Below are 56,541 nucleotides of genomic sequence, written 5' to 3'. Positions count from 1 at the left end.
GCCGTCGCCAGCCGCTCGAGGGAGCCACGCGTGATCGAGATCCTCAGCCCCCGCGAGGTGGAGCGGGCGCGGTCCGCGGGCGCCCTGGTGGCGCACATCCTGCAGACCTGCCGGGAGCGGACGCGGGTGGGCACCAACCTCCTCGAGATCGACCGCTGGGCCCAGGAGCTCATGGCCGAGGGCGGCGGCGTCTCCTGCTACGTCGACTACGCGCCGTCCTTCGGCCGCGGGCCCTTCGGCCACTACATCTGCACGTCGGTCAACGACGGCGTCCTGCACGGCCTCCCCCGCGACCAGGCGCTCGAGGACGGCGACCTCCTCACCCTCGACATCGCCGTGCTCGTCGACGGCATCGCCGCCGACTCGGCCGTGAGCTTCGTCGTCGGCGAGGCGCGCGACGAGGCGGACCTCGCGCTGATCGACGTCACGCGCCGGGCGCTCGACGCCGGCATCGCCGCGGTCGGCCCGGGCGCGCGGCTGGGCGACGTCTCGCACGCCATCGGCGAGGTCCTCACCGGCGAGGGGTACCCGGTCAACACCGACTTCGGCGGCCACGGCATCGGCGCGACGATGCACCAGGACCCGCACGTGCCGAACCTCGGGCGGCCCGGCCGCGGGTACCGGCTGCGCCCCGGGCTGCTCCTGGCGCTCGAGCCGTGGGTCATGGCCGACACCGACGAGCTCGTGACGGACGACGACGGCTGGACCCTCCGCAGCGCCACCGGCTGCCGGACGGCGCACAGCGAGCACACCGTCGCCGTCACCGAGGACGGCGTCGAGGTGCTGACGCTGCCGCGGGGCTGACGCCCGGCGCCCCGACCGGCTCCGCCCCGGCCTCCTCCGCCCCCGGCGGGGCGGCGACCGTGGTCGTCGTCGGCGCCGGGCAGGCCGGCTTGTCGGCCGCGCACCACCTGCGGCGCCGCGGCTTCGCGAGCGCGCTCGACGGCGACGGGGACCGGTCCTTCGTCGTCCTCGACGCCGACGCCGCCCCGGGCGGCGCGTGGCAGCACCGGTGGCCCTCGCTGCGCATGAGCACGGTGAACGGGATCTTCGACCTGCCCGGCGCCCCGCTCCCGCCCGTCGACCCCGAGGAGCCCGCGCGCACGGCCGTGCCCCGCTACTTCGCGGCCTACGAGCGCGACCAGGGGCTGCCGGTCCTGCGCCCGGTGCGGGTGAGGCGCGTCGAGCGCGCCGACGGCGACCCCGAGGGCAACCTGCTCGTCCGCACCGACGCCGGGACCTGGCGGGCCGGCTTCCTCCTCAGCGCCACGGGCACGTGGACGAACCCGCTGCTCCCCCGCTACCCGGGCGCCGAGGTCTTCCGCGGGCGCCAGCTCCACACGAGCCAGTACGCCTCGGCCGAGGACCTCCGCGGGCGCCGGGTCGCCGTCGTGGGCGGTGGCATCTCGGCGGTCCAGCTGCTCGAGGAGGTGTCGCGGGTCGCGTGGACCGCCTGGTACACGCGGCGCGAGCCCGTCTTCCGGGAGGGCCCCTTCACGTCGGAGACGGGGCGCGACGTCGTCGCCCGCGTCGCGGCCGACGCCGAGGCGGGCAGGGCGCCGCGCAGCGTCGTCTCCTACACCGGCCTCTCCTGGACGCCGTACGCCGTGGCCGCCCGCGAGCGCGGCGCCCTGCGGCGCCGCCCGATGTTCACGGCGCTCGAGCCGCACGGCGTCCGGGAGGCGGACGGCACGTCCACGTCCGTCGACGTCGTCCTGTGGGCCACCGGGTTCCGCCCCGCGCTCGGCCACCTCGAGCCGCTGGGCCTGCGCAGCGCCGACGGCGGCGTCGAGGTGCGCGGGACGCGGGTGGTGCGCGAGCCGCGCGTCCACCTCGTCGGGTACGGGCCAGCGCAGTCGACCGTCGGCGCCAACCGGGCGGGGCGGGACGCGGTCGCGGAGGTCACGGCCGCCCTGGCGCGACCCCGGCCCTGAGGCCTGCCGGCGGGGACGGCGCTCCCTCCCCCCCTCCGGGCGCCGGCGGCCTGAGGAGGGCGTCGCGGGCGGGTCTCCCCGGAGGGGGTGGACACCAGGGTCCGCAGTGGCTTGGATCACTGCTGGCGACGGGGGCGACCTGCCGTGAGGACGGTCGGCAGCGCCGACCGCGGGCGGAGGCTGCCGTGGCTGCGACACCGGGTGGGACGGACGCCGTCGTCGAGCCCTCCCCGGACCCCGGTGTCGACCACGGCGCCCTGACGGCGGTGCTGAGCACGTTCGCGAGCTCCGTCACCCACGCGTTCACGACGCGGACGGTGCTGACCCAGCTGGTCCGCGCCGTCACCGACGTCCTCGCCGTCGACGGGTCCGCCGTCATGGTGGCCGACGACGACGTCCTCCTGCGCTTCGCCGAGGCCCACGGCCCCCTGCGCCCGATCGTCGAGGAGGCGGAGCGCCTGCAGGAGGTGCTGCAGGACGGGCCCTGCCGGGAGAGCCACGACACGGGTCGCGTCGTCGACGTGGCCGACCTCCGGCTCGAGGGACGGTGGCCCGCCTACCAGGCGGCGGCCGAGCGCCTGGGGCTGCGCGCGGTGACGTCCGTCCCGCTGCGCGCCCGTGGTCGCGGGTGGGGCGTCCTCGACCTGTACCGGAGCGACACCCGCCGGCTGGCCCCGCACGAGCTCGCCGCCGCGCGGACGCTCGCCGACGTCGCGACCTCCTACCTCGTCGTCGCCGCCGACCGCGACACGGCCGAGCGCGCGCAGGCCCAGCTCGCGCACCGCGCCATGCACGACCCGCTCACGGACCTGCCCGTGCGCTGGGTCCTCGTCGAGCAGCTGCAGCGGTCCCTGGCCCGCCTGGCGCGCCGCGGCGGCCGGGTGGCCGTGCTCTTCGTCGACCTCGACGGGCTGAAGTACGTGAACGACACCCACGGGCACGCGGCCGGCGACGACCTCCTCACCGCCTGCGCCCAGCGGATGCGGGAGGTGCTGCGCCCGAGCGACCTCGTCGCGCGCGTGGGCGGCGACGAGTTCCTCGTGCTGCTGGACGACCTCGTCGAGCCCGCCGAGGCCACCGACGTCGCCCAGCGGCTCCTGGCGCGCGTGAGCCTCCCGCACGTGTCGGCGGGCGTGGTCCTCATGCCCTCGGCCAGCATCGGCGTCGCGCTGACCGACGACGCGGACCTGGCCCCCGAGACCCTCGTGGCCCACGCGGACTCGGCGATGTACCGCGCCAAGGCGGGCGGCCGGGGGCGCGTGGACTCCTTCGACGCGGCCGCCTACGAGAGCCACCGGGCCGAGGCCACCAACCCGGACCAGCTCCTGCCCGCGCTGCGGGCGGCGCTCGAGGACGGCGGGCTCGAGCTGTGCTTCCAGCCGCTGCACGACCTCGGCGACGGCCTGGACGGGCACCCGCCGGCGGGCGGCGACGCGCCCCCGGGGCCGCCGCCGCGCGCGTCGCCGTCCGACACGGCCCGCCCGCGCCGCGCGGTCGGGAGGCTGCACGCCGTCGAGGCCCTGCTGCGGTGGCGCCGCCCCGGGCACGGGCTCGTGCGCGCGGAGGAGTTCATCCTCGCCGCCGAGCGCAGCGGCCTCGTCGTCGAGCTGGGGGCCTGGGTGCTGCGGGAGGTGTGCGCGCAGCTGCGCGCCTGGGACGAGGCGCTCGGCGCCCTCTCCCCGCCCAGGGTCTTCGTCAACGTCTCGGCCGTGGAGCTCGCCGACCCCGGTCTCGCCGACCGGGTGCGGCGGACGCTGCACGAGACCGGCACGGCGCCCGGGCGCCTCGTGCTCGAGGTGACCGAGACGAGCCTCAGCGGCGACGTCGAGACGACGGCCGCCACCGTCCGCTCCCTCGTCGCCCTCGGCTGCGAGCTCGCCATCGACGACTTCGGCACCGGCTACTCCTCGCTGCGCCGGCTCGTCGACCTGCCGGCCACCTGCCTCAAGGTCGACCGGTCCTTCACCCGGGACCTGCGCACGAGCCCCGCCGCCGCGGCCGTCGTCACCGCCGCGGTGCAGCTGGGCCGGACGCTGCAGCGCACGGTCGTCGTCGAGGGCGTCGAGGACGAGGGCACGCTGCAGGCGCTGCTCGCGCTGGGCGCGACGCACCTGCAGGGCTACCACCTCACGCGACCGCTGCCGACCGACGAGGTCACGGACCGGCTCGCCGCCTGGTGAGCCGGTCGCCCGCCGCCACGGGCCCCGGGGAGGCCCCTGGACGGCGGCCGGCTACCGGGGGGACCGTCGACCCGCGGCCGGGAGGGCCCGGCCGCCCGACGTCGCAGGAGGCGGTCGTGGCCGGGCACCGCGTCTTCCGCACCCCCTTGGCGAGCATCCACCCCCACCACGTGGCCAAGGCCGAGCGCGAGGGGCGCAGCCGGGCCGACGTCGACCTCGTCGTGTGCTGGCTCACGGGCTACGACGCCGCGGGCCGGGCGGGGCTCGACAGCCCCACCACCACCGACGGCGCTGCGCCGGATCACGTTCCGGCAACTCCCTGACCGGAGGGCCTCCGCTCCCCTAGCGTCCGCCCTGCGGGCAGAGGTCGCCTCCGACGAGCTGCCGACGGGGGCCCTCGGCGCTGCTGCGCCCGGGCGCAGGGGGTACTCATGGCGCTCTCGACGACGTCCTCTCGCGGGACGGGCTCTGCTCGCCGGACAGGACCTGCTCGCGGGACGGGCTCACGGGCGCTCGTCGCCGCCCTCCTGGGCGGGGCCCTGCTCCTCGCGGGGTGCGGCGGAGGCTCCAGCACCGACCCCGAGGCGGAGGGGGAGGTCGGCCCGCTCGGCGAGTACTTCGCGCAGATGTACCCCGAGCAGTCCGAGGAGGACATGGCCGCGCAGATGCGCGAGGTCGAGGAGCTCACCGCCGCCTGCATGCAGGAGCAGGGCTTCGACTACACACCCATGGACACCTCGCAGGCCTTCGGCGACATGACCGTCGAGGAGGACGTCGACTACGAGTCCGAGGAGTACATCGCCACCCACGGCTACGGCATGACGACGTGGGAGACCGAGGCGACCCCTGCCGAGGAGGAGGTGTGGGTCGACCCGAACGAGGACTACGTCGCCGGCATGTCCGAGAGCGAGCAGAACGCCTTCTACGAGGCGCTCTACGGGCCCATGGACGTCGTGGAGGAGACCGACCCCGAGGCCGAGATGGTCGAGTACGACTGGACCACCGCGGGCTGCAGCGGCGAGGCGCAGCACGAGGTGGAGGGCGAGACGGTCGACCCCTTCAGCGACCCGGCCTTCTCCTCGCTGCAGGAGGAGATGGACCGGATGTACACCTCCGTGCAGGACGACCCGGCCGTTTCCTCCCTCGACGGCGACTGGTCGGCCTGCATGGCGGAGGCCGGCTACGACTTCGCGACGCCCGACGACGCGTGGCAGGACATCAGCGACCGCAGCGACGAGCTCTACGCCGCGACGAGCAACACCTCCCCCGAGCCCGACCCGGCGGCGATGGACGAGCTGCAGCAGCTCGAGATCGACACCGCCCTGGCCGACCACCGCTGCCAGGAGGAGGTCGACTACGACGGGACCTACCAGGAGGTCTCGTCGCGGGTCGAGCAGGAGTTCGTCGACGCCCACCGCGCCGAGCTCGACGCCATGGTCGAGGCCGCGGGCCAGGAGCCGTGAGCGAGCGGTCCCGCGCGGGCCGGGGCGGCCGCACCGTCGCGGTCGTCGGCGTCACCGCCGCGCTGGCCCTGGGGGCGGGCCTGCTCGCCGGGCGCGCGGTCACCTCGCCGGCCGAGGCGGCCGCGGAGGCGGAACCGCCGGCGGCAGGACCCATCACGGTGCCCGTCGAGCGGCGGGTGATCTCCGACGACGTCGTCCTGCGGGGCGACGTCCGCTACGACGACCCGGCGCCCGTCGCCGTGGAGACGGGTGACCGGGGCGAGGGCGGTCCCGCCGTCGTCACCGGTGCCGTGCCCGAGGTGGGCGCGACGCTCGAGGCGGGCGCCGTCCTCCTCGAGGTGACGGGCCGCCCCGTGCTCGTGCTGCCCGGCGAGCTGCCGGTCTACCGCAGCCTGCGGGCGGGCTCCTCGGGGCCCGACGTCGTCCAGCTCGAGGAGGCCCTCACCGCCCTCGGCATCGACGTGGGCGAGCCGGGCAACACCTACGACAGCGGCACCGCCGCCGGGGTCCGGGCGCTCTTCGACCGCGCCGGCTACGCCCCGCCGTCTGCCGGCGAGGAGGTGGACGCCCTCGTGGAGGACGCCGAGGCGGCGCTCGAGCAGGCGGAGGCCGACCTCGCGGCGGCCCGCGCCGCGCTGCAGGAGGCCCGGTCGGGCCCCGCCGAGTCGACGCGGGTGGAGGCCGACAACGGCGTCCGCGAGGCCGAGCGCCAGCTGGCCGCCGCCCGCGAGGGCGGCGACGCCATGGCCGTCGCCACGGCGGCGGACGCCCTCGAGCTGGCCCGCGCGCAGCGGCGCGAGGCCCTCGCCGTCCCCGAGCCCGTCGCGGAGCAGCAGGCGGTCGCGGCGGCCGAGGACGCCCGCGACGGCGCGCAGGAGGCCCTGGTGCAGGCGCGGGACGAGGCGCTGACGGGGCTGCCGGCGGGCGAGGTCGTGTACCTGCCGTCGCTGCCCCGCCGCGTGGACGAGGTGTCCGTGCGCCGCGGCGGCCTCGTGGACGGGGCGGTCGTGCAGGTCTCCGGCGCGACGCTCGAGGTCTCGGCCTCGGCGTCGACGAGCGACGCCGCGCTGCTGGCGCCGGGGATGCCGGCGGTGCTCGCGGGCCCCGACGGCGAGGAGGTCCCCGTCGAGGTGTCGGCCGTCACCGACGACGAGGCCGGCGGCGCGCCGGCGGGCGCCGAGGGCGAGGGCGGTGACAGCTCCGGCGGGGAGGGCTCCGGCGGCGGGGGCTCCGGCGAGCCGCGGACGGCGCGCTCCACCGTCACCTTCGCCGTCGGCGCGCTCACCGACGAGCAGCTGACCGCGCTGCAGGGCCAGAACGTGCGGGTCACGGTGCCGGTCAGCTCGACCGGCGGGGAGGTCCTCGCCGTGCCCCTGGCCGCGCTGACGGCCGGGCCCGGCGGCGAGTCCCGGGTCGAGGTCGCCGGCGACGACGGCGGCACCGAGCTCGTCGTCGTCGAGACGGGGCTCGCCGCGGACGGCTACGCCGAGGTCTCCGGCCCGGGCCTGGACGAGGGCGACCTCGTCGTCGTGGGGCGATGAGCGCCCCCGTCGTCGAGCTCGTCGGCCTGACCCGGACTTTCCCCGGCCCGCCCCCCGTGCACGCGCTCGACGGCGTGGACCTCGTGGTGCGCGCCGGGGAGTACGTGTCGGTCGTCGGGCCGTCGGGGTCGGGCAAGTCGACGCTGCTCCACGTCCTCGGCCTGCTCGACCGCCCCACAGGGGGCGACTACCTCCTCGACGGCGTGCCGACGTCGACGACGTCCGAGCGGCACCGGGCCCGCCTGCGCGGGGGCCGCATCGGCTTCGTCTTCCAGCAGTTCCACCTGCTGCCGCACCGCAGCGTCCTCGACAACGTCCTCCTCGCGACCCTCTACAGCGGGGTGCCGCGCGCGGAGCGCGTCGACCGGGCCCGCGCCGCGCTGGAGCGGGTGGGCCTCGACCACCGCGTCGACGCCGCCCCGACGACCCTGTCCGGCGGCGAGCGCCAGCGCGTGGCCGTCGCCCGCGCCGTCGTCACCGGCCCGAGCCTGCTCCTGGCCGACGAGCCCACCGGCAACCTCGACTCGGTGAGCTCGGCCGCGGTGATGGACCTCTTCGACGAGCTGCACGCCTCGGGGCTGACGCTCGTCGTCATCACGCACGACCCCGTCGTCTCCGCCCGGGCGCAGCGGCGGGTCCGCATCAGCGACGGCCTGCTGGCGGAGCTGTGAGGCGGCGCGCCGCGCCGGTGGCGCTCGAGGACGTGCTCGAGCTGGCCGAGGCGGAGACCCCGCCACCGCCCCCTCCCCCGCGCCGGCGGCGGTGGTGGGGCCGTCCGTGGCGGCGGGGCGACGGCTTCGACCTGCGGGACCTGCTCGCCGAGGGCGTCGCCAGCGTCGGCGCCCGCCCGGGCCGCCTGGCGCTGACGATGCTCGGCACGGTGCTCGGCATCGCCTCGCTCGTCGTCACCGTGGGCCTGGCGCAGACCGCCGCCGGGCAGGTGGGCCGCCAGTTCGACGCCGTCGCCGCCACGCAGGTCGTCGTCCGCCCCGGCAGCGTCCTCACCCAGTCCGGCGAGGAGCGCGCGACGGGGCGCCTGCCCTGGGACGCCGAGGAGCGCGTCGAGCGGCTGGCCGGCGTGGAGGACGCCGGGGCGCTCGCCGCCGTCGACCTCGGCGGGGCGCCCGTCACCGCCGTGCCCGTCAACGACCCGTCGGCGCCGGCCGCGGTCTCGCCGCCGGTCGTCGCCGCCTCCCCCGGGCTGCTCGACGCCGTCCGCGGCCGCGTCGTCACCGGTCGCTCCTTCGACGCCGGGCACGACGCCCGCGCCGACCGGGTGGTCGTGCTCGGGGCCCGGGCCGCCGAGCGCCTCGGGGTGGGCCGGGTCGACCGTCAGCCCACCGTCTTCCTCGGCGAGGTGCCGTACACGGTCATCGGCGTCGTCGACGGCGTGCAGCGGCGCACCGACCTGCTCGACGCCGTGCTCGTGCCCCTGGGCACCGCGCGCGCCGACCTCGGGCTCGCCGCGCCGGAGGAGCTGCAGGTGCGCATCGAGGTGGGAGCGGGCCCGCTCGTCGCCCGCCAGGCCCCGGTGGCGCTGGACCCGGGGAGCGACGACGCCTTCGACGTCGAGGCGCCGCCCGAGCGGTCGCGCGCCCGCGAGGCCGTCCAGGCCGACCTCAACGCGACCTTCCTCGCCCTCGGGGCGGTGGCGCTGCTCGTCGGCGGCCTCGGCATCGCCAACGTCACGCTCCTGTCGGTGCTGGAGCGGCGCGGCGAGATCGGCCTGCGCCGAGCCGTCGGCGCCACGCGTCGCCAGGTCGCGGGCCAGTTCCTCGTCGAGTCGGTCGTCCTCGGCCTCCTCGGCGGGGTGGTCGGCGCCTCGCTCGGCGTGCTCGTCGTCGTCGGCGTCTCGGTGGTGCAGGCGTGGACCCCCGTCCTCGACCTGCCGACCGCCTTCGGCTCCGCGCTGCTCGGCGGGCTCATCGGGCTCGTCGCCGGCGCGTACCCGGCGGTCAAGGCCGCCACGGTCGAGCCGATCACCGCGCTGCGCGGCGGGGTCTGACGCACGACCCGGCCCCGGCCAGCCCGACTCGCCCAGCCCGACTCGCCCAGCCCCGCCCGGGCCCGGCGGCACCGGGTCAGCCGGCGCCGCCCCTCACCGCCCGGCGGATGTCCTCGACCGGCGCCTTGGGCCGCCGCTGGGCGTCGAGCAGGCCGTTGGTCTCCTGCTCGGTGTCCGTCAGCTGCGTGTAGCAGGAGCCCGCGAGGAAGGAGCTGGCGCGGACGGCGTCGTAGAGCGCGGCGATGCGCGCCGTCCAGTCGCCGGCGTCCTCGGCGGCGGTGTACCCCCAGGAGCCCTCCCGCTCGCCGCCCGGCTGGAAGGAGACGCCGCCGAACTCCGTGAGCATCACCGGCTGGCCGGCGTCGACCGCACCCCCGACGAGCATCGGGCGCCCCGCCGGCCCGAGCCCCGCCAGCAGGCGCTCGCGCGCGGCGTCGTCAGCGTACCGGGGGGCGAGGACGGCGCCGTCGCCCTCGTAGTCGTGGACGGTCGCGATGTCGGTGCTCGGCTGCTCCCACCCGTCGTTGCCGACGACGGGCCGGCTCGGGTCGAGCGCCCGGGTGAGGTCGACGAGGCCGCGGACGTACGCCTGCTGGGCGGGGTCGACCCGCACCTGCTGGACGCCCCAGGACTCGTTGAAGGGGACCCAGGTGACGACGCACGGGTGCGAGGCGTCGCGGTCGACGACCTCGGCCCACTCCGCGACGAGGAGCCGGACGGCGCGGGCGGAGAACTCGTAGGCCCCGGGCGCCTCCCCCCAGACGAGCAGCCCGAGCCGGTCGGCCCAGAAGAGGAACCGCGGGTCCTCGACCTTCTGGTGGACCCGGCAGGCGGTGAAACCCAGCTCGCGGACGAGCTCGACCTCGCGCCGCAGCGCCTGCGGGGACGGCGCCGCGAGGTGCGACTCGGGCCAGTAGCCCTGGTTGAGCACGCTCCGCACGTCGTACGGGTGCCCGTTGAGGAGGAACGCACCGTGCGCGACCTCGGCGGTGCGCAGGCCGACGTAGCTGGAGACGGCGTCGGCCGTCGTCGCGGCACCGTCGTCACCGACGGCCTCGAGGGTGACGACGGCGTCGAGCAGGCGCGGCGTCTCCGGGGACCAGGTCAGCTCGTGCTCCGCCTGCCCGTTGCGCTGCCCGGCGACGGGCACGCGCAGGTCCACCTCGCGGGCGCCCGCCCGCACGGCCTGCGTCGTCTCGACGAGGACCTCGTCCTCGTGCCGCAGCACCACGCGCACCCGGGAGCCCGCCGGGGCGCGACCGCGCAGCCGCACCGTGAGGTCGAGCGCCGAGCGCCCCAGCGCACCGGGCGCCGGCAGCCACCGCAGGTGCTCGACGCTCGTGGCCGGGACGGCCTCGAGCCAGACCGTCTGCCAGATGCCGGTCGTGCGGTGGTACCAGATGCCGTGGGGCTCCTCGTGCCAGTCCTGCTTGCCGCGCGGCTGCGCCGCGTCGTGCGGGTCGTCCTCCGCGCGGACGACGACGAGGAGCTCCCCGTCGCCCGCGGCGCGCACCGCACTCGTCACGTCGACGGTGAAGGGCGTGTGCCCGCCGACGTGCTCGCCGACGAGGGCGCCGTCCACCCACACGCGCGCGCTGTGGTCGACGGCGCCGAGGTGCAGCAGCACCCTCCCCGAGGGGTCACCGGCGCCCGCGCGGGCGAGGTCGTCCGCCGTGAGCCGGCGGGCGTACCAGACCACCGGGTGGAAGCCCCGGGCCTCGACGCCGGACGCCGACGACTCGGGCGGGAAGGGGACCCGGATCTCACCGGCGTCCGGCAGCCCGGCGGCCCAGCCCTCGGCGAGGCCGACGTCGTCGTCGTCGTGGCGGAAGGCCCACGGGCCGTCGAGGCTCGCCCACGCGGCGCGCAGCATCTGCGGGCGGGGGTGGGTGCCGTCCTGCGCGCTGGCCCTCGGCAGGGCCGAGGACGAGCGGTTCGACGGGGTCGCGGCGTCGCTGCCGGGGGTGCTCATGCGCCGGCACGCTAGGACGCCCACTCCCCCGCGCGGCGCGAAGGGTCCCGCGGTCGGGCGGGGCCGCCCCGGGACGTGCGGAACCGCCGCGGCCGATGTTGGGTGGCCGCATGCGCATCTTCTTCACCGGCGGCAGCGGCAAGGCCGGTCACCACGTGGCCCCGTACCTCGCGTCGCAGGGCCACCAGGTCACCAACGCCGACCTGACGAAGCTCAGCCACCCCGACGTCACCGACCTGCGGGTCGACCTCACCGACGCCGGCCAGGTGTACTCCGCGATGGCCGGCATGCCGACGATGGCCGACCTCGAGGCGCCCGAGCTGGTCCAGGGCGGCAGCGGGTCGGCCTACGACGCCGTCGTCCACTTCGCGGCCGTCCCCGCCATCGGCATCGCGCCCGACTCCGCGACCTTCGAGACGAACATCCTGGCGCACTACCACGTGCTCGAGGCCGCGACCCGGCTCGGGATCCGCAAGGTCGTCTTCGCCTCGTCGGAGACGACGTACGGCGTCTGCTTCGCCCAGGGCGAGCGCAAGCCGCTCTACGTGCCGGTCGACGAGGAGCACCCGGTCGTGCCGGAGGACTCCTACGCGATGTCGAAGGTCGCGGGCGAGGTCGTCTCCCGCTCGTTCCACGCCCGCACCGGGGCTGACGTCTACGGGTTCCGCATCAACAACGTCATCGAGCCGCACGAGTACGAGGAGAAGTTCCCCGCGTTCCTCGAGGATCCGTCGCTGCGGCGGCGGAACATCTTCGCCTACATCGACACGCGCGACCTCGGGCAGGCGACGCTGAAGGCGCTGGAGACCGACGGTCTGGGCTTCGAGATGTTCAACGTCGCCAACGCCGACATGTCGGTGGCCGCGACGACGCAGGAGGTCGTCGAGCGCTTCTACGACGGCGTCGAGGTCCGCAAGGAGATGGGCCGCGACGAGACCTTCTACTCGATCGACAAGGCTCGCCGGCTGCTCGGCTACGAGCCGCAGCACTCGTGGCGCGACGTGCTCGCGGACCCGCGCGCACAGGGCTGACCCGCCCCCTCGGGTCGACCGGCGGCACGAGGACGCGCTCCGCCGCGTCGTCGTGCCGCCGGTCGTGCGTCACCGCTCGAGGAGCGCCCGGACGTCGGCGACGACCTCGTCGGGCGCCGTCTCCGCCAGGAAGTGCCCGGCGCCCGTGAGGCGGAGCTCGAGGTCGTCGGCCCAGGGGCGCCAGACCGCCGCGGCGTCGTAGCCGAGCGCCGCGCCCCAGTCCTGCTGCACCACGCTGACCGGCATGGCGAGGCGCCGCCCGGCGTCCCGGTCGGCCTGCTCGTGCTCGACGTCGACGCCGGCGGTGGCGCGGAAGTCCGCGACGATGGACGGCACCGCCGCCGCGCTGGCGCGCAGGTACGCGGCGCGGACGTCGTCCGGCATCGCCCCGGGGTCGGTGGTCCAGGCGTCGAGGAAGTGGCCGAAGAAGACGTCGGGGCTCGCGCCGATGAGGGCCTCGGGCAGCCCGGGCGGCTGGGCCATGAGGTACAGGTGGAAGGCCGCGGCCGCCGAGCGGCCCTGCAGCACGGCCCACGTGTCGAGCGTGGGGACGGCGTCGAGCAACCCGAGGTGGGTGACGGCGTCCGGGTGGTCCAGGCCGGCCCGCAGCGCCACGAGCAGCCCCCGGTCGTGGCCGACGAGCGCGAAGCGCTCGTGCCCCAGCGCGCGGGCGAGGGCGACGACGTCGGCCGCCATCGTGCGCTTGCTGTAGGTGTCGGGGCTCGTCGCCGCGGGCTTGCTGCTGGCCCCGTAGCCGCGCAGGTCCGGGCAGACGACGGTGTGGTCGGCGGCGAGGCGGGCCGCCACGTGCCGCCACATGAGGTGGGTCTGCGGGAAGCCGTGCAGCAGCACCACGGGCCTGCCCGAGCCGCCGACCGCGGCGTGGAGGGTGACGCCATCCGCGACGGGGACGTCGACGGCGTCGAAGCCGGGGATGCTGGGGACCGTGGGAGCCGGGGCCGTGCTGCGCGCGAGCGGGTCGGTCGTCGTGTCCGTCATGCCTCGAGCCTCCGGCGGGCGGATGAGCGACGGATGAGCGCGCCGCTGCGCCTCGGCGTCCTCGGTCCCACCACCACCTGGGAGGCGAGCGGCCGCGAGCTGACGCTGCCCGGGCCGCGCCACCGCGAGCTGCTCGTGCGCCTGGCCGTCGCGCGCGGCGCCGTCGTCCCCGTCGCCGTTCTGGTCGAGGACCTCTGGGAGGCAGCGGGTCCCGACGACGAGCGCGGGCGCACGGCGGCCGTGCGCACCTTCGTCGCGGCCCTGCGCCGCGCTCTCGAGCCGCACCGACCGCCCCGTGCCCCGGCCCGCGTCCTGCGCACGCAGGGAGCGGGGTACGCCCTGCACCTGCCCGGTCGCGCGCTGGACGCCACCGCCTTCGAGGAGGACGTCGCCGCGGCGCGCGGCCTGCCGGCGGCCGTGGCGCAGGAGCGGCTGGCCGCGGCGCTGGCGACGTGGCGCGGCCCGGCGCTCGCCGACGTCGCCGGGCGGCCCTGGGCGGCGGGCGAGGCGACGCGGCTCGAGGAGGTCCGCCGGGGCGCCGTCGAGCGGCTGGCCGCGGCCCGCGTGGACGCCGGCGCCCCCGGGGCGGCGGTGCCCGACCTCGAGGCCCACGTCCGCGCGCACCCGCACCGCGAGGAGGGCTGGCGCCTGCTCGCGCTGGCGCTCTACCGCGACGGCCGGCAGGGCGACGCGCTCGCCGCCCTGCGGCGGGCCCGGGCCGTGCTCGCGGACGACCTCGGCCTGGACCCCTCCCCCGCCCTCGCGCGCCTCGAGCGCGACGTCCTGCACCACGAGGCCGGCGGCCCGACGCCGGCGGACGGCGCCGCCGCGGCGTGGGACCGGACGGCGGCGGCGTACGGGCTCGCCGTCGGCCCGGCGTCCCGGGCGCGCCTGCGCGCGACGGGTGAGCTGCTGCGCGTGCTGGCGACGACGGGCGGGCCGGGGCTGGTCGCGGCGCGCCGGGAGCGCTCCGCCCTGGTGGACGCCGCCGAGGCCACCGGGGACGCCTTGCTCCTCGCGCGGCTCGTGGGCGAGCACGACGTCCCGGCCCTGTGGACGCGCCCCGACGACCCGGGCCAGGCCCAGCGCCTCGTCGTCCTCGCCGAACGGGCGCTGGCCGACCTCGGCCCGGGCGCGCCGCCGGCGCTGCGGGGCCGGCTGCTGGCGACGGTCGCGGTCGAGACGCGCGGCGCCGGCGGCGCCGTCGCGGCCCGCGGCGCGTCGGCGGGCCGCGAGGCCGAGGCCCTGGCGCGGGACCTCGGCGACCCGGGCCTGCTCGTGCACGCCCTCACCGGCGCCCACCTGCACGCCTTCGACCGGGCCGGTCTCGCGCGCCGCCGCGCGGAGGTCGGGGCCGAGCTGGTCCGTGTCTCCGCGCGGCACGACCTCGTCGCCCACGAGGTGCTCGGCCACCTCGTCCTCCTGCAGGCGCGGTGCGCGCTGGGGGACGTGGCGGGCGCCGACGCCGCCGCGGCGGCCGCCGACGACCTCGGCGAGCGCTCCGAGGCGCCCCTCGTCGGCGTCTTCACCCGCTGGTACCGCGCGGTCCGCGCGTCCCTCGTCGGCGAGCCGGCCGACGTCGTCGAGGCGCTCGCGCGCGAGGCATCCTCCACGACACCGGGGGACGCCATGCCGGGCGTCGTCGCCGGCCTCCTGCCGATGGCCGTCCTCGCCGCGCGGGTGCGCGGCGGCGACCCCGGCCTCGACCCGGACGGCTGGGCCGACCTCGACCCCGGCCCCTACGGCCCGTGGCTGCGGCCGTGGGCGCTGCTCGCGGCCGAGCGGCGGCGGGAGGCGGCGCGAGCGCTCGCCCGCACGCCCGACCCGCTGCCGGGCCACCTGCTCGAGGCGCAGTGGGCGCTGGCCGGGGAGGCGGCGCTCGTCCTCGGCGACGCCCGCACGGCCGCCCGGGCCCGTGAGGCCCTGGCTCCGGCCGCCGGCGAGGTGGCCGGGGCGGGCAGCGGGATGCTCGCCGTCGGCCCGGTCGACGACCTCCTGCGGCGGCTCGACGCCGCGCGGTGACGCCGGGCGCGGACCTCGAGGGCCGACACGCCGGCCCTCCACGACGAGCGCGGACTTCGCGGGCCGACGCGCGGCGTGGCGCCCCGCGAGGTCCGCACCGGCCCCGGCCCGCGTCAGCCCTGCTGCTCGGCGGTGCACCACCACGTCGTGCGTCCGCCGACCTGGCCCGTCGCCATGTCGGCGCCGCACCGCGGGCAGTGCTGCCCCTTCTTCCGGGCGCCGATGACCTCGCCGGTGTGGACGCCACCGTGGCGGATGGCCGCGCGGGTGGCGGCGCGCAGCGCCCGGTGGAGGGCCGTGAACTCGTCGTCCGACAGGTCGCCGGCCGGCCGGTGCGGGTCCTGCCGCGCCTGCCACAGCGTCTCGTCGGCGAGGAGGTTGCCCACGCCGGCGAGCGCGGACTGGTCGAGCAGGCGCGCCTTGAGCGGCGCCGTCCCCCGCCCGACGCGCTCGCGGAACTCCCCGACGCCGATCTCGCCGGCGTCGGGCCCGAGGTCGTCGAGCGACGGGTCCAGTCGCACCCGGCCGAGCCGCCGCTTGTCGAAGAGCCGCATCGAGCCGCCGTCCTCGAAGACGAGCGTGAAGCGGTACCACTCGGGCTTGGCCACGGCCTCGTCGGTGCCGTCGACGCCGCGCACGGGGTCGCCGCCGTGGACGGTGCCGCCGTCGCCGGTCCGGACGATGATCCGCCCGCTCATGCCGAGGTGGAGGCCCAGACGCGGGCCGTCCTCGCCGCGGCCGTCGTCACCGGACGTGTCGCACCACATCGTCTTGCCCCGCCGGTGCGCCGCCGTCAGGCGCCGCCCGACGAGGGCGTCGCGGACCTCGCCCGGCACGTGGGGCCGGCAGACCCAGTCGTCGGCGTCGTCGACGTCCGCGACCACGCGGTCGAGGGCCGCCTCCGCGATGGTGGAGCGGGCCAGCTCGACCTCGGGCAGCTCGGGCACCGGCTCAGGCTAGGTCGACGGCCGGGCGCCGGCGCGGCGGTCCACCGCCCCCGCCGCAGCCGCCTGTCGGTGACGACGGCCCAGACCATCCCCGCGGCGGCCACGACCGCGGCGGCGGGGCACCCCAGGAGGCGGCCGCCCGCACCCGCTCGCCGACCGGCAGCACTAGCACCAGCAGCAGCACGAGGCCGACGACCACGGCGACCAGGCGCCGGACGGCGACGGCGTGCCCCCGTGGCAGGTCGGGGTCCCAGCTGCCAGGGCCGTGGTCCTCGTCGTAAGCGGGCACCGCTCGAGGGGAGAAGCCCACGGACGCCACTCCGTCGAGGAGGCCCGCCGGCTGCTCGAAGACGAGCCGCAGCAGTCGTGGCGCGCCGTGCTGGCGGACCCGCGCGCCGCCTGGCGCGGGCGACCACCGGTCGCTGAGGAGCACCGCCCCGTCGGCGGTGCCCCGCGGAGGGCGCCCTCGGCCGATCCGGTGGATGGGCGGGGGTGCACCGCGACCTCGCCCGCCCAGCCCGAGGGTGGAGATGACCTGTGGCACTGGACGCGGAACGACCTCGCACCTCGACGCTGCGTGCGTCGTCGTGGTGCGAGGTCGCCCGTGCCCTCGTCGGGGCACCAGGTCAGGCGCGGGGCTCTCCCGCCCTGGAGCGCCCGGGACGGGCCAGCTCGACGCCCCCGTCGCTCACGTCCTGGCTGTCGCTCCCCCCGCCGGCGGAGACGGCGCGAGGGACCGCCGCGCGCAAGAGCCGGCTGAGCAGGTAGACGGCGGCCAGGGAGACGCCGATGACGGCGAGGACCTCGATCCAACCGTAGATGTCGTGGCCGACGGGGATCTGCGACACGACGCCCACCGCCGCCCCCATCAGGAGGCACGTCCGGGCGCTTCTCCCGGGCGTCCTCGTGTGATCCGCCATGACTACTCCCTCACAACGCGTTGGCACATCCGAGGAGCGGGTTCGAGCGGGCGGGTGCCCGCTCGAACCCGGTGACGCGATCACCGCCCGGCCTCGCGGGCGGTGGACCGGGACGCCGCCCGGGCGACCAGGTAGACCACGACCAGAGCGGCCAGGACGCAGGCTCCGACGGCTACCCATGCGAGCACGGAGCCGCCGGCCACGACCGACACGACGCCCCAGAGGACCAGGGCCACGACCGCCGCGGGAGCCAGCCGCTGGATCAGCGTCCGGCTCTCGGGCTCGCCTGGTCTCTTCATCTCTCGGACCCTAGTCACGGAAGTGGTGGCGGTCGAGGATCAGCGGTAGCAGCCGTTGGAGCTGCGCTGCCACGTGTACACGTGGATCCGCAGGTTGGGTCGTGAGGTCGAGCACCGCCCGTAGGCCGCCAGGTACGTGGTGGCGATCGCGACGATGACCCCCGCTACGACGCAGGCGACCTGACCGACGGCCGGGATGAGGCAGATCGCGCCGGCCAACGCCGCACCGCCCCCGGCGATGAGGGCGGCCTGGTCCACGCGGTTGAAGGAGACGTACGGCTTCGTCACGCCCCCGCCTCCACCGAGGTACTGGGGCGTCTTCATGCCGGGCCCCGAGGCGGCCGCCGTACGTGTCGTCGTCGTGTCGGGGAGGTACAGGCGCGAACCGTGGCCGAACTCCAGCGTGACGTAGCGCTGACCGTCCGAGACGACGGTCTCGTACGCCTCACCGGACTGCTTGATCTCCGCGACAGCGGCGGCCACACGCGCCGCGTCGACCTCCGCGACCGCCGCAGGTCCTACGGGTGCCGCGGCGGCCGGCGCCCCGTCCGCGGCCTCAGCCTGCGTGGGCACGACCGCGCCGTAGGCCGTGAGCGCCGCGGCGACGGCGAGGGCCGTCACGCTGGCCCGTGCGTGCGATGGACGCCTGTTCTGCAGCTGCGTCGACTTCATGATGACCCCCTGAGAATGTCCGCCCCCTTTGGCGGTTATGGAAAAGTAATGACCACCGGCATGTCCGACAAGACGCGACCGGATGTGCGGTCGAACATCGGTGCAGATCTCTCGTCGCTCGCTGGCGGACGACCTCCTCTGACGGGATCTCGCGCGCGTGGCACGTCGACGGACGAGGACGTCCGGAGCAGGCGACCGCCCTCCCGGACGGTCACCCGGGGGCCGCCCGACCTCCCCGGCTCAGTGGCCGGTCACGCGGCCGCCGAGCCGAGCTCGGCGCCGGCCCTCGTGCCGCACGACGGCGAGGGTCCGCGCAGCATCGCGCCCACGACGGACCGGACCAGGAGGGGCGCCCTGCGGATCACACACCGCGGCGTCGTTCGACCGGCCGTCTCGCGAGGTCGAACACCTCCTGCGACGAGCGCTCGTCCTCCAACGAGACGGCGAGGGCCGTCCACCTCTCGGCGCACCGGCGCGCGAGGACGGCCACGTCCTCACGGCGGTGCACGGGCACGCACCGTGGATCGCCGACCAGCGCGACTGAGAGGCTGATGACCCGCAGCAGGGTCCGACCGCCCTCACTGCCACGGAAGGAGGGATCAGCGGAGACCCGCCTGACCAGCTCGGACGACGGGACTCCTGGCCCTCCGCGCCGTTCTCGACTGGGAGCTCCTCGATCCGGTGCCCGCGACGGGCAGGGGACCACCTCGGAGACCGGGGGACCGGTGACCTCGGCGACGAGCGCGACGGCGCGGGTGCCGCGTGTCCACTGCTGACCCAGCGCATCACGGACGAGCTTGACGGTCGAGGCGGACACGCCGCCGGCAGCGGCCGCCTGCCTGAGGGAGCACCCCGGGTGGTCGGCGAGGTACCGCTCCACCGCACGACGTCGCGCGATCCCGTCGACGGGACGGCTGCGCCCGTCCCGGCCGGTGCGCATGGGGGTCTCCTCATGGTCACCCGTCCGGCGAAGAGCAGCGACCGTCGACGTCGATAGGCAGGCGTGGTCCGCGACCACGCCGTCGGACCAGTCCGGATGGGACGTCAAGATCCTGCGGGCAGCCGCGCGACGGTCTTCGAGCGTCAGAGGCAACCCGTGGCGGGCATTGCGCCGCACCGCCTCGACGAAGGCGTCCTCCGCGTCGCCGTCGAAGTACTCGACGCGGACGTGCGTCGCGCCGCTGCGCCTCGCGGCTGCCAGTCGGTGCTGGCCGTCGACGACGCGGAGACTGCCCCGATGCACGAGGACGGGAGGCAGCGCCGCCAGCACCTGGACGAGCTCCGCCACGTGGGCGTCGTCGAGGGGTCCCCGTCTCGGGGAGAGGGCTTCGCCCAGGTCGACGACGGCCATGAGTGCCGTCTCTGCGACCACGCCGGTCAACGACGACCGGCCGCCGTCAGCACCGATGACACCTCGAAGTCGGTCCATGAGCTACCCCCCGTTCCGGCGGACGTGGCGTTGATCTCATGTCTCGGTGACCTCGGCCGTCCCGGCCGAGCCGTGTGATCTAGGTCACACGTCGGCGCCGGTCGCGGCAGGAACGACCGACCCGCTCGACGCGCTCCGGTCCGGAAGGCCTCCTCGACCCGCGCGCTCGTCCTGGTCCCGGTCCGGCACGTAGCCGAGGCGACGCGCGAGGTCTTCGGCCGACGGCGGCGCCCCAGTCGTCGCCCCGCCCCCGGGCGCCGCCCCCACGTCCTCAGCCAGCAGCTCGTCGTCCATCACGAGGGCGGACAGCCGCTGGCGCGCTCGCCACAACCTCGTGCGGACCGTGGAGGGTGAGGCGCCGAGCGCCGTCGCCACCTCCTCGACGGACAGACCCGCCCAGCACACCAGCTGGAGAACCTCCTGCTCGCGGGGCGTGAGCTGGTCGTGGACCCGGCGAGCCGAGTCCGCCTCGACGACCTGGGTGGCGGGATCCGGCCCCACCACAGGGATCCCGGACTGCAGCGCCTCGCGGATGCTCCGTCCCAGGTCGAGCACCCGACGGTCCTTGCGCTGGGCCTGGGCCAGCTGTCGCCTCGCGATGCCGAAGACCCACGCCCGCAGCCCGTCCGGCTCGTCGGGAGCACGGTCCCGTCCGCGCCACAACGCTGCGAACGTCTCCGCCACGACCTCCTCCGCCGTCGCTCGTGAGCAGCGTCGGGACGCGTACCGCAGGACCTGGGCCTGCATCGCCACGAAGGTCCGCTGGTAGACCTCTTCGTCCATCTAGTCCCCCGGTCGCTGACAGGCCCGACAAGCCTGTCCATCCCGGCATCCTGGCGCAGCAGCACCGGGCACGGACGCGAACCGGACGATCGAGGAACCGGGTGACTCGACGACGCGGCCCTCGTCAACGGCGCCGTCACCGACTTCACCGACCGCTACGGCACCGAGCACCACGTCGCTCCGTCGGACGGCCGGTGGCTCGACCTCGTCGTCTCCGTGACGAACGAGGGCCTGCTCCCGGTGCGCCTCGACGTCGTCCCGTCGCTCGCCGCCGACGAGCCCGTGCGAGTCCTCGAGGACGTGCGCGTCGCCGTTCCCGTCGACGACGCGCGCGCCGTCCGCGACGGCGTGGTCCTCGAGCCCGGGCGGTCGCTGCCCATCCGCATGACAGGCCGTCTGCCGACGTCCTGCGGGAGCCCGGTGCCGCCCGTCGAGGCCGGCGGCTGGACCGGCACCGACCGCCTCGTCCACCCGCACGACGACCTGCTCGGCCTCCCCCCGCCGGGCCGACCCCGCCACCTCGTTCACCGTGGCGCTCGACGGACCACTCGGCTGCCCCGGGCCGTGACCGCGGCGACGTTCACCAGGGCACGACGCCCGCGTCCTCGAAGAAGCCGCCGGTCGGGCCGCCGTCCGGGAGCGTGGCGAGCCGGACCGGTGTCCGCGCGCCCTCCTGCGGCGTCCCCGTCCCGCGGAAGCCGTTGAGGTCCGTGGCCACGAAGCCCGGGCACGCGGCGTTCATGAGGATCCCCGTGCCCTCGAGCTCGTGGACGTACTGGAGCATCACGGCGTTGAGGAAGGTCTTCGACGGCGCGTACGCCACCGCGACCGGCCCCTGGGCCGCCGCGTCCGCGGGGGCCGCCTGCCGGGTCAGCGACCCGACGCCGCTGGAGACGTGGACGACGCGCGGCGACGCCGCCCGGCGCAGCAGCGGCAGCACCGCGTTCGTGACGCGGATGACGCCGTAGACGTTCGTCTCCACCACCGTCCGGACGACGTCGAGGTCGACGGCCGAGGGCTGCTGCGGCAGGGACCCGGTGATGCCGGCGTTGTTGACCAGGACGTCGAGCCGACCCTCCTGCCGCTCGAGGAGCTCCGCCGCCGCCCGGACGCTCGCGTCGTCCGTGACGTCGAGCGGCACGCCGAAGGCGTCCACCCCGCTCGCGCGCAGCCGCGCGACGGCGTCCTCGCGCCGCGCGTCGTGCCGCGCCCCGACGCCCACGCGGAGCCCGAGGGCGCCGAGGCCGGCCGCGATCTCGTAGCCGATGCCCTTGTTCGCCCCGGTGACCAGGGCCGTCGTCGTCTCGCTCATGCCCACGAGCGTGCGCGCGGGGCGGGACGGCCGTCCAAGACCGCACGGGCCGCAGCGATACCGCACGGGTATGGGCGCGCGTAGCGTGCCGGTCGTGGAGTCACGGGAGCTGCGGTACTTCGTCGCCGTCGCCGAGGAGCTGCACTTCTCGCGCGCCGCCGAGCGCCTGGGCATGGCGCAGCCGCCGCTGTCGCGGGCGGTCGCCCAGCTCGAGCGCCGGCTAGGGACGCCGCTGCTCGAGCGCAGCAGCCGCTCGGTGGCGCTCACGGAGGCCGGGGCGGTGCTGCTGCGCGAGGGCCGGGCGGCCCTCGACGCCCTGGAGGCGGCCGAGCACCGCACGCGGCGCGCGGCCCCTGCTCCGACCGGGACGCCGGGCATCGCGATCGCGACGAAGGCCGGCGCGTCCGACGAGCTCCTGGCGAAGCTGCTCGACGCCCACGCCGCAGAGCCCGGCGCCGTCCCCGTCGAGGTCGTGCTGTGCGGGCCGGGCCAGCAGGCGCGGCTGCTGCGGACCGGCCGGGTCGACGTCGCGCTGCTGCACCCGCCCATCGACGACGTCGAGGGCTTCGACGTCGAGGCGCTGCGCACCGAGGGGCAGGTGGCGCTGCTGCCCGCCGGCCACCCGCTGAGCACCCGCACGAGCCTGCGCCTCGCCGACCTCGAGGACCTGCCCGGCCTGCCCCCGCCGCGCTACCCGCGCGTGGACGGCACCTACCCCGAGGGCCCGGGGTCGGAGGTCCACGACCACGCCCAGCTCGTCCAGCTGGTCTCCCTCGGGCGGACGGCGGTCGTCGTGCCCGAGGTCGCCCGCTCGCACCTGCGCGGGGGCGTCACCGCCGTGCCCGTCGTCGACGCGCCCGAGGTGACGACCGTCATCGCCTGGCCGCCGCACAGCCGGTCCCTCGCCGTCGCCCGGCTCGTGGGGACGGCGACGCGGCTCTGAGACCTCCCCGTCCGCGGGCGGCGGCCTACCAGTCGAGGTGGTAGGCGACGAAGCCCTCGCCCTCGAGCGCCGTGCGCCCGACCTCGACCTCGAGGGACGCCGACGGCACGTCGGTCGCGAGGACGCGCGTGGTGTCGAGCTCGAGGTCCCCGCTGACGTCGCGCAGCGCGAGGTCGGCCTGCGACGGGTCGACGCCGAGGTCGGCGACCGCGCCGTCCACGACGGCGCGCAGCTGGCCCTCCGTGAGCCCTCGGCGCACGACGACGACGGAACCCGGCGGGGCGGTGCCGTCGGCGGCGGTGACGACCACGGTGTCGGCGGGCGTCCGCAGCAGGTCCTGCCCGCCGGCGGCGACGAGGACCTCCAGCCCGCCGCCCTCCCGCTCGAGCGGGATCGACGTGCGCCCGTCGGGGAGGGCGAGGTCGGTCCGGGACGGCGGGTCGTCGAGGTCGAGGACGAGCGTGCCGTCGGCCAGCAGCTCGGCGACGGCGGCCCTCTGGGCCTGGCGGCGCTCCGAGGCGCTGCCCCGCTCGTCGGGGGTGGACGGGCCTCCGGTGCACGCCCCGACGAGGACGAGGACGACGAGGAGGACCGCACCGCCGGTGACCCGGGCGGTCGCCGTCACCGCGCGGCCCACGAGCCCCGTCGGCCGCGGTGCGTGACGAGGCCCTCGAGCGGGTCGTCGCCCGGAGCCGGCAGGTCGTCGCCGGCACGCGTCGTGCTCGCACCCACCGGACCACCCCCTCACGACGACCGTAGCGACGAGAGCGCTCCCCGCCGGGCGTCACGGGCGCCCGGCACCCGACCGGGGGCTCAGCCGACCACCACCACGACCTTGCCCGCGACGCGCCCCTGGGCGCCCTCGGCGTGGAGCGCGGGCAGCTCGTCGAGGGGGATGCGCCGGTCGACCTGGACGCGCAGCTCGCCGGCGTCGACCATCCGCACGAGCTCGGCCAGGCGGTCGCGGTCGGGCAGGACGAAGACGGTCGCGGCCGTGACGCCGCGCGCATCGTCGCTCGGGGTGGCCATGAAGGCGGTCGTGCTGACGACCTTCCCGCCGTCGCGGACGAGCGCCACGAGCGCGGCGAAGCGCTCGGGCTCGACCGGGGCGAGGTTGAGCAGGACGTCGACGGGCTCGGCCACCGCGTCGAGCAGGTCGGTCGTCGTGCGGTCGACCACCTCGTCGGCCCCGGCGGCGAGCACGGCGTCCCGGCTGCGCGGGCTGACGGTCGCGACGACGTGCACCCCGGCGCGCTTCGCCAGCGCCACGGCGTAGGTGCCGACGACGCCGCCCGCGCCGTTGACGAGCACCCGCTGCCCGGCCGTCAGCTCGCCGTCGTCGAAGAGCGCCTGCCACGCCGTCAGCGCCACCGACGGCAGGGCCGCGGCGTCGGCGAGCGGGAGGGTCGTCGGGGCGGCGACGAGCGCGTCGACGGGGGCGAGGACGAACTCGGCGGCCCCGCCGTCGCGCTCCATGGGCAGGAACCCGACGACGGCGTCGCCCACCTGCCAGCCGCTGTCGCCGCCGCCGTCGGACGGGCCGACGGCGTCGACCGTGCCGGAGACGTCGTAGCCCGGCACGTGCGGCAGCTCGACGGGGATGGGGAGGAAGCCGCCGCGCATGCCGCCGTCCGCGGCGTTGTACGCCGAGGCCGCCACCCGCACGCGGACCTCGCCCGGGCCGGGCTCGGGCGTCTCGACCTCCTCGGCCCGCAGGACCTCGGGGCCGCCCGTCTCGTGGAAGCGCATCGCCTTCATCTCATCGCCTGCTCTCGCGTCGTGGTGGGGTGCCGACCGTGTCGGCGTGCGCCCACCGTGGCGCTCCGCGCGACGGCGTACCTGGGCCAGGTCGGCCCACCCTCACGACCCCGACGTGGCCCGCCCCAGCCCTCTCAAGGCACGTCGTCGACACATGGCCGACCGAGGCGCCCCTCCTCCGCACGTCGTCGTCACGTCGCCGCCCGGAGCCCCTCCCCGGGAGCACTTCGACGACGACGTGGCTCAGGAAGGCCGACCCGCACAGCACATCGACGACGAAGTGCCTGGAGGGGAGATGGGGGCCGCGAGCACGAAGCCCTCCCGCCCGAGCAGCGCGCGGGGGCACACTCCCGCCGTGACGGGACGCGCGTTCGGCACCGCGGTGCGCCAGCTGCGCGAGGCCGCCGACCCGTCCGCCGCCGGGGTGCCGCTCGGCGTCGGCGGCCGGCGGGTCCGCGGGCTGCGGCGCGAGGAGCTCGGCGAGCTGGCCGGGATGTCGGCCGACTACGTGCGCCGGCTCGAGCAGGGCCGCAGCCACCCCTCCGCCGCCGTCGTCGACGCGCTCGCCCGGGCGCTGGGGGCGGGCCGCGCGGACTACGAGCGCCTGTGCGTCCTCGCCGGGTACGCCGCCGCGGACGGCCAGGTCCCGGCCGACCTCGGCCCCGGGGCCACCCGCCTCCTGGAGCGCTTCTCGGACACCCCGATGTTCGTGGCCGACGCGGCGATGAACCTGCTCGCCGTCACGAGCCCCTTCCTGGCGCTCGAGCACTGGGAGCGCACGGGGGACCGCTTCGAGTGGAACGTCGCCTGGCGGCAGTTCTGCAGCCCCTTCGCCAACTTCCGGCAGTCGGCCGCCGACGCGACCGACCACGAGGCCATCCTCGCCGCGCGCCTCAAGGACGCGGCGCTGCGCTACCCGCGCGACGCCGGGCTCGCAGCGCTCGTCGACGACATCCGCTCCCGCAGCTCGCTCTTCGACGGGCTCTGGCGCGACTCGCGACCGGTGACGGCGTACGGCAGCAGCGCGACCTTCCTGCGCTCCGACGGCGAGCCCGTGACGCTCGTCGGCGACCTGCTCGCGATCCCGGGCGACGACCTCGGGGCGCTGGTGCTCACCGCCGCGCCCGGCTCGCGGGACGAGGCCCGGCTGGCCGAGGTGGTCTCCGCCGCGGAAGGACCGCCGGTCGTGCACCTCGACGGCCCTCCCGCGGGCTGAGCGCGGCCCTGACGACGGCCCGCACCCGCGGCGCTCAGCGCCGGGTGCGCCGCCGCGGCCCGGCGTGCTCGCGCACCGGCGCCACCTCGGCGACGCGGACGTGCTCGTAGACGACCGAGGTGCGCACGTCGACGATCTCGGGCCGCTCGGTGAGGCGGTCGATGACGAAGGCGTACAGGTGGTCGTTGTCGGGCACGGCGACGTGGACGAGGAAGTCCTCGGTGCCGCTGGTGACGAAGACGCCCACGACCTCCGGCAGGGCGGCCACCCAGGTGCGGAAGCCCTCGATGCGGACCCGCGACGGCGGCCGGACGCGGACGGCGATGAGCGCCTGGACGGGGCGCCCGATCCGCGCGAGGTCGACGTCCAGGCTCGCGCCGCGGATGACCCCGCGCTCGCGCAGCGACCGGGTCCGCTCGAGCGCCGTGGTCGGCGAGACGCCCACGGCCGCGGCCACGTCGCGGTTCGTCCGCCGTGCGTCTGACTGCAGGACCCGCAGGATCGCCGCATCGACGTCGTCCATGTCCACCATGGCGGCAGGTTAGGCGGACGACGTACGGATCGGCCGCGCGAGATGCCCGCACCGGCTTAGCGTTCGCGACATGAGCAGCACGATCGACGCCGCAGCGGCGTCCGAGGCGTCCGTCGTCCCGACCGTCGGCTTCACGCCCGACGAGGTCCGCACCGGGGAGCCGACCCGCTCCGCCCGGCTGAAGTGGGTGGTCGTCGTGGCGGAGGGGCTCGAGCCCGGGCGCGCCGTCAACGCGGCGGTGTGCGTCGCGAGCGCCACCGCCCGGGCCGTCGAGGGGCTGCTGGGCCCCGACGCCGTCGACGCGTCGGGCTCGACCCACCCCGGGCTGCCGTGGGCGGGGTGCAGCGTGCTCGTGGCCCCCCGCGAGCACCTCGCCGCCGTGCGCGCGAAGGCGGCGCGGTCCGAGGGCGTCCACGTGAGCGACATGCCCGCTGCGGCCCAGTCGACGCGCGTGTACGACGAGTACCTGGCGGCGGTGGGCGCCGCGGAGGCCGAGGAGCTCGACCACCTGGCCGTCAGCGTGGTCGGGCCGCGCGAACGTGTCGACGAGGTCGTCGGCCGGCTGCCGCTGATGCCGTGAGGCGCGCGGCCGGGCGTCGTCGCCCCGCAGCCGATCTATCGTCGTCACCATGGTCGACAGCCCCGCCCCCGCCGCACCCGCCGCCGCTGCGACCACCTCGCCGGGCACCTACCGGACGGCCGACGGCTCGGCCGTCCCCTTCCCCGAGGCCCTCGACGCGTGGACGAGCGCGGCCTTCGCCGTCCTCACCGCCCGCGCCCGCACCTACGGCGCGACCGTCACCTACGGCGACCTCGCCCGCGCCCTCTTCGCGCGCTCCGGCGTCGCGACGAGGTCGTTGCTGCAGAGCTGGATCGGGGACGTCCTCGCACGGGTCGCCGACGCCTGCGCCGCCCCGTCGAACGACCACCCGCCGCTGGACGCCCTGGTCATCCGGGGGACGGACGGCGCCGTCGGCGGCGGGTACGCCGACGCGGTCGAGCGGAACAGCGGCACCCGGCCCCGCGACGTCGAGCAGCACGCCGCCGAGGCGCGCCTCGCCTGCTACCGCGCGCTCTCCCGCGACCTCCCCGAGGACGGCGGCCACCCCGTCCTCACGGCCCGCACCACGGCGCAGCCCCGTCGGCGCACCGCGGTGGCGAAGCCCGCCAAGCCGGCCCCCGCACCCGAGCCGCTGCCCGCCGTCTGCCCCAGCTGCTTCACGCAGCTGCCGCGCAGCGGGCAGTGCGACACGTGCGACTGACCTGACCGGCAGCACCGTGCCAGGGCCTCTTACGACGCCGTCGACGAGAGCGGACTTCGCGGGCCTGGGAACGGCGCGCCGTCCCTCGAAGTCCGCGGGTCGTGGTGATGGCGACGGGCGTCGTCCCGCGGCTGGAGGGCGGCTACACCTGCCGCTGAGGCGCTCCCGCCCTCAGCCCCCGCCGCAGCGCGGTCGCGAAGGACGGCGTCGTCGGCACCTCGGGCACGAGCGCCGCCTGGTAGGCGTGGTACGCGTCGGGCTTGCCGGCCCAGGTCTGCGACGTCGGCACGTTGTCCGGGTCGAGCTCGTGGTGCCAGGAGCCCCGCTCGTGGTCCACGAGGCAGCGGTCGGCGTACGCCCACCACGCGGCCGCCTCGGCGGCGTAGCGGCTCCCGCCGGTGGTGCGCTCCAGCACGGACGCCGCGGCCACGGCCTCGGCCAGCACCCAGTGCAGGCGGTTCCGGACGACGGGCCGGCCCGACCAGTCCGTCGTGTAGACGAAGCCGTCCGCGCCGTCGACCGCCCAGCCGTCGGCGACGGCGCGGTCGTGCAGGGCCACGGCGGCGTCCACGAGCCCGGCCGGGGCGCGCTGGCCGAGCGTGGCGTCCACCGCCACGAGCAGCCGCGCCCACTCCAGCCCGTGCCCGACCGTCGCGCCGTAGGGGCGGAACTTGTCGGCCGGGCGGTCGCGGTTGTGCTCGAGGAGGGGCGACCAGTCGGCGTCGAAGTGCTCGGGGATGCGCCAGCCGTTCGCCCGCGCCCACCCGACGACGCGCGCCGCCATCCGCCCGGCGCGGAGAGCCCACCGCTCGTCACCGGTGACGTCGGTGGCGGCCAGGTACGCCTCCACGGTGTGCATCACCGCGTTGACCCCGCGGTAGGGGTCGGCGCGCGTCCACGCCTGGTCCCACCGCTCGACCACGAGACCGGTTGCCTCGTCCCAGAAGCGGCGCTCCTGGACCTCGAGCGCCTCGGCGAGCAGCCGTTCAGCCCCCTCCACCCCGGCCGCGAGGGCGGAGGACCCGGCGAGGACGACGAAGGAGTGCGCATAGGCCTGCTTGGAGTCGTCGACGGGGCCGTCCGCCCCGACGACGGCGGACCACCCGCCGTGCTCGGCGTCCCGCAGCGGGCCGAGCAGCGAGCGCACCCCGTGCGCGACGAGGTCGAGCATCTCCGCGCGGCCGGGCCCGCCGGGCGCGGGCGGCTCGTTCGCGAGGGCCCCGAGGGCGAAGACGTGCGTCATCCTGCAGGTGACGTACAGCTCGACCGGAGACGCGGGGTCGACGCCCCCGACGTCGTCGAGGTTCCCGAAGCCCAGGTCGTGCCGGGAGCCCGCCGCGAAGCGCAGCAGGTCCGCTCGCTGGTCGGCGAGGTGGTCGGCGCTGCCCGGGAGGATCACCGGTCCAACGTAGGCCCGAGCGGCGGCGTCGCCGGGAGGGCGGCGCGACGACGTGCTCGCGGCCGCCTCCACCCGGGACGTGCGGAGGACCTCGTCCCGTGACCGGTCGCCGACCGTGCTGCGCGAGCTCCGCGGTCGACCCGACCCCGACCCGTGACCCGTGTGCGGAGCCCCGTCTCGAGCGTCTACCCGCGCTGCGTCCACCGGCGCTCGACCGTCCGCCGGTGCGTCGCGTCGTCGACCCACGCGTCGCTGCGCCGGCTGCGGCTCACCCGGACCGACGGCGCCCGGTCGGCGTCCTCGAGCGCGAGCGAGCTCTCGGCCTCGTCCCAGTCGTCCCTCCGAGCGGCGGTGACGCAGCGGTAGTGCACCCGGGTCGGCTGCTCGAGGCGGCGCCACAGCTCCGCAGGCACCGTGACGGTGGTCTCCAGGGCCCTGCCCGTGGAGGTCATGCCCTGCTCCCACGTGGCGGCGAAGGTGCCCGGCGTGCGCGTCCGCCCCGTCGCGGCGGGCCAGAACAGCCTCGGGTCGGTGGCCAGCTCGAGGGCCACCCACGGGTGCCGGCCCGACCGCACGCGGAAGGCGGGCGCGGGCTCGCCGACGGACCACTCCTCGGGTCCGAGCACCGCGGGCCAGTCGCGCTCGGCGGCCTCCTCCCGCTCGACCCGTCGGCGGCCGCGTCGTCGGGCCTGCTGTCGCGCCCAGTCGTCGAAGCCCTCCTCCGAGAGCTCGGCGCCGGTGTACACCCACGTCGCGAGCGTGCCCCGCAGGTCGACGTGGGTGGTGGTGCTGCCCAGGCCGAGGCCGATGTCGAGGCCGAGGTGCTCCAGCGCGAGCTCGGCGACCTCGAGCGGCGTCAGGCCCTTGACGCGGATGTCCGCCGCCCGACCGACGAGGTGCTGGCTGCGGCGAGCACCGCCCACGGACGTGTTGAGCGCCGGTGGGCGGTAGGCCGAGCGCACCGTCAGCGGCGCGCCGGCCGCGGACCGCATGGCCTGCAGCCCCTCCACCAGCTCGACCGACACCCGCGCGTAGCGGTACGGGCCCGACTGGGCGGCCAGCTCCCGCAGGCTGAAGCTGGCGGCCAGCTTCTCGTCGAGGCGCCCCGACGTGTCCAGCAGGGCGACGATTCCGTTCGCGACGGGGTCGCCGTAGTCCGCGCCGTCCTGGGGGTCGTCGACCTGCGCGAAGCGCGCACCGCTCGGGAAGCGCAGCGTGGTGGTGGACGAGGGCTCCTCGGTGATCCTCGTGCTGGGCGCCGAGGCGGCCGCCGCGTCAGGTGTGCTGTAGGCCAGGTCGGCGCCGTGGGCGTCGTCCGCCGCGAGGGCCCGGTAGGCGAGGACCTCGGCGTGCCGCAGCCGCTCCCAGACCGCCCCGGGCAGCGTGTAGGGGCTCGAGGTCTCCGGCCCGTCCTCCCAGGAGGAGAAGAAGGTGGAGTCGGTGCGGCGGTGGCTGTGCGCGGCGTCGAGCAGCTCGGCCTCGGTGGCCACCTCGACGGCGAAGAGCGAGCGCCCCCCGGTGTCGACCTGGAACGTCGGCGGCGGGCCGAGGCGGGGAGCCACCGCCGGGCCCGTCACCCGCACCGGGCCGAGCGCGGTACCCGGACCCGCCGCCTGACGGCGCACGGCCTCGTCGACGGCGGCGGCGGCGTCGACCCGGCCGTGGCCGAAGCGGGTGCTGTGCCCGTCGGCGTCGTACTCGTCCGCACCCCCGACCTTCGCGGCGGTCGAGAGCAGGACGTCGCGCACCTCGGCGGCCGTGAGCGCGGGGTTCGCCGACAGCACGAGCGCGGCGACGCCGGCCACGAGGGGCGTGGCCGACGAGGTGCCGCCGAAGGTGGCGGTGTAGCCGTCGTCGCCGTGGGGCTCGGACCCGTCGTTGTAGCCGTCGCCACCGGGGCGGTCGGTGGTGAAGATCGCGCGGGTGCCGCCGTTGGACGGCGCGGCGATGTCGACCGCGGGGCCGAAGTCGGAGTACCACGCCGGCTCGTCGGCGTCGGTGCTCGCGGCCACCGCGAGCACGTGCGGGCTCGCGGCGTAGCCGTCGGTGGTCATGTCCTCGGACTCGTTGCCGGCGGCGAAGAGCACGACGACGCCCTTGCCGCGGCGGGCGTCCTGCGCGCACCAGCGCAGCACCTCCTCGGTGACGTCCGGCAGCGCGAAGGGCTGGGCGGGGCCCCACGAGCATGAGATGACCTGGGCGCCCTCGTCGACGGCCCACCGGAACATCTCCACCTCGTCGGCCGTGCCGAGCCACAGGGGCGTGCGGGCGGCCACGAGCCCGGCCTCGGGGGCCGCCCCCGAGGCCTTCACCCCGGCGGCGACCGCGACGCCGGCGCAGGCCGTGCCGTGGTTGTCGTCCGGCCCGGCGGGCTGGGCGCCGGCGGCGCCGCCGGCGAAGTCGCGCTGGGCCCGGACCTTGCCGGCGAACTCGGGGTGGTCGACCGCGACCCCGTCGTCGAGGACGGCCACCGTGACGCCCTCACCGCGGGTGCGGGCCCACGCGCCCCGGACCCGGGCGGTGTCCAGGTGCCACTGCTCGTCGTCGAAGGCCGCGCGGTCCTCGCGCGCGCTCCCGGCCTCGGGCTCCGCGACGAGGACGCGCGTCTCGATGCGCCGCACCAGGTCGGGGGAGGCCATGAGCGCGTGGCCGTCGTCGACGAGGCGGTTGGCCAGCGCCACCGGGCCCCGCTCCCCGGACCCCTCGGCCGAGCGCACGACGTAGGCGTTGCCGAGGAAGGGCTTGGCCTCGACGACCGTGGCGCCGTAGCCGTCGAGCAGGCGCTCGACCTCGGCCCGCGGCTGGTCCGGCGGAAAGACGGCGACGACCTGGGGGAGCACGACGGCGACGTGGCGCTCGTCGCCGTCGATGCGCACGAGCGGCGCCGAGAAGTCGACGGCCGAGTCGCGGTCCAGGGCCAGCGCGCCGCCCGACGCGCCCTCCGGCACCCGCAGCACCCGCACGCCGTGCTGGGCGAGGAAGGCGACGCCGCTGGCGCGCCGCACCACCTCGGCGGCGCGGGGCTCCAGGGCCGAGCCGGCGTCGCGCCCGCTCGGCACGAAGCGCACGGCGATCAGCTCCGGGTCCGGACTGATCGGGACGTCCCGTCCGCCGGACCGGTAGGACAGGGCGGCGTCGCTCGCGGTGGTCATCGGTTCCTCCTCGGTGGTGTCCTTGCTCTCAGGTCTGCGCGTCGTCCGTGATGACCACGAAGGCGCTGTCGCTCAGCAGGTGCCGCCGCCAGGCCGCGGAGGGCGCCCCGGCCACCCGGTACTCGACGGCGGGGGACGCGAGCGCCGCGGTGAGCGGCAGCGGGAAGGTCACCTCGGCCGCCGGCGCGTCGGGGCCCAGCACCACCCGCTGGACCTCGTCGAGGCCGGCGACCCGGGCGTCGACGGCCACCTCCTGGTCGCCCGGCTGCTCGTGCAGGAAGACGACGGTGACGTCGACCTCCTCGACGAAGCTGCGGATCTCCTCCACGGTCGCGGGTCCGGTCGAGACCGTCTCGTGGTCGGTCAGGACGACGGCGCCCGCCGGCGGCTGCCACTCGACGGTCGTCGACGCGCCGGCCTCGACCGTGCGCTCGACGGCCGTCGCGCCGACGACGCCGTCGGGGCCGTGCGCGACGAGCTGGTGGAGGACGACCGGCGCCTCCGTCGGGTTGCTGACCACGACGGCGGCGCCGTCGCGCTCGACGCGCAGCGGCCCGGTGGCCCACGGCCCGACGACGCGGCGCAGGTCGACGGCCAGGGAGGACGACACCGACGAGCCGTCGGGGAAGGTGAAGGTGGCCGCGCCGGCCAGCCCGCCGTGGGCCAGCACCCCCCGCAGCACCATCCACTGCGCCACGTCGACACCGGCCCCGAGCCGGAGCGTGCCCCCGGGCAGCGCCGTGGTCTCGAGCCGCGCCCCGAGCGCCGCCACGCCGGCCCACGAGAAGGTGGCGCTGACCCCCGACACCTCGGTCGGCCAGACGAGGGACGCCCGCTCGTCGCGGCGGCGGACCTCGCGGGTCAGGTCGGCGACGTCGAGCGGGCGCAGCGCGGGCTGCAGGCCCGCCTCGAAGAGCACCTCGACCTCGTCGGGGCCGGTGCCGACCGCGGCGTGGAGCACGACCAGGGGCCGGTGGGCCGCCTCCGTCCCGTCGTCGGCCCGCCGCCCCACCTGGTACGCGGTCGGCACGACCAGGTACTGCCCGCCGTCGGTCTGCGACTGGTGCACCCGGGCAAGCGGGGTGCGCAGCCCGGTCACCTCCCGGAACTGGACGTACGCCACCTCCCCCAGCTCGAGCGCCGGCCGGCCGGCCGATCACCGCGAGCGCGTCCCCCCGGCGCTCGACGTAGGCGTCCGGCCGCTCGGCGCAGTCGACCGCCACCGCTGCGCTCTCCGAGCGCGGGAAGCGGCCTGCGGTGAGCCGCGACCTCGTCGTCCCGGGCCGTTGGAACCGCCCGGCGAGCAGGCCCGGGCGGAGAGCGCCCGCGCGGCGCGCGTCGAGCGTCAGCCGCCCCACGCCGAGCGGCACCGAGCGCGTCACCGGGTCGAGGACCAGCGCGTGCGAGGCCAGTCCGGCCTTCGCGAGCTGCGCGCCGAAGACGAGCTTCGGGGGGTCGGTCGTGCTGACCCGCCGGTAGCCCGCGACGGCGTAGCCGACGACGAGCTCGGCGGGCTCGGCGGCCGGGTCCGACAGCGCCCGGTACGCCAGCCGGCTCCACTGGTTGAGGGCCTCGAAGCGGGCGACGCGCGCCCCCTCCCCGCCGGAGACGACGCCCCGCAGCCGGTGCGTCGCCGGGGCGTTGCCCCGGGCGGCGTCCCGGAAGGGCACCGCCAGCTCGACGGTCAGGTCGTGGACGTCGACGGTCCTGCCCGTGCTCGACGGCACCAGGGCGAACGGCACCTCGACGACCGCCCGCAGCGCGGCGGTGCCCTCCGACGTGAGGCCCTCGTCGTGCAGCTCGAGCAGCGGGCCGGTGGCCTCGTCGAGCCGCAACTCGAGCCTCGGCGCGTGCCAGCGCACGTCCGGGTCGGCGTGGTCGGACCACGACGCGGCCCGGGGGTCCTGCACGAGCGGTCCCGGTGCCGGCCGCACGGGCCGGACGGCGGCGGCCATCGCGTTGGAGAGCGCGCCGGAGAGGACGCCGGGCCGGTGCACCGGGCTGGCGGCGAGCACGGCGGTGGGGGTGAGCAGCGTCGAGACCGTGCTCGACGCCAGCGCGAGGGGCCGCGGCGCGGACCGTCGACGGCGGGCCGCGACCCGCCGGGGCGCCACCGGTTCGGGGCCCGTCGCGCCGGCGACCACCAGGTCGACGAGGTCGTCGAGGGAGCGGTGTCCGGACCGCTCGAGCCCCCGGGCGAGCACGTCGGCGAACGGCTGCTGGCACCGGAGCTGCCCCGGGACCCCGACCACGGTGGTGGTGCCGAAGGACAGGGCGTCGGCGGCGGCGGGCCGCGCGCCGAGCACGAGCCCGTCGGCGGTCTCGTCGCCGAGGAAGGTCCGCCACTGCCAGAGCAGCTCGGCAGCGGCGACCGCCAGCTGCGCCGGGGGGGCGGGCGGGTCGGCGGTCGCCGTCACCAGCCCGTCGGCCACCAGCCGGCGGGCCACCTGGACGAAGCCCAGCCGCGTCACCTCCTCCCCCGTCACCCCCAGGCCGTCGTGCAGGTCCCGCCACCGACCGGCCAGGTGCAGCCGGGTGCTCGTCGGCTGCTCGACGACCTCGAGGCACGTGCGCACCACGAGCGCCGGGTCACCGGCGAGCGCGGCCACGAGGAGCCGGGCGGGGTGCTCGCCGAGCGTGCCGGTGAGGTTCGCCGTCCCGGCAGCCGTGACCGGCACCTGCAGGTGCGCACCACCCGCCTCGACGAGCTCGACCAGGCCGGACCGGGGTCGCAGCGCCTCGACCGGGCTCCCGACCAGCCCGGCGACCTCCTCGCGCTGCGCCGGGCTCGCCACCACCGACAGGTCGAGGCGCAGGTTGGCGGCGCAGACCAGGTGCCCGACGGCGTGCTCGTCGGAGCGGGGGTGGCGGCGCAGCACGAGGGCGAGGACCGGGCCGAGCACCTCACCGACAGCGGGGCTGACCGCCACAGCGGGCCGGGCGTCCGCGCCGCTCCCGTGCACAAAGGCCAGGGTCCCGTCGCTCAGCTCCAGCGATCGGACCTGCTGGGCGACGTCGCCCCGCCCTCCGTCACCGCGCATGTCCGGTGAACTCGGGTGGCGCCGGAGGGGAGGCGGACAGGTCGTACCCGTCGACGGTCACGCGCCGCTCAGCGGACCTGCCCGACCCGTTGGGGGTCGACCCGTTCGAGGTCGGCCGCTCGCCGGACGCCTGGCGCTCGCGGGGCTGGCCTCGCTCACCTCGGGCGTCCTCGCTCCCGCTGGGCAGCGAGAGGACCTGCTCGCGGCGGAGCGCCCGGGGCTGACCGGTGCCCTCGGTGCCCGGCCTGGGCACGGAGACGGTCAGGGGGCCGTTGCCGAGGCCCGACAACCAGGTGTCCTCGTCGTGCCCCCATTCCATCCCGTCGGTGAAGAGCGTGCCCTTCACGACGACCCTCACCTGGTACTCGTACGCGGGCACGTAGTCGGGGTCGCCGGTGTAGATCTTCAGCCGGCGCGGCACGTCCTGGTCGGTGCCGTTGAAGGAGAACGTCACGACCTCGCGCGCGCGGCCGTCGACCGTCGTGCCCAGCGGGCGCACCGACACCTCGACGACCTGGCTGCTGCCGTCGAGCACGACGCCGAGCTGGATGGGCCCGACCTCGAGCACGCCGGCGTTGTCGGCCCGCACGTCGACCGAGATCTCGTCCGACAGCCGCGGCTCCGGGTCGAGGTCGACGGTGTTCCGCTCCACGACGACCCGGTTGTAGGGGTCGGCGAGCGCCGAGCTGCTCTCGCCGAGGATGACCTTGCGGCGGACGTAGGTCTGGTCGGGCTCCCAGCCGTCCGGCCGGTCGCTCATCTCCTCGTCCGTGAGCTGCACCCACTCGGGCTCCCAGACCTGGTCGGCACCACCGGCGGGCACGAACTGGTTGCCCTTCCAGCCGATCTCGCCGCGGGTGTTCGGGTAGCCGAACTCGACGGCGAGACCCTTGACCGGATCGCCGGCCCACTGCTGCTCGGGGTCGGGCAGCCAGTTGGCGACGGGCCGGGTGATGCGGCGCACCTTGCGGTTGAGGTCGCCCAGCGAGACGAGGTGGAAGTACTTGCCCGCCGCCTGCTCGTCGGCGGCGATCTCGCGACGCAGGCCCTCCAGCGTGCTGGAGATGACGTCCTGGCGGTTGTACTTCCAGATCTGGCTCTCCGTGTACCGGAGGTCGACCAGCTCCTTCTTCTTGACGACCTTCATCGCCACGCCGAGGTTCCACCAGCCCTTCTTCTTGCGGGCCTCGGCCGCCTCCACGGGCGTCGCCGGTGCGAAGATGGTCTCCTTGGCGAGGTCGATGAACTTCTGCGTGACGAGGTCCTTCGTCTTCTCCAGCCGCTCGGCGACGGCGTCGGCGCCCGGGACGGTCTGGTCGACGACCATCGTCACCTCGATGTCGCCGGAGCGCTGCATCTCCTCGAGCTGGACGGCGACGTCCGCCGCGAAGAAGGCGACGCCGCCGGTGGCCTCGGCCGAGAAGTGGTCGAGGCACTTCTGCCAGTGCCCGACGATGCTGATCTCGACGACCGGTGTCGCCATCGGGATCATCAGCGTCTGGCTGACGAAGAAGGGGCTGGCGTTGCCGTGCATCGCCGCCCAGACGAGCTCGGACGGGATGCCGCCCAGCAGCCCGCCGTAGGCGTTCTCCCCGCCGGTGATGGAGCCGGGCCCGATGCCGTCGAGCTGCACCGCCCACAGGTCGAGGTTCGACGTGCCGCGCAGGTCTCGGTCGGCGACGATCCCGCGCTTCGTGCGCAGGCTCCGCTCGAGGCCCGAGCCCGGGTCGTCGACCGGGGTGGCGTCCTGGAGGCCGGGGCTGTCCGGGGCCAGGCTGCTCATCGACGCGGTGTTGCTGCGCACCGGCACCATCGTGATGTCCGGCTGCCGGTTGCCGAGGACCCGCCAGAAGGGCCGGCTGTCGCCGCGGAGCCGCTCGGTCACCTGCTCCTGCAGCTGGGCCATGACGGCGGGTGGCATGCGGCTGGTGACGGTGAGGTTGAGCAGGCCGCCGACCGTCTCGGTCGTCTCCTCCACGCCGACGTGGGACTCGTCGAGCACCCCGCGGAAGTGCGTGTGCGAGAACTTGAAGTCGCCGGTGTCGGGGAACCGCGCGAGCCGGAGCTGCTGCGGCGACCAGTAGAACTGCGGGGGTTGCCCGTCCCGCTGCAGCTCCTCGTTGTTGAGGTCGGGGAAGAGCCTGACCGCGTAGCCCTCGCCGCCCCCTCCTCCGTCGTCCAGCACGTACTCCTCGAAGCCGCCGGCCTCCATCGGTCCGCCTGCCCGGGCCATGTCGTCCTCCTCGTGGTCGCTGTGGGGCACGCGCGCCCTCGTGCACGTGCTGCTCGTGGCACGCCCTCGGCGTGCTGCACCTGCTGCGGGCCCGTCTCCGGGAGACGACGCCGTCCGCCTCGGACGTGGCGGGCGGCACGTCGGTCTGCTCGCACCGGACCGGCTCTCGGGCAGGAGTGCACGCTAGGAGCGCGGCGGGCGCCCGGTCTTGACGCACGGCGCCATCACGACGGCGTCGGACCCACCGGCGCGGTGACCGCCGCGCGGACGGCTGAGGGCGTGCTGCCGGTCCATCGTCGGAACGCCCGGCAGAAGGCGCTCTGCTCGGAGAAGCCGGCCAGCTGGGCGATCTCGGCGAAGGGGCTGTCGGTGTGCACGAGCAGCACCTCCGCCACCTCGCGGCGGGCCTGGTCGACGAGCCCGGAGTAGGCCATGCCGCGCTCGGCCAGCCGGCGCTGCAGCGTCCTCTCGCTCATGCCCAGGCGTGACGCCGTCAGCGTCATGCGCGGCACCCCGCCACCGAGGTCGTCCACCACGGCCTCGCGCACGCGCCCCTCGAGGGTGGTCGCCTCGTGGGTGCGCCGCCACGCCTCTCCGGGACGGAGGGGGAGGTGGTCGCACAGACCCTCGTCGGCCAGCCGCGTCGGCGTCCGCAGAGCGGTCTCGTCGAGGACGACGACGTTCTCCGGGGCGCCGAAGCCGACCGGGCACCCGAACAGGCGGCGGTAGTCAGCGGTCGAGGCGGGACGCTGGTGGCGGAAGCAGACCGCCCGCGGCCGCACCGGCGAGGCCGCGACCTGGCCCAGCATGGCGACGAAGGCGGCCAGACCGCACTCGTTGGCCATGCGCAGGCCCGGCCGGTGGTGGTCGCGGCGCAGCACGAGCTCGCCGCCGCCGGTCGTCTCGCGCAGCTCGTAGGTGGCTGAGCCGGTGGCCGCGCGGTACCAGCGCGCCGAGCGCTCCAGCGCCTCCCGCACGCAAGTGGCCGTCTCGAGCACGAGCCCCAGCACGCCGTACCGGTCAGGGGTGACCACCGCTGCGAAGCGGACCGGCAGGTCCGCGCCGCCGTGGGTGGCCATCCGCTCGACGAGGCCCCACGCGTCGTCCGCCGGGATCACGACGGGGTCGTCGGCGCGGGGCTCGACCGGCAGCCCCACGCTCGCGAGCAGCTGGTCCTGCTCGAGGGGGCCGGCGTAGGCGGACACGAGCAGTCGCACGACGCTCGCGGACTGCAGAGCCATGCGCCTTCGCCGCCTCACCGGCCGATACCTGAGCGATCCGGACGAAGGTCATGGTGCCGGAGGTGTCAGCGACCCAGGAAGACCCTGCAGGCGCCGACGACGACGCCGGTCACGGCCACCGGTCCGGCACCCGCGGCGAGCGGCAGCCGCGACGCGACGCGCCTCCTGCCGGCTGGTGCGCACGTGCGGCACCCGCTGCCGTCGGCCCTCACAGTGCCGCTGCCCGCGCGCTCCCGTCGGTCGCCCCTGCGCCCCGGCCCCTTGTGGCGTCGAGGCGGCACTGCCGCGGCTCGCCGAGCGAGGTCCATCTCGGGCTCGTCCTCTCCGACCGCCTCACCCCCGCGGCGCGACCACCGGCACGTCGTAGGGCCGGTCCTGCACCCCGGTGCCGTAGGGACGCAGCTCGGCGAGGAGGTCGGTGTCCTCGACGAGCGGCGTCACGCGGGAGCGCCATCCGCGCAGGCGCTGCCGTGGGCCGGCGGCGCCGAAGAGGACGACGGCCAGGGCGCGCGCCGTCGGGTCGTGGCGGACGGGAGCGACGAGACCGGGGAAGCCCGCCGCGCGCACGGCGCGCGCCCACCGCTGCGGCAGCGCGTAGTCGTCGCCCGCCACGAGGTCGAGGGCCGCGCCGAGGGCCCGCGCGCCCGGGGCGTGGAGGTCGGCGAGCGCCGACGGTCCCCCGGTGCGCTCGGCGGTGACCATCCGGCGCCGCTCGACGTCGACCCGGTCGACGAGTCCCGTGCCGCGGAAGACCTCCAGCCACGCCCCCGCGCGGCGGTCGCTGAGGTAGCAGGATCCCGCGGGCGCGGGCAGGTCGAAGCGTCTCGGGCCGAGGGCGCCCGCCGTGGCGCTGGAGAAGAACAACGGCTCCCGCGGGCGCCCCTCGTCGTCGCGCGCCCGGACGACGCGGTGGACGGCGTCACCGGTGCTGACGTCGTGCCGAGGCAGTCCCCCGAGCGACGCCGGCGGTGCGGTCGCCGGCATCAGGCGGCCAGCGCCCGCGCCCAGTCGCGGGCCGCGGCGACCACCACGTCCTCGGCCCCCTCACGCAGCAGCTGCACCGGCGTCGTGCCCCCCAGGTCCGGCTGCGGGAACACGAGCCAGGACGCCAGGGTCCACCGGGACACCAGGGGCTCGGGGACCTCGCGCAGCACGGCGTCCAGCCCCGGCAGCGGTGAGCCGCCGGAGAACTGGAAGGTCGGGTAGACGACCCGCCCCGACCCCGTAGTGAGCGCCAACAGGCCCCGACGCTTGCTCACGGCCTGCTTGGAGACGAGCCGACCGGATCGCGACAGCAGGTGGCGCACGCCGTCGACGTCGTAGAAGCCACCGAGGTGGTCGGTCCACCGCTCGGCCGCGTCGAGCACGTGGTCGACCGCGGCCCGTGCGGCCGAGGCGGCGTCCACCCGGGCGAGCGCGGCGCCGTCGGGGTCGCGGAGCACGAGCTCGCGGAGCACCTGCTCGACGAAGGACCGCTGGGCGCCCGTGGTGGGCGCCGGGGTCGAGGACGGGAGGGCGTCCGGGACCGTGGCTGCGTCCGTCATGAGCACCCCTGTCCTCGTCCACCCCGTCAACCCGAAGTGCGCCTCTCCCTCAACGCCGTCGACCCTGCGGAGGGGGCGCGGGTCGACCGTGCGTCGCGCGTGGTGCCTGCTCGGCCTCGAAGGGCGCGAGCGACCGGGACCTCGTGGGTCGACGGGCGGGTGCCGGCCCACCATCCCCGCGCGCCTGCTCAGGCGCCGTCGCGCCCGCAGCCGCAGGACTCACCGAGGCGCAGCTCCGCCCCGAGCACCTCGTGGACGGCGGGAGCGTCGGGGTGCTCGATCCGCTCGAGCAGCGTGGCGACCGCCACGCGGGCGATCTCGGCGACGTCCTGGACGACGGAGGTGATGGACGGCGTCATGAAGCGGCCCGCCGACGACCCGTCGATGCTGACGAGCGCCACGTCCTCCGGGACCCGCAGACCGAGGTCGTGGCAGGCGCGCACGGCCCCGATGGCCTGCGCGTCGCTCGCGACGAAGAGGGCGTCCGGGCGCTGCTCGGGTGATCGCTGCAGGAGGCGCTGCGCCGCCGCGTGGCCGCCCTCGCGCGAGAAGGGCTCGTGCTCCGGAGGCACGACCTCCTCGAGCCCGGCCTCCGCCAGCGCCTCGGCCCACCCCGCCTGCCGCTCGACGACGGCGCTGATGCCCCGCGGCCCGAGGACGGCCGCCGGGCGGACCCGCCTGTGCGAGAGCAGGTGTCGTGCGGCCGTGAGGGCGGCGCCGCGGTTGTCGATGGCCACGGTGCTGTCGCGCGAGCCCGCCGGTGCACGGTCCAGGAGCACCGTCGGCATGCCCGCGCCCTCGAGGCCCGAGGTGTCGGGGTGCTGCAGGGAGGAGATGAGCAGCAGCCCGTCGACCTGGTGGTCGAGGAGGGCTCTCAGGTGCGTCCCCTCGTGCTCGGCGGCGTTGCTCGTCGTCCCGAAGAGCAGCACCTGGTCCCGGGCGAACGCCTCGTCCTCGACGGCCTGGGCCAGCTCGGCGAAGTGCGGGTTGACGTGGTCGGGCATGAGCATGCCGATCGACCGGCTCCGGTTGGCGCGCAGCGCCCTCGCGAGGCGGTTGGGCCGGTAGCCCAGCTGCTGCACGGCCTCCTCGACGCGCTCGCGGGCGCTCGCGGAGACGGGCCTCGGGCCGTTGTTGAGCACGTAGCTGACGACGGCCGGCGAGACGCCCGCCGTCCGCGCCACGTCCGCCCGGGTGATCGCCATCAGAGCAGTGTCGCCCCGGCCGGTGGGGCCGCCGCCTGCGCGCCGCGGTGCTGCACGGCGCGGGCGCCCGCCTCGACGCCGGCGGAGCACGCCTGCGGCAGCGCGTCACCTCGAGCCAAGGACGCGCACAGGGCGCCGACGAAGGCGTCACCCGCCCCGCTCGTGTCCACGACCGGCACCTCGGGCGACGGCACGTGGCCGCCCTCGGCGCCGCGGGCCCACACCGCGCCCTGGGCTCCCAGCGTCACGACGACCGACGCGCAGGCGTCCGCGAGCCGACCGGCCAGCTGCTCGGGGGCGCTCGCGTCGAGCCCGAGGTCGTGCGCCAGGGACGCGGCCTCGACCTCGTTGACGACGAGCGGGTCGCAGCAGGCGAGCAGCGCCGCGCCGACGGGGCGGTACGGCGCGAGGTTGTGCACCGTGCGGGCCCCCGCCGCGACGGCACCCGCAGCGGCGGCGCGCACGACCTCCTCCGGCACCTCCGCCTGGCTGAGCACCACGGCCACGGCCGGCAGGCCGGCCAGGGCGGCCTCCACCGACCGGGGGTCGAGGGCGCTGCTCGCGTCGGCCGCGACGACGATGCTGTTGGCGCCGTCCGCGGCGACGGTGACGACGGCCGTGCTCGTCGCCCGGGAGGCCAGACGCTGCACGAGGGCGACGTCGACGCCCGCCGTCCGCAGCGCCGCCAGGACCGCGTCCGCGGCCACGTCGTCCCCGACGGCACCGACCATCGTCGTGCCCGCACCCGCCGTCGCGCAGGCGACGGCCTGGTTGGCCCCCTTACCGCCCGGGGCCCGGCCCCACTCGCGGGCCATGAGGGTCTCCCCCGGCCGGGGCAGCTCTCCCACGTGGAGGTGCAGGTCCTGGTGCACCGACCCCACGACGGCGACCGTCACCGCGGCCGGAACCGTGGCGCCGGCGCTCACCCCTTCTCCCCGCTGCTGGCGATGGAGGTGGCGAAGTAGCGCTGCAGGAGCAGCAGGAGCACGGCGGGCACGACGGAGATGAGCAGGGCGCCGCCGAACATCTGCCCGAAGTTGAACTCGGTGTCAGAGAACGTGCGGGCGATCGCGATGGCGGCCACCTGCTTCTCCTGGTCGGAGACGAGCAGGAGCGGCCACAGGTACGCCGACCACTGCCCGAGGAAGATGAGCAGGGCGGAGTTGATGAGCGCCGTCGTGCTGAGCGGCACGTAGAGCCGCGTCATGATCCGGAACTCGCCCGCGCCGTCCACGATGGCCGCCTCGCGCAGCGACGACGGCACCCCGCGGAAGAACTGCCGCAGGTTGAAGATGGCCAGCCCGTTGCCGATGCCCGGGAGGATGAGGCCCACGTAGGTGTTGTCGAGGTGCCACTGCGTGAAGAGCTGGGCCATGGGGATGGCGATGGCCTCGAAGGGCACCATGAACCCGACGACGAGGAGGGCGAAGACGCCCTCGCGCCCGGGGAAGCGCAGCACCGTCAGGGCGTACGCGGCCGGGACCGAGAGCGCCAGACCCAGCAGGACCGACACCAGGGCCACGAGCAGCGAGTTGGCCAGGCTGCGCCCGAAGCCGAGCTGGCCGAACAGGGCGCCGTAGTTGTCGAGCGTCCAGGTGTCGGGGACGAGCGTCCGCCAGCTCAGCGGGCTGACGCTGCCGATGACCTCGCTGCCCGGGCGCAGGGAGCCGAGCAGCATCCAGACGGCGGGCAGCAGGAAGGCGACGCCGATGACGGCCGCCAGCAGGGTGAGCAGCGCCGTCCCGACCCAGCGTCGGGGCGCGGGGCGGCGGTCATTTGCTGCGATGGTGGGACGCGTCGACTGGTGGACCGCCACGTCAGTCCTCCTCCTTGAGCAGGCGGAACTGGACGGCGACGATCGCCAGCATGATGAGCGTCAGGATGAGGATCGCCGTCGCGCCGAGGTTGGGCTGCGAGTAGGTGTAGGTCCGGCGGTAGGCGTCGAACATGAGCATCGTCGTCGACTGGTCCGGCCCGCCGTTGGTGAGCAGCTGCACGGGCACGAAGAGCACGAAGTTGGCCACCGTGTCCGCCACGAGCACGAAGAGCAGCGGCCGCTTCATCATCGGGACGGTCACCGACGTGAACGTGCGCCACCGGCCCGCCCCGTCGAGGCTCGCGGCCTCGTAGAGCTCGCGGTTGACGTCGTTGAGACCGCCGATGAGGAAGAGCATCCAGTAGCCGATGCCGATCCAGGAGGCGACCAGGGCGATGCTCGCCAGGGCCTGCTGCGGTGACGTGAAGAAGGGCTGCGGCGCCAGCCCGAGCGCCGTGAGGATGCCGTTGACCGGGCCGTCCTGGCGCAGCGCCACCCCCCACGCGACGGACGAGCCGACGAGCGGGACGGTGCAGGGGACGAAGACGAAGACCCGCCACAGCCCGCGCCCGGGCAGTCGCTGCACGAGCAGCACCGAGATCGCCATGGCCAGCGCGATCTGCACGGGGTTGATGACGAGGTTGAAGGCGATGGTGCGCCACAGGGTGCCCAGGAAGAGCGGGTCGCTCAGCAGCTGCTGGTAGTTGGCGAACCCGGCGAAGCGCTGCTCGGCGAGCAGGCCGACGCCGACGCGCTCGAAGAGCGTCGACCACGCGGCCCCGGCGAAGGGCACGAGCCGCAGCAGCACGATGGCCGCGAGCGCCGGGCCGAGGAAGAGGACGGCCGTGCGGAGGTCCCGGCCGCGTCCGGGCCGCCGGCCGGGACGCGACGACGGGGCACCGGCCGAGCTCGCGCCAGACCGTTCCTGCGCCGCGGCGCGCCGCGTTCCCTCCGGCGCCTCCGCGCTCACGGGAGCCGCCTCATCGTCGTCGCCGACCTCACTGGTACTGCGCCCAGGCCGTCTCGAGCTGGCTCTGCGCGCTCTCCAGGGCGGCGGCCGGGTCGCTGCCGTTGGCGATGTCGGAGAAGGCCCGCCCCATGATGTCCTCGAACTCCACGTAGCCGACCGTGGCGACGCGGCCCACGCCGGTGGTGGTGGACTCGAGCTCGACGACCTCGGCGGCCTGCTGGCCCGCCTCGCTGCCGGTGAAGGCGTCGCTCGTGAGGTAGGACTCGAGCCCGGCCGTGTTGGCGGGCAGCTCCGAGAAGGAGCGGTTCGTGGCGTAGCCGCTCTCGCCGTCGATCGCCAGCCACTTCATGAAGACGGCAGCGGCCTCCTTGTTCTGCGAGAACGGGTTCATCCCCACCGACCACGAGCCGTTGGGCGTAACCGGCTCACCGCCCTCCCACACGGGGTTGAGGGCGGCACCCCAGTCGACGTCGGAGTCGGCGAGCTGGGGCACGAGCCAGTTCCCCTGGACCATGTACGCGGTCCCGCCCTCGAGGAAGGTCGCGTCGGTCTGCTCGGCGGTGATGCCGCGCGGCGAGACGCCGTCCGCGTAGAGGGAGCCGTAGTACGTCATGGCGTCGACCCAGCCCTCGTCGACCACCGCCGGGGTGAGGTTGCCGTCCCCCTCGGCGCCGATGCCCCCGCCGGCCGAGACCGGCAGCGGCTCGAGCTGGTAGTAGCGGTTCGGCTGGCCGAAGAGGAGCCCGTACGTGGCGCCCGCCGCCTTGGCCGCCGCGGCGTCCTCCTTGAGCTGCTGCCACGTGATGCGCTCGTCGGGGTCCGTCGACGGCGGGGTCAGGCCGGCCTGCTCGAGCAGCGTCTTGTTGTAGTAGAGGATCTGCGTCGAGTTGGCGATGGGCAGGCTCCACAGCTTCCCGTCGTAGGAGCTGTTCTCCACGGTGGCCTCCTGCAGGCCGTCCGTCAGGTCGCCGAACTGGTCCGTCAGGTCCTCGAGGTAGCCGCGGGTGGCCAGCGCCGACACGCGCGGCTGGTCGACCCAGAAGACGTCCGGGTCACCGCTCTTCGACGTGATGCGCGAGTCGAGCACGCTGTTGAGGTCGTCGAAGGGGACCTGCTGGTAGGTGACGTCGATGCTCGGGTGCTCCTCCTCGAAGGCCGCCACGACGTCGTCCATGTCCTCCGCCACCGGGTCGAGGTGGCCGACCACGGTGATCGACGCCTCGGGGTCGCTCGAGGGGATGGTCCAGTCGCCGCCGGCCCCTGCGGCGTCGCCGCCGTCCCCGCCGCCGCAGCCGCTGAGCAGCAGCGCACCGGCCGCCAGCGCGCCGATCGTCCGCATGGTCCTCGCGCTCATCGGATCTCACCCATCGTCGTCGTGAAGTAGTCGTTGAAGGCGGCGGCGTCCACGTCGACGGCGACGCGGGCGTTGACCTGGAGGTCGGTGTCCTGGCCGTGCTTGCCCCGCTCGGGGTGGAAGTCGGCGAGCATCGCGCCGCGCAGCCGGTCCCCCAGCTCGACGGCCACGTACGCGTCGCGCCACGTGAGCAGCTCGGGGCGGCTGAGAGCGGCGACGGCGAGCGGGTCGTGCATGGCGCACGAGTCGACGTCCTCGTCCCCGCTGCGCTCGGCGAGGTGGTCGATCCACGCCTGCGTGTACTGCCCGGCGAAGGCGGTGAAGGGCTGGTCGCTCGCAGCCATGGCCTCCGCCTGCGCCCGGTCGACGCGGACGCGCAGCGTCACGTCGAGGCCGACGAAGTCCGCGCGGACGCCGCTCGTGAGCACCGCGTGGGCCGCCTCCGGGTCGCACCAGATGTTGAACTCGCCGGGCATGCCGGCCTCGTTGGTGTGCTGGAGGAAGACCCCGCCCATGATCACCAGGCGCTTGAGGCCGCCCGCGAAGGTCGGGTCGAGGCGCATCGCGAGCGCCACGTTGGTGAGCGGTCCGATGGCGACGAGCGTGAGCTTCCCCGGGTTGGCCCTGACGGCGTCGACGAGGGCCGTCGCTGCCGGCTCCCGGCGCGGCTCCCGCGGCGCCATCCCCGCGGGGAGGCTCCCCTGGCGGGCGCGCGGGCGCACCAGCGGGTCGCGGGAACCCCGGTGCACGGGGACCTCCGGGCGCCCCAGCCGGTCGAGCAGCTCGAGCGTGAGGGTCGTCGCCGTGTCGACGTCGGTGTTGCCGCCGACCGTCGTCACGAGCTCGAGGTCCAGCTGCGGGTCGGCCAGGCACAGCGCCAGGGCGAACCCGTCGTCGATGTCGCTGCCCGGCGCTCCCATGGCCAGGTCGGTGTCCAGGATCAGGCGTTCCACGGGCGGTCTCCTCAGCGGTGCGACGTCGGTGTCAGCGAGGGCGACGAGTGGTCTACTCGTGTAGACGGTGGTTCTACACGAGTAGACCGTGACGGCACAAGGATGCCTTGACGGACGGTCCGGCTGGTCGCGCGTGCGGGCTGCGGCGCCGGGCTCGGGCGGTGGACGACGGGCCGGAGGTGCGGCCGGCGCCCTGCAAGGCACCCCGTGGCACGGTCGAGAGCTCGTCGTCGACCGGCGGCTCCCGCTCCGCGTCGCGCGCGGAGCGCGCCGTCAGTCCGGCCGGTGACGCACCCAGGTGCTCGAGCGGCGGGCGACGTCGTCGACGCGGGCGACCTCCTCGTCGGTCAAGCGCTGCGGCTGGCCCACCAGCCACCGGGCCAGCTGCCGCCGACTCGTGACGACGACGTCGCCCGGCTGCGAGCGGACGGTCAGGCCGCCGCGGGCGCCGACGACGGCGACGACGCCGGTCACGTCCACGGGTCCCGCGCCCGCCGCAGCGAGGAGCCGGCCCGCGCGGCGCGCCTCGTGCCGGCTGTTGCGCACGTACGGCACCCGTTGCCCGTCGACCATCACGGTGCTGCCGCCGACCCACACCCGCGCGCGCGGGTGGTGCTTGGCGTTGACGGTGAAGACGCCGCCCGGGCCGACGACGACGTGGTCGATGTCGCTGCCCCGCTCCCCCACGGGCACGGCGTGCAGGACCCGCCACCGGTCACCGAGACGGGCCAGCTCGGCGGCGACGGCCTCCTCGCCGTCCGCGCCGATCCGCCACGCCCGCTCCTCGGTGTGGACGCCGAGCAGCCGGGCGAGGAGAGTCCGGACGGGCGCCGCGCGGCGCAGCTCGACGGCCTTCGCCCGCGCAGCCGCGCCAGGCCGGTGTGAGGTGAGGTCGGTCCACGGCAGCTCGACGGCAGCGGTCTCGCCCGCGGCAGACGTGGGCTCAGCCACAGCCTCCGGTGCGGCAGGCGCGCGGGGCGCCGGGACGGGCGCCACCTCCTCGAGTGCGCCGTCGGTCTGCTCGGGCGAGACCCGCGGGCGCACCACGTCGGGATGAGCCGCCAGCGCGGCGTCGAAGGCGGCGCGCCCCGCGTCGTCGCAGCCGTCGGCGAGGACAGCGGTTCCGGTCCTGCAGTCCCAGTAGCCGAGCCGCTCCCCGTCCAGTCTCCGCACGTACAGGCGGTCGTGGCCGTACCGCTGCCAGCGCCGGACCTCGAGGTCAATCATCGTCGAAGGCTCGAGCACTCCGTGACGACCGGAGTGAGCCTCGAGGGTGGATCACCCGGATGCCGTCGGCCTCCCCCGCCGCACCCGTTGCGGCAGCGACTTGCCCCGCCCGGGCACGACCGAGGTCGGTCTGCCACGGGTCGAGCGCCTCGACGAGGCGGTCCAGCGCCCCGAGCGCCCGAGCGACGCCGAGCACGGTCTCGAGGCTGACGCCGACCTCTCCGTGCTCGAGGCGCCGCAAGGTGTCGCGGGAGATGCCCGCGCGCTCGGCGACCTGCTGAGCGGTGAGGTCCTGCAGCTTGCGCCACGCGGCGAGCTGGGCGCCGATGTCCTGGCCGGCGCGGCGGACGCGGGCGGATGTCGTTTTGACGGTCATGACGCTCCTCATGCCGGACGAATCAGTCATTATCGGCCTTGACGACTGATGTGTCAGTCATGAAGTCGGCGACTGACGTCGGGGACTCAGCAGGTCCGGGCGGCGCGCAGCGCGGTCCGACTTCCTGGTGATCCCGCTAGCGTCACGGGATGAGCGCACAGCTGTGGGTCGTGCGGGCCGGACGGGCGGCCGCCTACGTCGACGAGTGGCGCCAGGACGGCGTCGTCGCCGTCAACTTCGCCACCTTCGAGGACGGCGACCTCACCGCCGTCGGAGACGCCGGGCTGCTCGACAAGGTCACCAGCCAGGCCGAGCGGACGTACGCGAGCCAGCTCATCGCCTTCGCCTTCAGGATGGACGTCGGCGACCTCGTCGTGGTCCCGCAGCTGCCGCTGCGGCGGTCGTACCTGGTCGGCGAGGTCACCGGCGGGTACACGCACCTAGCTCCCTTCCCGCTGTCAGGCCCGCACCGGCGGCCCGTCCGGTGGCTCGGGGAGTTCGACCGGGACGCCCTGAGTCCCGAGGGCGTCAACACGCTCGGCGCCATCCAGACGGTCTTCCGGCCGACCAAGGTCGAGGCCGAGCTGCGGAACCTGCTCACCGACCTCACGCCGTGGGAGGGCGCCGCGACGACGTCGCACAGGAGCGACGGCCCCAGCGCGGCCACGGAGCCCGCCACGCCCGTGACGACACCCCAGACGTCGCAGGCGACGCCGCCGCTGCCGGCCGCAGCCGCGAGGGTCACGCCCACACCAGCGGACGTCCCCCTCCAGGTCGACGTCCGCCTCAGCGGCCGCGGGCGGGCGACGATCACCTGCGACCACCCGGCGCTTGTGATGCAGCAGGTCCCGCGGCACGTCGACCCGGAGGACGACTGGCGCGCCGTCCCGGGCGTGTACGTCCTGACCGGCACCGAGCTGCACCAGACGACGACACGGACCGGGCCCGAGCGGACCCTGACGATGACGTCGATCGTCCGCCCGTGGGCCTACGTCGGCCTGAGCGAGAAGTTCTTCGACCGCATGAGCAGCCACCGGCAGTCGAAGGAGGAGTGGCGCCGAGCCCTGCTGGTCCGATCCGGCGCGACCCCGTTCAGCAGCGACGACATCAAGTACCTGGAGGCGCGCGTCCACGCCGTCCTCACGGAGACGCAGGAGGTGACCCTCGCGCAGGCCGTCCCCAACGGCAACGCCTCCGCCCAGCCCCGCAACCCCGCGTTCCTCGACCAGTGCGCCGACGCCGTCGTCGCGGTCCTCCGGCTCACGGGCACGCTGATCTGAGAGGACGACGAGCCGGTCGGGCGTGACGTCCGCCTGCGTCCGCACCGTGCGAGCGCGCCACTGGGAGGGACACCGCGAGTCGTCCTCCACCACTGCGGTGAAGATCTCCGTCGAAGGCTTGTCGGATGCCATCTCGCGAAAGCACACTGCAAGCATGGTGAACATCCTCGTCCGTGACGTGCCGGACGACGTCCATGCGGCTCTGCAGCGCACCGCCGCGCGGCGCCACCAGTCGATGCAGCAGCTCCTCGTCGAGGAGCTGCGCGAGGTCGCCCGACGGCGGTCCGTCGCCGAGCTGCTGGACGAGGTCGAGCAGCAGCGGGGCGGCCACGTCGGCATGGCGGCCGCCGTCGCCGACCTCGACGACGACCGCACCGGGCGATGACCTCGACGAGCACCGCGCGGTGATCGTCGTCGACGCGTCCGTCCTGGCCAACGCCCTCGCTGACAACGGCGAGGACGGCGCCCTCGCCCGGGCCGCCCTGCGATCCTCGGGCGGGCTGACGGCGCCTGACCTCGTCGACGTGGAGACCGCGTCGGTGCTCCGGAAGCGCTGGCTGCGAGGCCACCTCGACGACGCCCGCCTCGACACCGCGATCGGCCATCTCGAGCAGCTGGACCTGGAGCGCGTCCCCGCCCTGCGGCTGGTCCGGCGGGCCCTCGCCCTGCGACGGAACGTCACTGCGTACGACGGGTGCCACGTCGCGCTGGCCGAGGTGCTGGGGTGCCGCCTCGTCACCGGGGACGCTCGGCTCGCCGCGGCCGCCGGGGGCGTGTGCGAGGTGCAGGTCCTCTCCACGTCGCCGACCGGCTGAGCGCGCCCGACACCGCGTGCCGCTCGCGCCGCCAGCAGCCGAACGGGTGCCTTCGCGGTCACGCCCATCGGAGGCGCGCTACGCCTGGTTCTCTGTCCGCCACCAGCACGGACGACCACCAGGAGAAGGGCATGACGCGAGCGACTCCCATGACCTTCGGCCCGGTCGTTGAGGACGGTGTCGACGTGGTCGCCGACGGCTCACCCACGTCGGTACGGAGCGAGTGCACGAGCCGAGCCCTCGGCGGGCAGTCAGCACCAGTCGTCGCGCCCAGCCGCAGCGCCCTGTCCCCCGACGTCGCCACGGGCACCTGGGTCCGGACGACCGAGCCGAGCTGGGCCGGCACCTGTCGGACCTTCACGTTGGAGCTCGACGACGGGAGCGTCCACACCGCCCGCGTCGACGTCCGCCGGCGAGCACCCTCGGGACCACGGCACCGGGTCGGGCGAGCTGGGTGTGGCGCCTGCCCTGGGCTGCGGTCGTGCTGGCGGCTCTCGCCCTGCTCGGGGATGGACTCTGGGCGACCCTCTACGTCGAACCCGCAGGGGAGGCGCTCGAGCAGGCTCGGACCGGTCGGCTGATGCTCGTCCTCGCGTGCGTGCTCCTCCTGGTCGCCGTCGCGACGGCGAGGACGCTGCTGCAGGCGCCCACGTGGGCGTGGGTAGCGCTCCTCGTACCCGTGGTGCTGACCGGCGGGCTGGCGCTGGTCGCCGGCGAGAGCCTCTTCCCCCAGCTCAGCCTGGTCGTCAGCGGTCCGGCCGCCCTGACCGGCCTGGTCGGTGGGGTGGTGGCACCGCGGCGGGCTCCTGCGGCGCGCTCCTCCGTCTCGTGAGCAGTCCGGCTGACGTCCGGCGGCGCGCGGGCGCGGTGGCACAGGGAGTCGTCACCAGAGGTGCGCTCGTCGCCGTGCTGAGCGCCGGGGGACTGCTCGCGGTGGTCGGCTTCGCCCTCGCGCTGGTCTTCGAGGTCCAGGGTTTCGGTGTCCCGCGGGACTCCGGGCCGAGGACGTGGCACCTCGTCGGCTACGGGACCGGCGTCGTCGCAGGGGTGCTCGTGCCCGCTGCGGCCGCCGGTGTCCTCCTGCCGGGCGGTCGTCGGTGGGTGGCGGGCACCGCCGCGGTCCTCGCAGCTGCCGTCGTGGTGGCGCTCCTCGGCGTCACGTCCTGAGCGGCGTTCGAGGTCGCGGAGCGGGAGCGCCGAGGGCGGACTTCGAGGGCCAGGCGACGGCGTGTCGCCCCACGAAGTCCGCGCTCGAGCTCCCGCGCCATCCTCTGCCAACGTTGACAGCCCACCGCGCACTCGCCACCCTCACCCCGTTCCCCCGGGGACGACGACGACGTCACGACCCAGGAGGAGCACTGCCATGACGGGGCACGCCGTCACGAGGTCCGACGCCGAGCTCTGCACGACCGCGGGCATGGACCCCGGCTCCCACCACGGCGCGGTCGCCCCGCCGATCTACCAGACGAGCCTGTTCGCGCAGCCGTCGATGGCGGTCTTCGCCGAGCACCAGGCCTCCGAGCACGAGGACTTCGTCTACAGCCGCGGCGCCAACCCCACGGTCGCCGTCCTCGCCCGCGCGCTGGCCGAGCTCGAGCGCGGCGAGGCCGCCCAGTGCTTCGGCTCCGGCATGGGCGCCATCAGCGCGGTGTGGTCGACGCTCCTGCGCGCCGGCGACCACGTGCTCCTGCTCAACGACGTCTACGGCCCCACGCTGCAGCTGGCCCAGCACCTCGAGCGCTACGGCGTCGAGCACACCCTCGTCCGCTCGCCGGGCGAGGACTGGGAGCAGCACCTGCGCCCGAGCACGCGGCTCGTCCACCTCGAGAGCCCGGGCACCTACCGGATGAAGGTCCTCGACCTGCAGGCGATCGCCGACGTCGCCCGCGCCCGCGGCATCACCACGGTCATCGACGGCACGTGGGCGACGCCGCTGTTCCAGAAGCCGCTCGAGCACGGCATCGACGTCGTCGTGCACTCCCTCACCAAGTACGTCGGCGGCCACAGCGACGTCCTCGGCGGCGCCGTCATCGGCTCCGCCGCGTTCATCCGCGACCTCTTCTACGCCGGCTTCCAGCTGCAGGGCTCGGTCATGTCGGCCCTCGAGGCCTCGCTCGTCCTCCGCGGCCTGCGGACGCTGCCGGTGCGGATGGCCGAGCACCAGCGCAACGCCCTCCGCGTCGTCGACTACCTCCGCAACCGCCCCGAGGTCGCGGCCGTCCACCACCCCCACGCCGACCTGCCCGCCGACCACCGGCTGCGCCGCGAGCAGCTGACCGGCGTCACCGGCCTGCTGAGCCTCGACCTCGCCGAGGCCACCCCGCAGGCCGTCGCGCGGTTCGTCGACGCCCTGCGCCTGTTCCGCATCGGCCCCAGCTGGGGCGGCTACGAGAGCCTCGTCACCTCACCGAGCAGGCCCGGCGGCGAGGCCGCGATGGTCGCCCAGGGCTTCTCTCCCGGCATGGTCCGCCTGTCGGTCGGCCTTGAGGGCGCCGACGCCCAGATCGCCGACCTCGCCCAGGCCCTCGACTCCCTCGCCCGCTGACCCGACCCCAGGGGCCCCGATGGCGCAGGCCCTCGACACCACTCACGACGACCGCGGCGACGAGCCGCCCGGCCCCGAGGAGGCGCGCAGCGACGCCCGCCGCCCCAGCGCCAAGGTCGCCGCCGTCCCGGCGCTGCTCGCGCTCGCGATCTTCGTCGGCGGCATCGGCGTCCTCGGCTACCCGGCCGAGCTCATGCTCGTCCTCGCCGGCGTCCTCTTCGCCGGCTTCGCCGTCGCCCGCGGCGCCCGCTTCGAGCAGGTCGTCACCGGCATGGGCGAGAAGATCAAGCAGGCCCTGCCCGCCATCCTCATCCTTTTCATGATCGGCGTGATCATCGGCTCGTGGATGGCGGCCGGGACCATCCCGCTGCTCGTCTCCTACGGCCTGCGGGTCATCGACCCGGCCTTCCTCTACGTCCTGGCCTTCGCGACGACGGCCGTCGTCTCCACCTTCACGGGCACCTCGTGGGGCTCGGCCGGGACCATCGGCGTCGCCCTCATGGGCGTGGCCGCCGCGATGGACGTCCCCCTCGCCGTCACCGCCGGCGCGGTCGTCTCCGGGGCGTACTTCGGCGACAAGATGTCGCCGCTGTCAGACACCACGAACATGAGCGCCATCGCCGCCGGGGCCAACCTCTACGAGCACATCCGGCACATGCTCTACACGACCATCCCCGCCTCGGTCCTCGCCGTGGTCATCTACCTGCTCGTCGGCCGCTCGCTCGGCGGCTCGGACGCCCAGCTCGGCGACGTCGAGGCGATCCTCACCGAGCTCGACACCTCGTTCGTGCTCACCCCGTGGCTGCTGCTGCCGCCGCTGGTCGTCCTCGCCGGGTCCATCCTGCGCAAGCCGCCGCTCGTCGTGCTCTTCGCCTCCTCGACGGTCGCCGTCGTCCTGGCGCTCGTCGTGCAGGGCTCCTCGCTGGGCACCGTGCTGGCCGCGACGACGTCCGGCTTCACCACCGACATGCTCCCCACCGGCGGCGAGGCCAGCGACGCGCTGACGACGCTCGTCGAGCGAGGCGGCCTCTACTCCATGTACACGGCGACGTTCTTCGTCTTCGCGGCCTTCTTCTTCGCCTCCGGCCTCGAGGCCTCCAAGGTGCTGCGCAGCCTGCTCGAGCCCGTCGTCAGCCGCCTGCGCTCCACCGGCGGCGTCGTCGTGACGACGCTCGTCTCCGGCTTCGCCATCGTGAGCGCGACGTCCAACGCGCTCATCACCTACTTCCTCGTCCGCGACCTCTTCGGCGGCGCCTTCGCCCGCCGCCGCCTGCACCCGGTCAACCTCTCCCGCAGCATGGAGAACTCCGCCACGCTCACCGAGGTCCTCATGCCCTGGACCGTCTCCGGCGTCTTCATCGCCACCACCCTCGGCGTCGGCAACTTCGCGTTCCTGCCCTGGGCGGTCACCAACTGGGCCGGCTTCCTCTTCTCCGCGCTCATCGCCGTGCTCGCGCCGGTCACGGGCGGCTTCGGCATCCGGCGGCTCGGCGACGCCGACGCGCACGCCCACCGACAGACGCCGGAGGACGCCCGCGCCTGACCGATCGCGGTCAGCGTGCGGTCCTTGCGCGCCAGCGGCCGGCTGACACGTCGACGCACGCCGTGGCCGCCCGTGCGCTGCAGCGGTACCGTCTCCTCATGACCGCCACTGCAGGCCGCGAGGTGACGCCCGCTGACGCCCGCGAGCTGCGGGACGTCCTCGCCGACGCCGGCACGAGCCTGTCGGTGGGCGACCTGGCCGCAGGCCTGCGTGCGCTGCTGCCAGGCGGGCCTGGCCGGGCCGAGGTGCCGATGACGGCGGCCGAGCACGACTACCTGCAGCAGCACTCGGGGCTCCCGGAGAGTGGTGGCGCCGAACTCGCCCAGGCCGCCGTCGACGCAGGTGGCGCCTCCGCGGCGCGCCTGGTCGCCTCGAGCCTGTCGGCGGCGGAGCTCGCCCGCGGCGCCGGCGTGGATGACTCGACGGTGCGCCACTGGGTGCGGCGGGGGGAGGTCGTCTCCGTCCCCGCGGCCCGGGGACGTCGCTTCCCCACCTTCCAGCTCGGTGAGGACGGTCGACCGATGTCCGGCCTCCGCGAGGTGCTCGCCGCCCTGCCGGCCGGCCTGCACCCGCTGTCGGTCGAGCGGTTCCTGACGACGCCCGACACCGACCTCCTCATCGACGACGAGCAGGTCAGCCCGCGCTCGTGGCTCCTGCAGGGTGGCGCGGTCGCCGACGTCGTCGCCGTCGCGCAGGCGGTCGGCGTGCGAGCGGGTGCACGCACCGCCGAGCGGGCGCTCGGCTCCCGCGACCGCGGGTGACGCACCTGCCCGACCCGCCGTCGCAGAGCGAGCTGCGGCGGCGGGGCTTCACGCCGGTCGAGCTCCCGGCCGGCACCCCGCTGTGGCGCGTGCACATGGCTCTGGGCTCGCACGCACTTCCGTGGAACGCGCCTCGCCGCTACGGCCCGGTCGAGCGCTTCGACCCGCACCCGCCACCGCCGCAGGTCCACGCGGGCGTCGGCGTGATCTACACCGCGACGACTCTCGTGACCTGCCTCGCCGAGGTCTTCCAGGCGACCCGTGTCGTCGACCGCACGCACCTGCGCCCGACCGCGACGTCATGGCTGACGACCCGCGACCTGACCCTCGTCGACCTCCAGGGACAGGCAGCGTTGCGCCTCGGCGCGGCGGAGTCCATCAACGGCACCGCCCGCCGGTCACGCACCCAGGCGTGGGCGCGGGCCCTCGTCGACGCCTTCCCCACCGTCGACGGCTTCTGGCACCGCTCGGCCATGGACGGCGGCGACTGCGTCTGCCTAGTCATCGGCCCGCAGGCGGACGCCACGACCGCGCTGCCCGCGCACCCCGACTTCTCCCGCCCGCTCGACGAGGTCGCGATGGGCGACGCGGCAGCGCAGGCGGCCGGGCTCATCGGGTACGACGTCGTGTGAGCCGCCGCAGGGGCCTCCGACGGCCCGCCATCTCCTCGACGACCACCCCGGAGCGCAACCGATGACCCTGACCCTCGGCGACGCCCTGCTCAGCGCCGGCATCGCCCCCTCCGACCGCAGGCGGTCCGCCATGCCTTCGTCCGCGAGCACGAGGACGGAGTGCCGAGGATCCACGCCGACTCGACCGACGTCGGAGCTCGACGACGGGCACGTCCACACCGCCCGCGTCGTCATTCGCCGGTGACGCCTCCCGTTGCCGTGACCTCGCATCGGGCGGGGTGGGCGTGGCGCCTGCCGTGGGCGGCCGTCGTCCTGGTGGCCTTCGCCCTGCTCGGGTACGGGCTCTGGGCCACCGTCTACTTCGCACCCACGGATGAGGCGCTCGAGCAGGCACGGACTGGCTGGCTGGTCCTCGTGCTCGCGTGCGTCCTCTTCGTCATAGCCGCAGCGACGGCGGGGTCGGTGCTGCAGGCGCCCACGTGGGCGTGGGGAGCGGTGCTGGTCCCCGTGGTGCTGACGGGAGGGCTGGCGCTGGTGGCCAGCGGGAGCCTGTTCCCCCAGTTGAGCCTCCTCGTCAGCGGCCCCGCCGCTCTGGCGAGCCTCATCGGTGGGGTGGTGGCCCCGCGGCGGGCTCCTGCGGCGAGGTCGCCCGTCCGGTGAGCAGTCGGGACGACGTCCGTGGGTCCGCGAGCGCGATGCCAGTGGCTGTCGTCTCCAGGGGTGCGCTCGTCGCCGTGCTGACCGGCGCAGGACTGCTTGTGGTGGTCGGCTGCGCCCTCGCGCTGGTATTCGGGCTCTTCGTACCTGCGGTGGGGCTCATGCCAGTCGGGGGTGGCGTAGGCCTCCGCCGATGAGGAGCATCCGGAGCCGGTAGTTGGCCCGGTTGCGGAAGCCGCGGGCGATGCGGCGGTGGAGCTCGATGAGCCCGTTGATCGCTTCGGTGCCGCCGTTGGACGCGCCGCCGGTGTCGAAGTAGGCCAGCAGCGCCGACCGCCACTGCCGCAAGGTCCGGCCGAGGCGGGCGACCTCGGGGATCGGGCAGGACGCGAAGGAGGCCAGGACCTTCTCCGCGACCGCCCTACCGGCCGCGGGGGTGGGCTGGTGGTAGATCGACCGCAGCTGCTGGGCGCACTGCCACGCCACGGCGACCTGCTCGTGCTCAGGGTGGGCGGCGAACGCCGCGTCCAGGCGGGACAGCTGGCGGTCGGTGAGGTTCTCGACCGCGGCGCGCAGA

The 56,541-nt window shown here is 75.7% G+C and carries 53 protein-coding genes and 1 pseudogene; 26 read left to right on the top strand and 28 right to left on the bottom strand.

Annotated features, from left to right (window positions below; genetic code table 11):
- The first annotated feature begins 30 nt into the window (after positions 1-30).
- From map to Q0789_RS03810, 8 genes are all read left to right on the top strand, one after another.
- Positions 31-804 carry a type I methionyl aminopeptidase gene (gene map / locus Q0789_RS03845; RefSeq protein ID WP_298802298.1) on the top strand — a complete coding sequence of 258 codons (774 nt, stop codon included), beginning with the start codon at positions 31-33 and terminating at the stop codon, positions 802-804.
- 59 nt (positions 805-863) lie between these two features.
- Positions 864-1,934 (top strand): NAD(P)-binding domain-containing protein, encoded by a 1,071-nt coding sequence (locus Q0789_RS03840; RefSeq protein WP_298802296.1) that lies wholly within the window; start codon positions 864-866, stop codon positions 1,932-1,934.
- A 185-nt stretch (positions 1,935-2,119) separates the two neighbouring features.
- Complete coding sequence (locus Q0789_RS03835; RefSeq protein ID WP_298802295.1) at positions 2,120-4,114, top strand: sensor domain-containing phosphodiesterase; 1,995 nt, start codon at positions 2,120-2,122, stop codon at positions 4,112-4,114.
- A 116-nt stretch (positions 4,115-4,230) separates the two neighbouring features.
- A complete protein-coding gene (locus Q0789_RS03830) occupies positions 4,231-4,437 on the top strand; it encodes a DUF2200 family protein (RefSeq protein WP_298802294.1) in 207 nt (68 codons plus the stop codon).
- Between the two features lie 108 nt (positions 4,438-4,545).
- Positions 4,546-5,577 (top strand): hypothetical protein, encoded by a 1,032-nt coding sequence (locus tag Q0789_RS03825; RefSeq protein WP_298802293.1) that lies wholly within the window; start codon positions 4,546-4,548, stop codon positions 5,575-5,577.
- Positions 5,574-7,118 (top strand): hypothetical protein, encoded by a 1,545-nt coding sequence (locus tag Q0789_RS03820; protein WP_298802292.1) that lies wholly within the window; start codon positions 5,574-5,576, stop codon positions 7,116-7,118. Before Q0789_RS03825 ends, Q0789_RS03820 begins: the two co-directional genes overlap by 4 nt.
- Positions 7,115-7,789: an ABC transporter ATP-binding protein gene (locus Q0789_RS03815; protein ID WP_298802291.1), complete on the top strand. Its 675-nt coding sequence runs from the start codon at positions 7,115-7,117 to the stop codon at positions 7,787-7,789. Before Q0789_RS03820 ends, Q0789_RS03815 begins: the two co-directional genes overlap by 4 nt.
- A gap of 131 nt (positions 7,790-7,920) precedes the next feature.
- Positions 7,921-9,123 carry an ABC transporter permease gene (locus Q0789_RS03810; protein WP_366917634.1) on the top strand — a complete coding sequence of 401 codons (1,203 nt, stop codon included), beginning with the start codon at positions 7,921-7,923 and terminating at the stop codon, positions 9,121-9,123.
- 76 nt (positions 9,124-9,199) lie between these two features.
- On the opposite strand, the gene Q0789_RS03805 is transcribed toward Q0789_RS03810, so the two are convergent.
- Positions 9,200-11,095, bottom strand: a complete 1,896-nt coding sequence (locus tag Q0789_RS03805) for a glycoside hydrolase family 2 protein (protein WP_298802286.1) — start codon at positions 11,093-11,095, stop codon at positions 9,200-9,202.
- Between the two features lie 110 nt (positions 11,096-11,205).
- On the opposite strand from Q0789_RS03805, the gene Q0789_RS03800 reads away from it, so the two are divergent.
- Entirely contained in the window at positions 11,206-12,126 is a 921-nt protein-coding gene (locus tag Q0789_RS03800; protein WP_298802284.1) for an NAD(P)-dependent oxidoreductase, read from the top strand.
- 69 nt (positions 12,127-12,195) lie between these two features.
- On the opposite strand, the gene Q0789_RS03795 is transcribed toward Q0789_RS03800, so the two are convergent.
- Positions 12,196-13,125, bottom strand: a complete 930-nt coding sequence (locus Q0789_RS03795) for an alpha/beta hydrolase (RefSeq protein WP_298802282.1) — start codon at positions 13,123-13,125, stop codon at positions 12,196-12,198.
- Positions 13,126-13,158: 33 nt separating this feature from the next.
- Here Q0789_RS03795 and Q0789_RS03790 point away from each other — a divergent pair, with 33 nt between their 5' ends.
- Positions 13,159-15,147, top strand: coding sequence for an AfsR/SARP family transcriptional regulator (locus Q0789_RS03790; protein ID WP_298802280.1), 1,989 nt, complete (start codon positions 13,159-13,161; stop codon positions 15,145-15,147).
- A 113-nt stretch (positions 15,148-15,260) separates the two neighbouring features.
- Here the strand turns inward: Q0789_RS03790 and Q0789_RS03785 are convergent, their stop codons facing one another.
- The 7 genes from Q0789_RS03785 to Q0789_RS03755 form a co-directional block, all read right to left on the bottom strand.
- The gene (locus Q0789_RS03785) at positions 15,261-16,094 is read right to left on the bottom strand and encodes a DNA-formamidopyrimidine glycosylase family protein (RefSeq protein ID WP_298802278.1); all 834 of its coding nucleotides are present in this window, start codon (positions 16,092-16,094) and stop codon (positions 15,261-15,263) included.
- A gap of 626 nt (positions 16,095-16,720) precedes the next feature.
- On the bottom strand, positions 16,721-16,963 hold the full coding sequence (locus tag Q0789_RS03780) for a hypothetical protein (RefSeq protein ID WP_298802276.1): 243 nt from the start codon (positions 16,961-16,963) through the stop codon (positions 16,721-16,723).
- A 131-nt stretch (positions 16,964-17,094) separates the two neighbouring features.
- Entirely contained in the window at positions 17,095-17,313 is a 219-nt protein-coding gene (locus Q0789_RS03775; protein WP_298802274.1) for a hypothetical protein, read from the bottom strand.
- Positions 17,314-17,352: 39 nt separating this feature from the next.
- Complete coding sequence (locus Q0789_RS03770; RefSeq protein WP_298802272.1) at positions 17,353-17,985, bottom strand: hypothetical protein; 633 nt, start codon at positions 17,983-17,985, stop codon at positions 17,353-17,355.
- Between the two features lie 361 nt (positions 17,986-18,346).
- The gene (locus Q0789_RS03765) at positions 18,347-19,357 is read right to left on the bottom strand and encodes a ParB/RepB/Spo0J family partition protein (protein ID WP_298802270.1); all 1,011 of its coding nucleotides are present in this window, start codon (positions 19,355-19,357) and stop codon (positions 18,347-18,349) included.
- Positions 19,358-19,498: 141 nt separating this feature from the next.
- Positions 19,499-20,197, bottom strand: coding sequence for a sigma-70 family RNA polymerase sigma factor (locus Q0789_RS03760; protein ID WP_298802268.1), 699 nt, complete (start codon positions 20,195-20,197; stop codon positions 19,499-19,501).
- Between the two features lie 580 nt (positions 20,198-20,777).
- Positions 20,778-21,509 carry an SDR family oxidoreductase gene (locus Q0789_RS03755; protein ID WP_298802267.1) on the bottom strand — a complete coding sequence of 244 codons (732 nt, stop codon included), beginning with the start codon at positions 21,507-21,509 and terminating at the stop codon, positions 20,778-20,780.
- A 94-nt stretch (positions 21,510-21,603) separates the two neighbouring features.
- On the opposite strand from Q0789_RS03755, the gene Q0789_RS03750 reads away from it, so the two are divergent.
- On the top strand, positions 21,604-22,452 hold the full coding sequence (locus Q0789_RS03750) for a LysR family transcriptional regulator (protein ID WP_298802265.1): 849 nt from the start codon (positions 21,604-21,606) through the stop codon (positions 22,450-22,452).
- A 25-nt stretch (positions 22,453-22,477) separates the two neighbouring features.
- Here the strand turns inward: Q0789_RS03750 and Q0789_RS03745 are convergent, their stop codons facing one another.
- Positions 22,478-23,077, bottom strand: a complete 600-nt coding sequence (locus Q0789_RS03745; protein ID WP_298802263.1) for a hypothetical protein — start codon at positions 23,075-23,077, stop codon at positions 22,478-22,480.
- A 188-nt stretch (positions 23,078-23,265) separates the two neighbouring features.
- Positions 23,266-24,210: an NADP-dependent oxidoreductase gene (locus Q0789_RS03740; protein ID WP_298802261.1), complete on the bottom strand. Its 945-nt coding sequence runs from the start codon at positions 24,208-24,210 to the stop codon at positions 23,266-23,268.
- Between the two features lie 355 nt (positions 24,211-24,565).
- Between Q0789_RS03740 and Q0789_RS03735 the strand changes: the two genes are divergently transcribed.
- Positions 24,566-25,426, top strand: a complete 861-nt coding sequence (locus Q0789_RS03735; protein ID WP_298802259.1) for a helix-turn-helix domain-containing protein — start codon at positions 24,566-24,568, stop codon at positions 25,424-25,426.
- A 34-nt stretch (positions 25,427-25,460) separates the two neighbouring features.
- Here Q0789_RS03735 and Q0789_RS03730 read toward each other — a convergent pair whose 3' ends face one another.
- Positions 25,461-25,949: an Lrp/AsnC family transcriptional regulator gene (locus Q0789_RS03730; protein ID WP_363325932.1), complete on the bottom strand. Its 489-nt coding sequence runs from the start codon at positions 25,947-25,949 to the stop codon at positions 25,461-25,463.
- Positions 25,950-26,028: 79 nt separating this feature from the next.
- On the opposite strand from Q0789_RS03730, the gene Q0789_RS03725 reads away from it, so the two are divergent.
- Together Q0789_RS03725 and Q0789_RS03720 are read left to right on the top strand one after the other, a co-directional pair.
- Positions 26,029-26,538 (top strand): DUF2000 domain-containing protein, encoded by a 510-nt coding sequence (locus Q0789_RS03725; protein ID WP_298802255.1) that lies wholly within the window; start codon positions 26,029-26,031, stop codon positions 26,536-26,538.
- Positions 26,539-26,587: 49 nt separating this feature from the next.
- Positions 26,588-27,220 (top strand): hypothetical protein, encoded by a 633-nt coding sequence (locus Q0789_RS03720; RefSeq protein WP_298802253.1) that lies wholly within the window; start codon positions 26,588-26,590, stop codon positions 27,218-27,220.
- Positions 27,221-27,362: 142 nt separating this feature from the next.
- Here the strand turns inward: Q0789_RS03720 and Q0789_RS03715 are convergent, their stop codons facing one another.
- The 3 genes from Q0789_RS03715 to Q0789_RS03705 form a co-directional block, all read right to left on the bottom strand.
- Positions 27,363-28,619 (bottom strand): AGE family epimerase/isomerase, encoded by a 1,257-nt coding sequence (locus Q0789_RS03715; protein ID WP_298802251.1) that lies wholly within the window; start codon positions 28,617-28,619, stop codon positions 27,363-27,365.
- A gap of 185 nt (positions 28,620-28,804) precedes the next feature.
- A complete protein-coding gene (locus tag Q0789_RS03710) occupies positions 28,805-31,771 on the bottom strand; it encodes a S8 family serine peptidase (RefSeq protein WP_298802249.1) in 2,967 nt (988 codons plus the stop codon).
- Between the two features lie 28 nt (positions 31,772-31,799).
- On the bottom strand, positions 31,800-32,894 hold the full coding sequence (locus Q0789_RS03705) for a hypothetical protein (protein ID WP_298802247.1): 1,095 nt from the start codon (positions 32,892-32,894) through the stop codon (positions 31,800-31,802).
- 1,048 nt (positions 32,895-33,942) lie between these two features.
- Between Q0789_RS03705 and Q0789_RS03700 the strand changes: the two genes are divergently transcribed.
- A complete protein-coding gene (locus Q0789_RS03700; RefSeq protein ID WP_298802245.1) occupies positions 33,943-34,821 on the top strand; it encodes a hypothetical protein in 879 nt (292 codons plus the stop codon).
- Here Q0789_RS03700 and Q0789_RS03695 read toward each other — a convergent pair.
- From Q0789_RS03695 to Q0789_RS03640, 12 genes and pseudogenes are all read right to left on the bottom strand, one after another.
- Positions 34,802-37,075, bottom strand: coding sequence for a hypothetical protein (locus Q0789_RS03695; protein ID WP_298802243.1), 2,274 nt, complete (start codon positions 37,073-37,075; stop codon positions 34,802-34,804). The genes Q0789_RS03700 and Q0789_RS03695 overlap by 20 nt on opposite strands.
- A gap of 194 nt (positions 37,076-37,269) precedes the next feature.
- A complete protein-coding gene (locus Q0789_RS03690; RefSeq protein WP_298802242.1) occupies positions 37,270-38,286 on the bottom strand; it encodes an AraC family transcriptional regulator in 1,017 nt (338 codons plus the stop codon).
- Positions 38,287-38,619: 333 nt separating this feature from the next.
- Complete coding sequence (locus Q0789_RS03685; RefSeq protein WP_298802240.1) at positions 38,620-39,270, bottom strand: RES family NAD+ phosphorylase; 651 nt, start codon at positions 39,268-39,270, stop codon at positions 38,620-38,622.
- Complete coding sequence (locus Q0789_RS03680) at positions 39,270-39,830, bottom strand: hypothetical protein (protein WP_298802237.1); 561 nt, start codon at positions 39,828-39,830, stop codon at positions 39,270-39,272. The genes Q0789_RS03685 and Q0789_RS03680 overlap by 1 nt, the downstream gene beginning before the upstream one ends.
- Before the next feature lie 188 nt (positions 39,831-40,018).
- The gene (locus tag Q0789_RS03675) at positions 40,019-41,035 is read right to left on the bottom strand and encodes a LacI family DNA-binding transcriptional regulator (RefSeq protein ID WP_298802235.1); all 1,017 of its coding nucleotides are present in this window, start codon (positions 41,033-41,035) and stop codon (positions 40,019-40,021) included.
- The gene (locus Q0789_RS03670; RefSeq protein WP_298802233.1) at positions 41,035-41,961 is read right to left on the bottom strand and encodes a ribokinase; all 927 of its coding nucleotides are present in this window, start codon (positions 41,959-41,961) and stop codon (positions 41,035-41,037) included. Before Q0789_RS03670 ends, Q0789_RS03675 begins: the two co-directional genes overlap by 1 nt.
- Positions 41,958-42,851, bottom strand: coding sequence for a carbohydrate ABC transporter permease (locus tag Q0789_RS03665; RefSeq protein WP_298802231.1), 894 nt, complete (start codon positions 42,849-42,851; stop codon positions 41,958-41,960). The genes Q0789_RS03670 and Q0789_RS03665 overlap by 4 nt, the downstream gene beginning before the upstream one ends.
- Before the next feature lies 1 nt (position 42,852).
- A complete protein-coding gene (locus Q0789_RS03660; protein WP_298802229.1) occupies positions 42,853-43,821 on the bottom strand; it encodes a carbohydrate ABC transporter permease in 969 nt (322 codons plus the stop codon).
- A gap of 28 nt (positions 43,822-43,849) precedes the next feature.
- Complete coding sequence (locus Q0789_RS03655) at positions 43,850-45,175, bottom strand: sugar ABC transporter substrate-binding protein (protein ID WP_298802227.1); 1,326 nt, start codon at positions 45,173-45,175, stop codon at positions 43,850-43,852.
- Complete coding sequence (locus Q0789_RS03650; protein ID WP_298802222.1) at positions 45,172-46,128, bottom strand: nucleoside hydrolase; 957 nt, start codon at positions 46,126-46,128, stop codon at positions 45,172-45,174. The genes Q0789_RS03655 and Q0789_RS03650 overlap by 4 nt, the downstream gene beginning before the upstream one ends.
- 273 nt (positions 46,129-46,401) lie before the next feature.
- A complete protein-coding gene (locus Q0789_RS03645) occupies positions 46,402-47,355 on the bottom strand; it encodes a nuclease-related domain-containing protein (RefSeq protein WP_298802220.1) in 954 nt (317 codons plus the stop codon).
- A gap of 51 nt (positions 47,356-47,406) precedes the next feature.
- Positions 47,407-47,731, bottom strand: a pseudogene (locus Q0789_RS03640) (helix-turn-helix transcriptional regulator).
- Between the two features lie 149 nt (positions 47,732-47,880).
- On the opposite strand from Q0789_RS03640, the gene Q0789_RS03635 reads away from it, so the two are divergent.
- From Q0789_RS03635 to Q0789_RS03590, 11 genes are all read left to right on the top strand, one after another.
- Positions 47,881-49,011 (top strand): hypothetical protein, encoded by a 1,131-nt coding sequence (locus Q0789_RS03635; protein WP_298802214.1) that lies wholly within the window; start codon positions 47,881-47,883, stop codon positions 49,009-49,011.
- Positions 49,012-49,165: 154 nt separating this feature from the next.
- Complete coding sequence (locus Q0789_RS03630; RefSeq protein WP_298802212.1) at positions 49,166-49,396, top strand: hypothetical protein; 231 nt, start codon at positions 49,166-49,168, stop codon at positions 49,394-49,396.
- Positions 49,397-49,415: 19 nt separating this feature from the next.
- Positions 49,416-49,826, top strand: a complete 411-nt coding sequence (locus Q0789_RS03625) for a type II toxin-antitoxin system VapC family toxin (protein ID WP_298802209.1) — start codon at positions 49,416-49,418, stop codon at positions 49,824-49,826.
- A 131-nt stretch (positions 49,827-49,957) separates the two neighbouring features.
- A complete protein-coding gene (locus Q0789_RS16695) occupies positions 49,958-50,407 on the top strand; it encodes a PxKF domain-containing protein (RefSeq protein ID WP_366917628.1) in 450 nt (149 codons plus the stop codon).
- A complete protein-coding gene (locus Q0789_RS03620) occupies positions 50,308-50,658 on the top strand; it encodes a hypothetical protein (protein WP_298802207.1) in 351 nt (116 codons plus the stop codon). Before Q0789_RS16695 ends, Q0789_RS03620 begins: the two co-directional genes overlap by 100 nt.
- Positions 50,659-50,732: 74 nt before the next feature.
- Complete coding sequence (locus Q0789_RS03615; protein WP_298802205.1) at positions 50,733-50,993, top strand: hypothetical protein; 261 nt, start codon at positions 50,733-50,735, stop codon at positions 50,991-50,993.
- A 196-nt stretch (positions 50,994-51,189) separates the two neighbouring features.
- A complete protein-coding gene (locus tag Q0789_RS03610; RefSeq protein ID WP_298802204.1) occupies positions 51,190-52,371 on the top strand; it encodes a PLP-dependent aspartate aminotransferase family protein in 1,182 nt (393 codons plus the stop codon).
- Between the two features lie 19 nt (positions 52,372-52,390).
- Complete coding sequence (gene nhaC / locus Q0789_RS03605) at positions 52,391-53,914, top strand: Na+/H+ antiporter NhaC (RefSeq protein WP_298802203.1); 1,524 nt, start codon at positions 52,391-52,393, stop codon at positions 53,912-53,914.
- Positions 53,915-54,012: 98 nt separating this feature from the next.
- The gene (locus Q0789_RS03600) at positions 54,013-54,675 is read left to right on the top strand and encodes a hypothetical protein (RefSeq protein WP_298802202.1); all 663 of its coding nucleotides are present in this window, start codon (positions 54,013-54,015) and stop codon (positions 54,673-54,675) included.
- Complete coding sequence (locus Q0789_RS03595) at positions 54,672-55,307, top strand: RES family NAD+ phosphorylase (RefSeq protein ID WP_298802201.1); 636 nt, start codon at positions 54,672-54,674, stop codon at positions 55,305-55,307. The genes Q0789_RS03600 and Q0789_RS03595 overlap by 4 nt, the downstream gene beginning before the upstream one ends.
- 258 nt (positions 55,308-55,565) lie before the next feature.
- Positions 55,566-55,967 (top strand): hypothetical protein, encoded by a 402-nt coding sequence (locus Q0789_RS03590; protein WP_298802199.1) that lies wholly within the window; start codon positions 55,566-55,568, stop codon positions 55,965-55,967.
- 156 nt (positions 55,968-56,123) lie between these two features.
- Here the strand turns inward: Q0789_RS03590 and Q0789_RS03585 are convergent.
- Positions 56,124-56,541, bottom strand: a 418-nt coding sequence (locus tag Q0789_RS03585) for a transposase (protein WP_298802197.1), incomplete at its 5' end; no start/stop codon positions are given.

The organism is uncultured Pseudokineococcus sp. (assembly GCF_947499845.1).
Taxonomy (GTDB): domain Bacteria; phylum Actinomycetota; class Actinomycetes; order Actinomycetales; family Quadrisphaeraceae; genus Pseudokineococcus.
The sequence above is the reverse complement of the archived record's forward strand: the minus strand, read 5'-3'. Positions and strand labels throughout refer to the sequence as shown.

What these genes read in the sequence shown, in the direction of transcription:
- Q0789_RS03825 (WP_298802293.1), top strand. Translation starts at nt 4,546, where the DNA reads ATGGCGCTCTCGACGACGTCCTCTCGCGGGACGGGCTCTGCTCGCCGG.
- Q0789_RS03815 (WP_298802291.1), top strand. Translation starts at nt 7,115, where the DNA reads ATGAGCGCCCCCGTCGTCGAGCTCGTCGGCCTGACCCGGACTTTCCCC.
- Q0789_RS03805 (WP_298802286.1), bottom strand. Translation starts at nt 11,095, where the DNA reads ATGAGCACCCCCGGCAGCGACGCCGCGACCCCGTCGAACCGCTCGTCC.
- Q0789_RS03800 (WP_298802284.1), top strand. Translation starts at nt 11,206, where the DNA reads ATGCGCATCTTCTTCACCGGCGGCAGCGGCAAGGCCGGTCACCACGTG.
- Q0789_RS03795 (WP_298802282.1), bottom strand. Translation starts at nt 13,125, where the DNA reads ATGACGGACACGACGACCGACCCGCTCGCGCGCAGCACGGCCCCGGCT.
- Q0789_RS03790 (WP_298802280.1), top strand. Translation starts at nt 13,159, where the DNA reads ATGAGCGCGCCGCTGCGCCTCGGCGTCCTCGGTCCCACCACCACCTGG.
- Q0789_RS03780 (WP_298802276.1), bottom strand. Translation starts at nt 16,963, where the DNA reads ATGGGGGCGGCGGTGGGCGTCGTGTCGCAGATCCCCGTCGGCCACGAC.
- Q0789_RS03775 (WP_298802274.1), bottom strand. Translation starts at nt 17,313, where the DNA reads ATGAAGAGACCAGGCGAGCCCGAGAGCCGGACGCTGATCCAGCGGCTG.
- Q0789_RS03770 (WP_298802272.1), bottom strand. Translation starts at nt 17,985, where the DNA reads ATGAAGTCGACGCAGCTGCAGAACAGGCGTCCATCGCACGCACGGGCC.
- Q0789_RS03760 (WP_298802268.1), bottom strand. Translation starts at nt 20,197, where the DNA reads ATGGACGAAGAGGTCTACCAGCGGACCTTCGTGGCGATGCAGGCCCAG.
- Q0789_RS03755 (WP_298802267.1), bottom strand. Translation starts at nt 21,509, where the DNA reads ATGAGCGAGACGACGACGGCCCTGGTCACCGGGGCGAACAAGGGCATC.
- Q0789_RS03740 (WP_298802261.1), bottom strand. Translation starts at nt 24,210, where the DNA reads ATGAAGGCGATGCGCTTCCACGAGACGGGCGGCCCCGAGGTCCTGCGG.
- Q0789_RS03730 (WP_363325932.1), bottom strand. Translation starts at nt 25,949, where the DNA reads ATGGACGACGTCGATGCGGCGATCCTGCGGGTCCTGCAGTCAGACGCA.
- Q0789_RS03725 (WP_298802255.1), top strand. Translation starts at nt 26,029, where the DNA reads ATGAGCAGCACGATCGACGCCGCAGCGGCGTCCGAGGCGTCCGTCGTC.
- Q0789_RS03720 (WP_298802253.1), top strand. Translation starts at nt 26,588, where the DNA reads ATGGTCGACAGCCCCGCCCCCGCCGCACCCGCCGCCGCTGCGACCACC.
- Q0789_RS03710 (WP_298802249.1), bottom strand. Translation starts at nt 31,771, where the DNA reads ATGACCACCGCGAGCGACGCCGCCCTGTCCTACCGGTCCGGCGGACGG.
- Q0789_RS03690 (WP_298802242.1), bottom strand. Translation starts at nt 38,286, where the DNA reads ATGGCTCTGCAGTCCGCGAGCGTCGTGCGACTGCTCGTGTCCGCCTAC.
- Q0789_RS03685 (WP_298802240.1), bottom strand. Translation starts at nt 39,270, where the DNA reads ATGCCGGCGACCGCACCGCCGGCGTCGCTCGGGGGACTGCCTCGGCAC.
- Q0789_RS03680 (WP_298802237.1), bottom strand. Translation starts at nt 39,830, where the DNA reads ATGACGGACGCAGCCACGGTCCCGGACGCCCTCCCGTCCTCGACCCCG.
- Q0789_RS03675 (WP_298802235.1), bottom strand. Translation starts at nt 41,035, where the DNA reads ATGGCGATCACCCGGGCGGACGTGGCGCGGACGGCGGGCGTCTCGCCG.
- Q0789_RS03655 (WP_298802227.1), bottom strand. Translation starts at nt 45,175, where the DNA reads ATGAGCGCGAGGACCATGCGGACGATCGGCGCGCTGGCGGCCGGTGCG.
- Q0789_RS03645 (WP_298802220.1), bottom strand. Translation starts at nt 47,355, where the DNA reads ATGATTGACCTCGAGGTCCGGCGCTGGCAGCGGTACGGCCACGACCGC.
- Q0789_RS03635 (WP_298802214.1), top strand. Translation starts at nt 47,881, where the DNA reads ATGAGCGCACAGCTGTGGGTCGTGCGGGCCGGACGGGCGGCCGCCTAC.
- Q0789_RS03630 (WP_298802212.1), top strand. Translation starts at nt 49,166, where the DNA reads ATGGTGAACATCCTCGTCCGTGACGTGCCGGACGACGTCCATGCGGCT.
- Q0789_RS16695 (WP_366917628.1), top strand. Translation starts at nt 49,958, where the DNA reads ATGACGCGAGCGACTCCCATGACCTTCGGCCCGGTCGTTGAGGACGGT.
- Q0789_RS03610 (WP_298802204.1), top strand. Translation starts at nt 51,190, where the DNA reads ATGACGGGGCACGCCGTCACGAGGTCCGACGCCGAGCTCTGCACGACC.
- nhaC (WP_298802203.1), top strand. Translation starts at nt 52,391, where the DNA reads ATGGCGCAGGCCCTCGACACCACTCACGACGACCGCGGCGACGAGCCG.
- Q0789_RS03600 (WP_298802202.1), top strand. Translation starts at nt 54,013, where the DNA reads ATGACCGCCACTGCAGGCCGCGAGGTGACGCCCGCTGACGCCCGCGAG.